The sequence below is a fragment of the Microbulbifer sp. CNSA002 genome, assembly GCF_047324085.1.
Lineage (GTDB): Bacteria > Pseudomonadota > Gammaproteobacteria > Pseudomonadales > Cellvibrionaceae > Microbulbifer.
On sequence record NZ_CP172449.1, the window covers coordinates 5,213,928 to 5,271,598 of the forward strand.

48 protein-coding genes (2 of these 48 cut by a window edge) are annotated in these 57,671 nt (G+C 49.7%); 8 read left to right on the forward strand and 40 right to left on the reverse strand.

The genetic code is table 11. The annotated features are described in order from the left end of the window. A protein-coding gene (gene hexR, locus ACG1BZ_RS23095) for a transcriptional regulator HexR (protein ID WP_413665906.1) crosses the window boundary here: on the forward strand, positions 1–258 show its final stretch. It extends 549 nt beyond the left edge of the window; the window shows 258 of its 807 coding nt (coding positions 550–807); the start codon falls outside the window, past its left edge; it ends in the stop codon at positions 256–258. A gap of 117 nt (positions 259–375) precedes the next feature. Next, entirely contained in the window at positions 376–1,635 is a 1,260-nt protein-coding gene (locus ACG1BZ_RS23100; RefSeq protein WP_282930601.1) for a multidrug effflux MFS transporter, read from the forward strand. Between the two features lie 10 nt (positions 1,636–1,645). Here the strand turns inward: ACG1BZ_RS23100 and gstA are convergent, their stop codons facing one another. Then, a complete protein-coding gene (gene gstA / locus ACG1BZ_RS23105) occupies positions 1,646–2,251 on the reverse strand; it encodes a glutathione transferase GstA (protein WP_413663847.1) in 606 nt (201 codons plus the stop codon). A gap of 114 nt (positions 2,252–2,365) precedes the next feature. After that, positions 2,366–2,761 carry a DoxX family protein gene (locus ACG1BZ_RS23110; protein ID WP_413663848.1) on the reverse strand — a complete coding sequence of 132 codons (396 nt, stop codon included), beginning with the start codon at positions 2,759–2,761 and terminating at the stop codon, positions 2,366–2,368. Between the two features lie 519 nt (positions 2,762–3,280). Between ACG1BZ_RS23110 and ACG1BZ_RS23115 the strand changes: the two genes are divergently transcribed. After that, positions 3,281–4,582: a cation:proton antiporter gene (locus tag ACG1BZ_RS23115; protein ID WP_413663849.1), complete on the forward strand. Its 1,302-nt coding sequence runs from the start codon at positions 3,281–3,283 to the stop codon at positions 4,580–4,582. Positions 4,583–4,595: 13 nt separating this feature from the next. Further along, positions 4,596–6,452, forward strand: coding sequence for a monovalent cation:proton antiporter-2 (CPA2) family protein (locus tag ACG1BZ_RS23120; RefSeq protein WP_282930597.1), 1,857 nt, complete (start codon positions 4,596–4,598; stop codon positions 6,450–6,452). A 14-nt stretch (positions 6,453–6,466) separates the two neighbouring features. Here the strand turns inward: ACG1BZ_RS23120 and ACG1BZ_RS23125 are convergent, their stop codons facing one another. The 11 genes from ACG1BZ_RS23125 to glmU form a co-directional block, all read right to left on the reverse strand. Beyond that, positions 6,467–6,817 carry an AraC family ligand binding domain-containing protein gene (locus ACG1BZ_RS23125; RefSeq protein ID WP_413663850.1) on the reverse strand — a complete coding sequence of 117 codons (351 nt, stop codon included), beginning with the start codon at positions 6,815–6,817 and terminating at the stop codon, positions 6,467–6,469. A 44-nt stretch (positions 6,818–6,861) separates the two neighbouring features. Next, positions 6,862–8,481, reverse strand: a complete 1,620-nt coding sequence (locus ACG1BZ_RS23130; RefSeq protein WP_413663851.1) for a Na+/H+ antiporter — start codon at positions 8,479–8,481, stop codon at positions 6,862–6,864. 455 nt (positions 8,482–8,936) lie between these two features. Continuing rightward, on the reverse strand, positions 8,937–9,752 hold the full coding sequence (locus ACG1BZ_RS23135) for a class II aldolase/adducin family protein (protein WP_413663852.1): 816 nt from the start codon (positions 9,750–9,752) through the stop codon (positions 8,937–8,939). Between the two features lie 310 nt (positions 9,753–10,062). After that, a complete protein-coding gene (locus ACG1BZ_RS23140; protein WP_413665907.1) occupies positions 10,063–11,076 on the reverse strand; it encodes a zinc-binding alcohol dehydrogenase family protein in 1,014 nt (337 codons plus the stop codon). 159 nt (positions 11,077–11,235) lie between these two features. Then, positions 11,236–12,114, reverse strand: a complete 879-nt coding sequence (locus ACG1BZ_RS23145; RefSeq protein ID WP_413663853.1) for an alpha/beta fold hydrolase — start codon at positions 12,112–12,114, stop codon at positions 11,236–11,238. Between the two features lie 24 nt (positions 12,115–12,138). Next, positions 12,139–13,968 (reverse strand): glutamine--fructose-6-phosphate transaminase (isomerizing), encoded by a 1,830-nt coding sequence (gene glmS / locus ACG1BZ_RS23150; protein WP_413663854.1) that lies wholly within the window; start codon positions 13,966–13,968, stop codon positions 12,139–12,141. A gap of 2 nt (positions 13,969–13,970) precedes the next feature. Further along, positions 13,971–14,795, reverse strand: coding sequence for a DeoR/GlpR family DNA-binding transcription regulator (locus tag ACG1BZ_RS23155; protein WP_413663855.1), 825 nt, complete (start codon positions 14,793–14,795; stop codon positions 13,971–13,973). 123 nt (positions 14,796–14,918) lie between these two features. Next, positions 14,919–16,136: a dihydrolipoamide acetyltransferase family protein gene (locus ACG1BZ_RS23160; protein ID WP_413663856.1), complete on the reverse strand. Its 1,218-nt coding sequence runs from the start codon at positions 16,134–16,136 to the stop codon at positions 14,919–14,921. After that, entirely contained in the window at positions 16,133–17,128 is a 996-nt protein-coding gene (locus ACG1BZ_RS23165) for an alpha-ketoacid dehydrogenase subunit beta (RefSeq protein WP_413663857.1), read from the reverse strand. Before ACG1BZ_RS23165 ends, ACG1BZ_RS23160 begins: the two co-directional genes overlap by 4 nt. Further along, positions 17,128–18,219: a pyruvate dehydrogenase (acetyl-transferring) E1 component subunit alpha gene (gene pdhA, locus ACG1BZ_RS23170; protein ID WP_413663858.1), complete on the reverse strand. Its 1,092-nt coding sequence runs from the start codon at positions 18,217–18,219 to the stop codon at positions 17,128–17,130. The genes ACG1BZ_RS23165 and pdhA overlap by 1 nt, the downstream gene beginning before the upstream one ends. Before the next feature lie 125 nt (positions 18,220–18,344). Continuing rightward, entirely contained in the window at positions 18,345–19,706 is a 1,362-nt protein-coding gene (gene glmU / locus ACG1BZ_RS23175) for a bifunctional UDP-N-acetylglucosamine diphosphorylase/glucosamine-1-phosphate N-acetyltransferase GlmU (RefSeq protein WP_413663859.1), read from the reverse strand. A gap of 226 nt (positions 19,707–19,932) precedes the next feature. Here glmU and ACG1BZ_RS23180 point away from each other — a divergent pair, with 226 nt between their 5' ends. Next, entirely contained in the window at positions 19,933–23,286 is a 3,354-nt protein-coding gene (locus ACG1BZ_RS23180) for an amidohydrolase family protein (protein ID WP_413663860.1), read from the forward strand. A gap of 71 nt (positions 23,287–23,357) precedes the next feature. On the opposite strand, the gene ACG1BZ_RS23185 is transcribed toward ACG1BZ_RS23180, so the two are convergent. The 5 genes from ACG1BZ_RS23185 to ACG1BZ_RS23205 are packed head-to-tail and all read right to left on the reverse strand — an operon-like array spanning position 23,358 to position 32,052. Next, the gene (locus ACG1BZ_RS23185) at positions 23,358–24,596 is read right to left on the reverse strand and encodes a glycosyltransferase family 2 protein (RefSeq protein WP_413663861.1); all 1,239 of its coding nucleotides are present in this window, start codon (positions 24,594–24,596) and stop codon (positions 23,358–23,360) included. After that, positions 24,593–26,695 carry a glycosyltransferase gene (locus ACG1BZ_RS23190; protein ID WP_413663862.1) on the reverse strand — a complete coding sequence of 701 codons (2,103 nt, stop codon included), beginning with the start codon at positions 26,693–26,695 and terminating at the stop codon, positions 24,593–24,595. The genes ACG1BZ_RS23185 and ACG1BZ_RS23190 overlap by 4 nt, the downstream gene beginning before the upstream one ends. Positions 26,696–26,708: 13 nt before the next feature. Then, positions 26,709–29,840 carry a glycosyltransferase family 4 protein gene (locus ACG1BZ_RS23195; protein WP_413663863.1) on the reverse strand — a complete coding sequence of 1,044 codons (3,132 nt, stop codon included), beginning with the start codon at positions 29,838–29,840 and terminating at the stop codon, positions 26,709–26,711. Continuing rightward, a complete protein-coding gene (locus ACG1BZ_RS23200; RefSeq protein WP_413663864.1) occupies positions 29,830–30,807 on the reverse strand; it encodes an SDR family NAD(P)-dependent oxidoreductase in 978 nt (325 codons plus the stop codon). Before ACG1BZ_RS23200 ends, ACG1BZ_RS23195 begins: the two co-directional genes overlap by 11 nt. 15 nt (positions 30,808–30,822) lie before the next feature. After that, positions 30,823–32,052 carry an NAD-dependent epimerase/dehydratase family protein gene (locus tag ACG1BZ_RS23205; RefSeq protein ID WP_413663865.1) on the reverse strand — a complete coding sequence of 410 codons (1,230 nt, stop codon included), beginning with the start codon at positions 32,050–32,052 and terminating at the stop codon, positions 30,823–30,825. Between the two features lie 409 nt (positions 32,053–32,461). Here ACG1BZ_RS23205 and ACG1BZ_RS23210 point away from each other — a divergent pair, with 409 nt between their 5' ends. Together ACG1BZ_RS23210 and ACG1BZ_RS23215 are read left to right on the forward strand one after the other, a co-directional pair. Continuing rightward, positions 32,462–33,808 (forward strand): methyltransferase, encoded by a 1,347-nt coding sequence (locus tag ACG1BZ_RS23210; protein ID WP_413663866.1) that lies wholly within the window; start codon positions 32,462–32,464, stop codon positions 33,806–33,808. A 24-nt stretch (positions 33,809–33,832) separates the two neighbouring features. After that, positions 33,833–34,831, forward strand: coding sequence for a hypothetical protein (locus tag ACG1BZ_RS23215; RefSeq protein WP_413663867.1), 999 nt, complete (start codon positions 33,833–33,835; stop codon positions 34,829–34,831). A 150-nt stretch (positions 34,832–34,981) separates the two neighbouring features. Here the strand turns inward: ACG1BZ_RS23215 and ACG1BZ_RS23220 are convergent, their stop codons facing one another. Both ACG1BZ_RS23220 and ACG1BZ_RS23225 read right to left on the reverse strand, forming a co-directional pair. Further along, positions 34,982–35,488 carry a glutathione S-transferase family protein gene (locus tag ACG1BZ_RS23220; RefSeq protein ID WP_413663868.1) on the reverse strand — a complete coding sequence of 169 codons (507 nt, stop codon included), beginning with the start codon at positions 35,486–35,488 and terminating at the stop codon, positions 34,982–34,984. A 175-nt stretch (positions 35,489–35,663) separates the two neighbouring features. After that, complete coding sequence (locus ACG1BZ_RS23225; protein ID WP_413663869.1) at positions 35,664–36,092, reverse strand: VOC family protein; 429 nt, start codon at positions 36,090–36,092, stop codon at positions 35,664–35,666. 239 nt (positions 36,093–36,331) lie between these two features. Between ACG1BZ_RS23225 and guaD the strand changes: the two genes are divergently transcribed. Beyond that, the gene (gene guaD, locus ACG1BZ_RS23230; protein WP_413663870.1) at positions 36,332–37,726 is read left to right on the forward strand and encodes a guanine deaminase; all 1,395 of its coding nucleotides are present in this window, start codon (positions 36,332–36,334) and stop codon (positions 37,724–37,726) included. A gap of 1 nt (position 37,727) precedes the next feature. Here guaD and ACG1BZ_RS23235 read toward each other — a convergent pair whose 3' ends face one another. From ACG1BZ_RS23235 to rpmH, 20 genes are all read right to left on the reverse strand, one after another. Next, on the reverse strand, positions 37,728–38,714 hold the full coding sequence (locus ACG1BZ_RS23235) for a hypothetical protein (protein ID WP_413663871.1): 987 nt from the start codon (positions 38,712–38,714) through the stop codon (positions 37,728–37,730). A 168-nt stretch (positions 38,715–38,882) separates the two neighbouring features. Further along, entirely contained in the window at positions 38,883–41,024 is a 2,142-nt protein-coding gene (locus ACG1BZ_RS23240; RefSeq protein WP_413663872.1) for a hypothetical protein, read from the reverse strand. A gap of 109 nt (positions 41,025–41,133) precedes the next feature. Then, positions 41,134–41,553 carry a F0F1 ATP synthase subunit epsilon gene (locus ACG1BZ_RS23245; RefSeq protein WP_108735087.1) on the reverse strand — a complete coding sequence of 140 codons (420 nt, stop codon included), beginning with the start codon at positions 41,551–41,553 and terminating at the stop codon, positions 41,134–41,136. An 18-nt stretch (positions 41,554–41,571) separates the two neighbouring features. Then, the gene (atpD, locus tag ACG1BZ_RS23250; protein ID WP_282930574.1) at positions 41,572–42,975 is read right to left on the reverse strand and encodes a F0F1 ATP synthase subunit beta; all 1,404 of its coding nucleotides are present in this window, start codon (positions 42,973–42,975) and stop codon (positions 41,572–41,574) included. Between the two features lie 53 nt (positions 42,976–43,028). Next, entirely contained in the window at positions 43,029–43,889 is an 861-nt protein-coding gene (gene atpG / locus ACG1BZ_RS23255; RefSeq protein ID WP_282930573.1) for a F0F1 ATP synthase subunit gamma, read from the reverse strand. A 77-nt stretch (positions 43,890–43,966) separates the two neighbouring features. Next, complete coding sequence (gene atpA, locus ACG1BZ_RS23260; protein ID WP_108735090.1) at positions 43,967–45,511, reverse strand: F0F1 ATP synthase subunit alpha; 1,545 nt, start codon at positions 45,509–45,511, stop codon at positions 43,967–43,969. Between the two features lie 48 nt (positions 45,512–45,559). After that, the gene (locus ACG1BZ_RS23265) at positions 45,560–46,096 is read right to left on the reverse strand and encodes a F0F1 ATP synthase subunit delta (RefSeq protein ID WP_108735091.1); all 537 of its coding nucleotides are present in this window, start codon (positions 46,094–46,096) and stop codon (positions 45,560–45,562) included. 12 nt (positions 46,097–46,108) lie between these two features. Further along, positions 46,109–46,579, reverse strand: a complete 471-nt coding sequence (locus tag ACG1BZ_RS23270) for a F0F1 ATP synthase subunit B (RefSeq protein WP_282930571.1) — start codon at positions 46,577–46,579, stop codon at positions 46,109–46,111. A gap of 52 nt (positions 46,580–46,631) precedes the next feature. Then, on the reverse strand, positions 46,632–46,877 hold the full coding sequence (atpE, locus tag ACG1BZ_RS23275) for a F0F1 ATP synthase subunit C (protein ID WP_020413895.1): 246 nt from the start codon (positions 46,875–46,877) through the stop codon (positions 46,632–46,634). Positions 46,878–46,936: 59 nt separating this feature from the next. Next, on the reverse strand, positions 46,937–47,863 hold the full coding sequence (gene atpB, locus ACG1BZ_RS23280) for a F0F1 ATP synthase subunit A (protein ID WP_282930570.1): 927 nt from the start codon (positions 47,861–47,863) through the stop codon (positions 46,937–46,939). Positions 47,864–47,912: 49 nt separating this feature from the next. After that, a complete protein-coding gene (locus tag ACG1BZ_RS23285) occupies positions 47,913–48,275 on the reverse strand; it encodes an ATP synthase subunit I (RefSeq protein WP_282930569.1) in 363 nt (120 codons plus the stop codon). A 202-nt stretch (positions 48,276–48,477) separates the two neighbouring features. After that, positions 48,478–49,380 carry a ParB/RepB/Spo0J family partition protein gene (locus ACG1BZ_RS23290; RefSeq protein WP_413663873.1) on the reverse strand — a complete coding sequence of 301 codons (903 nt, stop codon included), beginning with the start codon at positions 49,378–49,380 and terminating at the stop codon, positions 48,478–48,480. Between the two features lie 12 nt (positions 49,381–49,392). Beyond that, on the reverse strand, positions 49,393–50,202 hold the full coding sequence (locus tag ACG1BZ_RS23295) for a ParA family protein (protein ID WP_282930567.1): 810 nt from the start codon (positions 50,200–50,202) through the stop codon (positions 49,393–49,395). A 126-nt stretch (positions 50,203–50,328) separates the two neighbouring features. Further along, positions 50,329–50,958, reverse strand: coding sequence for a 16S rRNA (guanine(527)-N(7))-methyltransferase RsmG (rsmG, locus tag ACG1BZ_RS23300; protein ID WP_252083956.1), 630 nt, complete (start codon positions 50,956–50,958; stop codon positions 50,329–50,331). Positions 50,959–51,043: 85 nt separating this feature from the next. Next, positions 51,044–52,933 (reverse strand): tRNA uridine-5-carboxymethylaminomethyl(34) synthesis enzyme MnmG, encoded by a 1,890-nt coding sequence (gene mnmG / locus ACG1BZ_RS23305; protein WP_413663874.1) that lies wholly within the window; start codon positions 52,931–52,933, stop codon positions 51,044–51,046. An 890-nt stretch (positions 52,934–53,823) separates the two neighbouring features. Then, complete coding sequence (mnmE, locus tag ACG1BZ_RS23310) at positions 53,824–55,200, reverse strand: tRNA uridine-5-carboxymethylaminomethyl(34) synthesis GTPase MnmE (protein ID WP_413663875.1); 1,377 nt, start codon at positions 55,198–55,200, stop codon at positions 53,824–53,826. A gap of 79 nt (positions 55,201–55,279) precedes the next feature. Beyond that, positions 55,280–56,950: a membrane protein insertase YidC gene (yidC, locus tag ACG1BZ_RS23315; protein WP_413663876.1), complete on the reverse strand. Its 1,671-nt coding sequence runs from the start codon at positions 56,948–56,950 to the stop codon at positions 55,280–55,282. A gap of 8 nt (positions 56,951–56,958) precedes the next feature. Continuing rightward, entirely contained in the window at positions 56,959–57,192 is a 234-nt protein-coding gene (gene yidD, locus ACG1BZ_RS23320) for a membrane protein insertion efficiency factor YidD (RefSeq protein ID WP_108735100.1), read from the reverse strand. Then, positions 57,189–57,575, reverse strand: coding sequence for a ribonuclease P protein component (rnpA, locus tag ACG1BZ_RS23325; RefSeq protein ID WP_413663877.1), 387 nt, complete (start codon positions 57,573–57,575; stop codon positions 57,189–57,191). Before rnpA ends, yidD begins: the two co-directional genes overlap by 4 nt. Positions 57,576–57,604: 29 nt before the next feature. Continuing rightward, positions 57,605–57,671, reverse strand: partial view of a 50S ribosomal protein L34 gene (gene rpmH, locus ACG1BZ_RS23330; protein WP_020413885.1) — the 3' portion only. 68 nt of this gene lie beyond the right edge of the window; 67 of the gene's 135 nt are visible here — the last part of the coding sequence; its start codon lies off the right edge, out of view; it ends in the stop codon at positions 57,605–57,607.

Here is a 57,671-nt window from a genome sequence, read left to right on the forward strand (position 1 = left end):
ATGGCAAAAGAGCAGGGCGCTCTGGTGGTTGGTTTGGCACCCAGCGGCTCGCCGGTGGCACAGCAAGCCAGCATCCCACTGGAAGTGGATGTAGAAGAGGATATTGAGATCTATACGCCGCTGTCCTCGCGCATCGCCCATCTGGTGGTAATCGATGTCCTCGCTATCGGCGTAGCCCAGCGCAAAGGTCCTCAGCTACAGGAGCACCTGTTGAAACTGAAACAGGGACTGTACACATTGCGGGAAGACAAGCACTAAACTCCCTGATATCCAAAGCGGGCAAGGGACAATGTGCCCGCCCGTTTCTACCAAAGCCATTTCCCGCCAATTGGGCTTTGCCGGGAAGATCCTTCCAGGCTGTACCTGAGCAACATAATGACATCCATCGCTTCTAACCCGGACGAGAAAGCCCCGCGCTGGCTAGTGGTGTGGCTGGCCGCACTCGTTTCTCTGACACCTTTTTCCATCGACAGCTACCTGCCGGCCATTCCGGCGATGGCGGCGGCCCTGGATACAGAAGTCGAGCGGATGCAGTACTCAGTGTCCAGTTTTCTGCTGGGCTTTGCCCTCGGACAACTATTTGGCGGACCATTATCAGATCGCTGGGGACGGCGCCTTGTAGGAACTATCGGCCTCAGTATCTATATAGCCAGCTCCCTGTTAGTCCTGTTTACCGACCATGTAGACCAACTGATTATCCTGCGCTTCTGCCAGGCAGTTGGCGGCGGCTTTGCCACAGTAATATGTGCTGCCATAGTGCGCGACCTACACAGTGGCCGTGAGGCGGCAAAAATTATTTCCCTGATTAGCACCATCATGCTGATTGCACCGCTGATCGCCCCGGTGATCGGCTCCGCACTGCTAGCCGTAGGCGGCTGGCAAAGTATTTTCGTCTTTTTGTTACTGTACGCTCTTGCAATGCTCGTACTAGTACAGTTGCTGCTACCGGAGACTGTCTCCCGCTTTACCCGCGCACGCCGCCAGATGATGCCGCTAAAGTCTCTCGTGGGCAGCTACGGCCAGGTTTTGCGCAATCCCCGCGCTATTGGGTTCCTGATTGCACAGGCCTGTGTCAGCGGTTCGATGTTTATCTACATCACCACCGCGCCCTTTGTGTTTATGGATTACTTCGGTGTTAGCGCGAATCAGTTCCCACTGTTTTTTGGTATCTGCGTGCTCGGGCTAATTTGCATGGTTCAGGTGAATATCCGCTTACTGAACTTTTTTGAGCCGCGCAATATCCTGCTGGCGGGTATTGTGTTGCAGCTATTGGGTTGCGGCCTGCTGCTGCTGGGAACTATGACAGGTGTCAAAGAACTGACCCTGTGGATGATTCCCCTGGTACTGGTGATGAGCTGTATCGGTATTACCGGCCCCAATGCCGCCGCCTGTTATTTGGAGTTCTTCCCCAAAATCAGCGGTAGTGCCAACGCGCTATACGGCGCCGCTCTGTTTATTACCGGGGGGATACTGGGTGGACTGGCGAGCAGCCTGCACACCGGAACCCTGACACCTATTGCAGGATCTATGGCGGGCTGTGCTTTTGTGGCACTACTCTCTGCACTATTTGTCGCGAAGGTTCGCCAACCGATCGAGTCCGATATCCCTGCGACCCGGCGCTTTACCCCGCGTTAACGACAGCTCTTTACACCGGCTCTAAACTTTCCTCCTGAAGCGCCCGCTGCACTGCGGGCCTTTCTTCCATTCTCTTTTGGAATGCTTGAAGCCGGGGCCACCGGGGCATATCAAACTGCTGATGTTTCAGCCAGCGAGAGAGAACATACAGGTAGGCATCGGCAACCGTGAAACCGTCTCCCATTAAGTAGTCTTTATCAAGCTGTCCTTCGATATAGTCAAACCAGCGGATAAGCCTAACCCGGGAATCCTCCTGTTCTTCTTCTGTACCATGCCAAAACAGTGGTTTGAATAGCTTGTGGACTTCAGCACTGAGGAAGTTGAGCCATTCGAGAAGCCGGTAATGGGCCAGGGTGCCCACTGGTGGCGCCAGTTGCGCGTCGGGCTTTTGCTCCGCCAAAAACTGGACGATTGCCGGACCTTCTGTCAGTACTTCTCCGCCTTCCAGTTGCAGTGCCGGCACGTACCCTTTAGGACTAATCCTTGTAAAGTCGTCGCCGTTTTCCAGCTCATGGGTTTTTAGATTGACCTTTTGCAGGCCCAGATTGATCCCTGCTTCACAAGCGACAATATGAGGCGATAGAGAGCAAACACCTGGTGCATAAAAAAGCTTCATGGTAATCCTGTAGAGTCATTACCTGTATCCAGGCAGTATAGGCCCGGCTAATTTCTCCCCACTGAAGCTCGACTGAAACTGGCTTCAATTCCTCTCTACAACTGTTGCTGAAATCTACTTACCGCGTATCCAATGGTCCAGGCTAAAGCGACCGGCACCGGCACAGGTCAGAATCAGGAAACCACCGGCAATCGTGATATTTTTCATAAAGCTGGTCATTTCTGTTGCATCACCAGGGGACAGGTGTACCAGGAAGGCCGAAGCGAGACAGAACAGGAAAAGGACAAAAGCAGAAATCCGGGTGAATATCCCCAGTAACACCGCGAGTCCTCCCACCAACTCAATAACGATGACTAGGGGCAAAATGAAGCCGGGTATCCCCATGGAAACCATAAAGGCCTCTGTCATTTCGTAGCCGCCAATTTTATTCCAGCCGGCAAATATAAAGATCAGCGACATCAGTACCCGACCGATCAGCTTTGAGGTGTCGCACAACATCGAATGCTTCACTACTACTTCCTCAATTGCGCATTTATGGGTATGGACTATCAACCAGTGTAGACACTGTCGTGAAAATTCATGAGATAGTCGGTAGCTGCCTTTACTCAGGAGGGATAAAAACCACTAGATTGGCGTGATAATCATCCTTTTTATTTTCAATAGTCAGTAGGAATCTACTAATTGGCAGTTAGAAAGTAATGACGTAATGTTTAAAAAGCTAAGGCATTAATGAATTTTAGTGGGTAGGGGAAGTCGATCCGTTTGAGCGCAAAACTGAAAAATGCAGTTGTGTGGCGCCCTAGAGCCGCTACAATTGCGCGCCCATATAAAAGGGAGTTGGCCGCTTGTGCCTGCGCGGCCCGCCCCGGTGTAATCCTGTTGCCCTAGATCCACTCCAAGGGAAATCGAGCAGCCTCTGCACGACTACAATAACGGCACACTCACCATCATATAAATTGCCGCCGGGGCGCTCCCCAAAATGGCATTAAACCATCCGAGAATATTTCAGCGCTGGAGTCCACACACGGCATGGAAGTTTATTACACCTTTTGTTTTCTTGCCGCCGTATCAGTTTTTCTGGGCTTCTTGAACCAATACGTATTGCGCGCCCAAACCACGATCGCTATTACCGCCGGTGCCCTGGCCCTATCACTATTGGTCACCGCCCTGGGAAAGTTGGGGGTGGTGGAGTTGCGCACCTGGGCAGATCAGCTTCTGCCGCTGCTCAACCTTGAGGATATTCTGCTCAAGGGAATGCTCGGGTTTCTGCTTTTTGCCGGCAGTTTGCATATCGATCTGTTGGAGCTGCGCAACCAGAAACTGGAGATCGGTCTTCTCGCCATTGTCGGTACCCTCATTTCCACCTTTGTGGTCGGGGCCCTTCTTTACTGGTTCCTGATACTGATCAATATGCCGGTGGCTTTTGTTTACTGCCTGTTATTTGGTGCATTGATCTCTCCCACCGACCCTATCGCCGTACTGGCAATTATGAAAAACCTGAAGGCCCCGGAGCAGGTTTCCATTCAGGTGGAAGGTGAGTCCCTGTTCAACGATGGCTTCGGTATCGTGATCTTCGCGGTGATTTACGCACTCGCTTTCGAAGGCGGCCAACCTACGGTACCGGCAGTGGCTGAGCTATTCGCCATCGAGGCACTGGGGGGCATATTGCTGGGACTGATCATTGGTGGCGTTTTCCACTGGGCTATTTGTTGTACCAATGATCACAGCCTGGAATTGATGCTGACCATGGTTATTCCCACTGCCGGTTTTTCCCTGGCCAATGTACTCGGGGTCTCCGGCGCCCTGGCAATGGTGGTGAGTGGTATTATTATTGGCAACTTTACCCGAGAGCGCGGCTTTTCCCGGGTGAGCCAACACGAGCTGGATAATTTCTGGAGCATCACCGAGGACTTCCTCAACGGTTTGCTCTTCCTGCTGGTGGGCCTGTTCCTGATTACAATCGACCTGCGCCCTTCCGACTACCTGCTGATGGCAGTGGGCATTGTCATTGTTCTTACCGCCCGGGTTTTCGCTGTCGGCATACCCTTCCTGTATTTAAAAAGTCGCCGCAAGTACCACCCCTATACCAACCGGATTTTGATCTGGGGAGGGCTGAAAGGTGGTCTGGCATTGGCGCTGGCGATGTCTATTCCCGCCGGCAGTGCCTTCGTCCAGGGACAGGACCTTCGCTACCTGTGGGTGGTCATGACCTATGGCGTGGTGCTCTTTTCTATCGTCGTACAGGGCTCTACCATAGCGCCATTGATTCGTCGCAGCCGGGAGTTTTCTGAGCCCGAACGCGACGAGCCCCAGCAACCGACAGCCAAATAGCGATAACGATTAAATGGAACACTCCGGCTTCCTTATTGAGGCAGTAATTTTCATGGCTGCCGCAGTGATTGCGGTACCCATTGCCACACGCCTGGGCTTGGGCTCAGTCCTCGGTTACTTACTCGCCGGTGTGGCCATTGGCCCAAGTGCCCTAGGCCTGGTCGGCGATGCCAGCGATGAAATGCACGTTGCCGAGTTTGGTGTTGCACTCATGCTGTTCCTGATCGGCCTGGAGCTGCAGCCGAAGAAATTGTGGAAAATGCGCGGTGCTATCCTCGGCACCGGCAGTGCCCAACTACTGTTTTCCGCTGCGGCCATCGCTGGATTGGTTCTCGCCTTTTCTGAGATGGATTGGCGCTCATCGGTAGCTATTGGGCTGATCCTGGCACTATCCTCAACTGCGATTGTATTGCAATCCCTCAGTGAAAAGGGCCTGCTGAAAAGCCAGGGCGGGCGCGCTGCATTTGCGGTACTTTTGTTCCAGGATATCGCTGTTATTCCCATCCTCGCGCTATTGCCACTGCTGGCAGGTACCGCTGCCAGCCCCCATGAAAGTGGCTTGAGTGGTTGGTATTACGCATCGGCAGTTATCGGCACCATGCTGGCTTTTATTTTCGCCGGACGTTACCTCCTCGGTCCCTTACTACGTCTAATGGCAGGCAGCCAAGTGCGCGAACTGTTTACCGTGAGCGCGCTACTGATCGTATTTGCCGCAGCTGCGGTAATGACCTGGCTGGACCTATCGCCGGCACTGGGTACTTTCCTCGCCGGGGTACTGCTGGCCGAGAGCGAGTTCCGCCATGAGCTGGAAGCGGATATACAGCCTTTTAAGGGCCTGCTGTTGGGTCTCTTCTTTATCGCCGTGGGTGCCAGCCTGAATTTCTCCCTGATCGCGGACAACCCGCTGGTGCTTATCGGATTAGCATTGGCGTTGGTGCTGGTTAAATTTACCGTGCTGTTTGCCCTGGCGCGCACCTTGCGAATGTCAAAGGGCGAGGATTGGTTGTTCGCTCTGTCATTGGCGCAAGCCGGTGAATTCGGTTTTGTATTGGTAGCGTTCTCTACCCAGCTTCAGGTCCTGAGTGCGGACATCGGCAACCTGTTAGTAGCTCAAATTGCTCTGACCATGGCCCTGACACCAGTGCTGCTGCTGATCTACGAACAGTTTATCCAGCCGCGGTTTGTCACCGGCCCAGAGGTTCCCGCCAACATAGATACATCACCGCCTGTGGATTCCGGCTCTCCGGTAATCATTATTGGTTACGGGCGCTTCGGGCAGATCGCCGGGCGACTTCTAAATGCCTGCGGTTTCAATACCACTTTACTCGAACGCAATGCAGAACAACTGGACCTGGTGCGCCGCTATGGTATCAAGGCTTACTACGGAGATGCCTCGCGAGAGGATCTACTGCGCGCCGCCGGAGCCCAAAATGCAAAGCTGGTTATCCTGACCTTGAGCGACCAGGCCGCCTGTTTGGAAATTGTGGCCCAGCTGCAAAAACACTTCCCCAATGTGACCATCCTCGCCCGGGCCCGCAACCGTATGCACCAATATGCTTTGATGGAAGCCGGGGTCCGCTATATCTTCCGCGAGACCGTGGACTCGGCCCTGACCATCGGCGAAAAGGCGCTGGAACTATTGGGGCTCAGTCCCATACAGGCGCGCCGCGCCGCCTTGAAGTTCAAGCAGCACGACCAGCGTATGCTGGAGGCACTTTTCCCCTACTGGCGCGATGAGTCCCAGCATATTGCACAAAGCCGAATCTATCGCGAGCAGCTTTTACAGGCGTTACAACAAGACCGCCGCGACAAGGACCTGCATCTGGATCACTACTGGGAAGAAGCCAAGCCCGAGATGGAAAAACAGTAAGCCGGTTATTGGCCCTAGGGGTTGTCATTAAGCACGACAATGGCAGCCCTGCCAGGACTCAGACTCTCGCTGATATGTCCCTCTCCGTGCAAATCATTGGCTAATAAGATATCTCCGGGAGCAAAGGTATATTGTTCACCGGAGCTGGTTGTGAGCTTCACCCTGCCTTCAAGATAAAGAATAAACTGCGCCTGCGGGGCACAGTGCCAATCAAAACGCTGTCCCTCACTAAACTCCCGGAACTGCACCTGCTTGGCGGGATAGGGGATTGAGTAATTACCCAGGGGCTCGCGCTGGGGACTGTCTATTTTTCTTTTCTGAAAAAGGGAAACCCCATTAACTGAACACAGCTCTACAAACTCCATATCAAGTTTTCACCAATTTAAGCGTGTCTATTACAAGAGAAAATTTATTCTTTATTAATTAAGCTCGCCTCTACCAGATCAACCTCCAAAACCAATTTGCGGTGGAGTTCATCATCAATCTTCCTGGAGACTCGCAATTCCAACAGTTGTTCGCGCTCAGCAGAAAGTGCGGCAAGGTGATAATGACGCTCAACCCTGGAACGCATCCAGATAATATCCTCGCTTTCATCTTCTCCTAGGGTTATGCGCCGCCGATAAATCGCCAAAAGGTGATCCACCGCCTCAAAAGCAAGATCGCGATCTTTTTCGCCTCGATCAATATCATGACGCATATTCATCAGCTGATTCACTGCCGCTGTGGCAGCAGATATTCGCGCACCTTTTTCATCACCAATAGCGGCAAAATTGGGGGCTTCGGGTAAACGGCGCAATAGAACAGGCAATAAAAAACTTGCCAGCAATAAGGAAAGCAAGATAACGCCCATTGCAATAATCAGGGCTAAATCACGGCCGGGCAACGGCTTTCCATCTGTCATAGCGAGGGGAAGGGAAAAGGCTCCCGCCAATGTAATCGCCCCTCTTACCCCGGCGATGGTCAACACGCTAACCAATAAAAAATGGGTACCAAAAGATTCTACTTTCTGCCCAAAACGTGAGAGATATAGGGAGACCCATACCCACACAAATCTCAGGAGAAGTAGTACAACAAATATTGCCAGGACATAAAAAATAATTGTTAAGTCACCAGTGTGGCGCGCGCCGGAGAAATCCGCTCCGGTAATTCGAACCAATTGCTCTCCCAACAAAACAAAAATAATACCGTCAAGAACTGCTTGTACTGTTTTCCATACTGCACGGCGGTCCATCCGTGTAGTCGACATTTCCGCGCCGTGTAAGGTGGTATAGTGAGTCGCAATTCCAGCACTGGCAGCCGCCAAAATACCCGATACCTGTAAAGTATGGGCGGCGATATATGCCGCAAAGGGCACTAATAAGCTCACTAGAACTTGTACAGTAGTGTCCTCACCGCCAATTCTGACCAGCAGACGCAAAATATATCCACAGGCAAATGCCGCTCCAGCACCAATAACCACACCGCCGATAGCGACCCAGAAAAAACCAGCCAGTGCGTGGGGAAATGAAAAGGTCCCGGTGAGGGCAGCAATCACTGCAAAACGGAAAATATCCAATCCCGAGGCATCATTAAACAGGGACTCTCCGGCGAGGATATGCTCCAGCCGTGGTGGCATAGAAGTTCCACCGTGGACCACCGATACCGCCACGGGATCGGTCGGTGCCAAAATTGCCGCTACTGCAAAAGCCACCGCCAGTGGCATGACAGGCACCAACCAGGAAATAAAATATCCCATACCCACAACGGTAAAAAGCACCAAGCCAATAGCCAAGGTAACAATGGCACCGATATCACGAAACAGGGCGCCTTTCGGTATTCGCCAACCGGCAATAAACAATAAGGGCGGAACAAACAGCAGGAAAAAAATTTCTGGCTCGAGGGGTATTTCTATTCCCAAAAAGCTACCCAGTATTGCTCCCGCAGCAATTTGCAATAGAGGCAGTGGAATAGGTAAAGGCAACAGGCGCGCAATAACCAGGGTAATGGCCACAACTAACAACAGCACCAGCGCAATAACCAGATAGTGCATTACTCGCTACAGTTCCCTGTGACGCCTTATTGAAATAGATCTCTATCGAGTAACTAGGGAGCCTCTGAATAACTCCGTAATGCCTCTGCGGGTCTTGAAGGCTGCAGATGTTAGGCGCAGCTCGCCGCGAATGGCCGTAGCCCTTTGCAAGAGCTGCAACGCAGCAGATGTGGCCTTCAAGGCCCGCCCTTCGGGGCTTGCAGAGCGATTCACACTCCGCGTTGCGACTTCTTGAAAGGTCTAGACATTCCTGCGAAGCCGCGCCTTGATTGTGAACCGCTCTGCATGCCAGAGGTATCATGGAGTTATTCAGAGGCTCCCTAGTGCTGTTCACTCAATATCAGGAAGTTTATGCGAGAATAGAAAACAGGGAATAAATTCTGAGAAAAAGTGCCGGCGCTTTGCAGCGCTCCAAAAAATTACTCTGCAAATTTGGCAGAGTTTTTGGAGTTTCTTTACTCAAACATATCCGGCTGTTCTTTTGCAATTACATTGTAAAGAGGCTGAAAGCTAAATAATCCCGCCAGTTCAGTTCCCACAACCGCCCGGGTTCGTATTGCCACCTCTGGATCGATCAAAATAGGCTGCCCAGCTGCTTCCGCCAGTAACTGAGCCTGGCAGCTTTTTTCCATAGTGATATACCACCAGGCAGCTTCATCAACGGATTTACCCACCGTCAGTAAGCCGTGATTCTGCAATATCAGTGCTTTGTGGTTACCCAAGGCTTTAGCAAGGGCCGCACCTTCTCCCATTTCCAATACCACGCCGGAAAAAGTATCCAACAAACCGTGGTCCTGATAAAAGGCACAAGCATCCTGGGTAATGGGATCCAGAAGGCGCCCGAGAGTAGACCAACTTTTCCCATAAAGGGAATGAGCGTGCGCAGCGGCTACCACATCCGGGCGGGTTTTATGGATGTGAGAATGAATAGTAAAGGCTGCGCCATTAAGGTAACCATCCCCCTCAACCACCTCTCCTTGATGATTGACCAGCAACAGTTGTGACATCGTCATCTGTTTAAAGGAAACCCCCATGGGGTTGACCCAAAAATGATCGTCATATTCCGGGTCACGGACAGTGATATGACCGGCTACGCCTTCATCAAAACCAAATTTTCCAAACAGCCGAAAAGCCGCCGTCAGCTTCCTCTTACGCTCTTCACGAACTTGTTCTGGCGGCTGGGTTGGCTCGCCAAGCAACATATTGATGTCGCCATTCATAACAGCAGCATCAATACCGGTTTTTGTTTTATTTTTTTCTGTTGTAGCCACCTAGCGGCCCTCTCATCTTTGGAAAATGCCGAGGCATGGTTATAGCATGACTTTTATTTTCTATGCGAGGATTAATAACTTAATAAAATGGTGACTGCTTAATGCGGAAAAATATAAAAGTGACTTTGATGTCTTTTCTATCAGTTTATTTTCGCGCGGTAGAAATATAAGCAAAAATTTACTGCCAAATAATGAAAAATTAGTATCTTGCACTTAGTTTCTTTTACTGAATAATTAGGACTGTTTACTCAAAGTAAATTCCCACCCAGATGTCATAGATATGACTCTGAGTAGGAGAGAGTTTACTCTATCAAAAACCTTCCAGGACTATCTTTCCTTTTACAGCCTGGGATTCGATAAGCTGATGTGCTTTTAAAAGGTTATTTGCATTTATTTTCCCAAAATTCTGCCCCATAGTGGTTTTAATTAATCCCTGGTCAATTAATTCCGCAAGTTCATTCAACAGAACATGCTGGGCAACCATATCCTCGGTAGAAAACAGCGCGCGAGTAAACATAAACTCCCAGTGCAGGGACAGACTCTTCTGCTTCAGTGCCATAACATCCAAGGAGGCGGGGTCGTCAATCAAACCAAACTTGCCTTGAGGTCTGATACTTTTGATAATTTCCGTCAAGTGCTCTTCGGTATTAGTGAGGCTAACAACATAGTCGACGCCATCGATACCCTCGCGACTTAACTGTTCGCTAAGAGACTGCCGATGATTGATCACATGGTGGCTTCCAAGCTCTTCAAGCCAGCTTTTGGTTTCGGGGCGGGAGGCAGTACCTATCACAGTCAAATTGGTCAGACGACGGGCCAACTGGACCATAATCGAACCTACGCCACCAGCGGCACCAATGATCAGCAGTGACTTGTTGTTTGCCCCTTTACCCACCGCAACTTGCAGGCGGTCGAATAGCATTTCCCAAGCGGTAATCGCAGTGAGAGGCAGCGCCGCTGCCTCGGCACAGCCAACCGTCTTGGGGGCAGTACCAACGATTCTCTCATCCACCAGCTGGTACTGGGCATTGCTGCCCGAACGGGAGATATCGCCCGCATACCAAACCCTATCGCCAACCTTAAAGAGTCCCGCTTCCGGGCCTACCGCTTTCACTATGCCCACAGCATCCCAGCCAAGTACCTTCCACTGACCGGTATCCGGGCTGGCCCGCTGCCTCACCTTAGTATCTACCGGGTTAACTGAAACGGCCTGTACTTCTACAAGCAGATCCTGGCCGGAGACTTGCGGTATGGGGAGGGTTATATCCTGTAGCGCTTCTTTATCACTGCTTGGCAGAGACTGTTGATAACCGACGGCCTTCATCATCAGTTTTATCCTTTTCCAATGGGGTAACAGGTGTGGAGGTATCTTAAAAAGGAATATCCACAGGAAAAACTGCCTTCTCGCAGAAGCTGTTTCAATTATTTTTTTAAATTCCAATAACTGTGGATAACTCTATCCACAGTTATCCACAAAGCTGAACTAGGGCAAGGGGAAATGGCCATCTGTGGAAAACTTGAGAAGAAATTTACTCACCAGGGCATTAAATCTTTGCGCTGCTTCCAGAAACAGGAAATGGCTTCCTCCTTCCGCCACATCAAAGATCTCAAGCCTGGAACCCTCAACTTGCTGGTGAATCCACTGCTGGCACTCTATTGGGTGTGGACTGGCACGACCGAAAGCCACTAGCGTCGGCTTATCAATCCTAGGGATAAAATCCCGCCAGTCCTTTGTTACGTTATCCACAAAAAGCTTTGCAGCCCAGCGACGAGGACACTGCAGATTAACCGCAACCAGCTCATCCCGTTGGGTTTTCCCCATTAAAGGCGTGACCATAGACATAAGAATTTGGCGAGTGGTCTCAACACTTTTTTTTCCAACCAAGTTATCCACAAACTGGTAGAGGCTCTCCGGGGTTAGTATGCCTCCAGCTGCCAATCGCTCCGCTTCACTCCAGGCGGGATCTGCCAGTAGACAGGGGGGTTCATCGATTAGCACTAGTGCACTGACCCTATCCCCACCAAACATTTCCAGGTAGCTCCATATCACCGAGCAGCCGGCGGAGTGGCCGAGTAAATGAAGAGGTTCCTGTTGCAGACTTGAGATCAGCTCTTGCAAGTCCTTGGCGAGGCGGGAAATTCGATAGCCATGATTGGGCTTGTCAGACTGACCATGACCACGCATATCCAGCGCGATCACACGAAACTGATCGCTGAGCCCAGCGAGCTGATGTTTATACAACACCGCCCCCTGGGACCAGCCGTGTAGCATCAATAATATGGGGCCGCTGCCGGCCTCTAGATAGCGCAGGGTGACGCTATCAGAGGTAGTAAATTCACACAGCTTTACTCGCTTGTGCATAAACCTTTTGCGGCAGATGAACAGTTATTCAACCGTGACTGATTTAGCCAGGTTTCTGGGTTGATCCACATCAGTACCTTTCAGCAACGCCACATGGTAACTCAATAGCTGCAGCGGCACGGTGTAGAGAATCGGCGCCAGACTCTCTGGGGAATCTGGAACTTCCACCACGGTAATACCTTCTTCACTGGTAAATCCGGCCTTGGGGCTGGCGAAAACAAACAGTTGCCCACCCCGTGCACGCACTTCCTGCAAATTGGATTTGAGTTTTTCCAGCAGCTCATCATTGGGGGCAACGACAACCACGGGCATATCGCCGTCCACCAGTGCCAGGGGGCCATGCTTCAATTCGCCGGCGGGATAGGCCTCCGCGTGGATATAGGAAATTTCCTTCAGCTTTAGAGCGCCCTCCAGAGCAATGGGGAATTCGACACCACGCCCTAAAAAAAGCGCGTGGTTCTTCTCTGCAAAGGCCTTGCTGGTGTTTTTAACCACCTTATCCAGACCGGTAAAACTCTCCATTAGCTCAGGTAACTGGTGCAAGGCGCTGACCAGCTCACCTTCACGCTCCGCCGACAGGCCATTGACCTTGGCGAGGGCGATACAGAACAGTTGTAAGGCTACCAATTGGGTCGTAAAGGCTTTGGTCGAGGCCACACCAATCTCAGGGCCCGCCTCGGTCATTAGCGATAGCTCAGACTCTCGCACCAATGAGCTGTTGGGCACATTGCAGATGGTCATGGAGGCCAGGTAGCCCAGGTCCTTGCCCTGGCGCAGGGCGGCGAGGGTATCAGCCGTTTCTCCGGATTGAGAAATACTCACAAACAGCGTTCCCGGACGCACCACTTTCTTGCGATAGCGCAGTTCACTGGCCACTTCCACCGAGCAGGGAATACCGGCCCAGTCCTCCAGCCAATAGCGGGCTACCATTCCCGCATGGTAACTGGTGCCACAGGCTACTATCTGTACCTGCTCCACCTTGGGCAAAATCTCCTGGGCGCGGGCACCAAGGGCCTGGGCCAACACTGAGCGCTCACCGATACGGCCCGCCAGAGTGGCTGCGACCACCTGGGGCTGCTCGAAAATCTCTTTCTGCATAAAGTGGCGGTAGCGCCCTTTATCGGTAGCTTCATGACCGCCGGTCAACTTGTGCACCGGGCGACTGACTTCCTCTCCCAACTTGTCTCGAACTGCGATGCCACCGCGACGCACTTCCGCCACATCGCCCTCTTCGAGGAATATAAAGCGATCAGTCACCTGCCGCAGGGCCATAGGGTCAGAGGCAATAAAGTTCTCTTCAATACCCACTCCCAGGACCAGCGGACTACCAGAGCGGGCACAGGCCAAAACTTCCGGCTCTTCATGACTAACAACCGCGAGGGCGTAGGCACCTTCCAGTATATGCGTGGCTTCAGTCACAGAGTCGACCAGGCTGCGGCCCTCAGAACTTAATGAGTGAATAAGGTGAACCACAACTTCAGTATCGGTTTCAGACTCAAACTCATAACCTTTTCCCTGAAGCTCTGAACGCAATTCCTGATGGTTTTCGATAATGCCGTTGTGAACCAGAGCGATATGGCCTGACAGATGGGGATGGGCATTTTCATCGGAGGGAACACCGTGGGTAGCCCAACGGGTATGGGCAATGCCAATATGGCCCTCGGCGCTCTCCTCACTTAATTTGGCCTCCAAATCTGCGACCTTGCCCAGGCTTTTGCGCAATTGCAGCTGGCCATCTCCACTGCTTAAGCAGACTCCGGCTGAGTCGTAACCGCGGTACTCCAAGCGGCGCAGCCCTTCCAGAAGAATCCCCGTCACATTGCGCTGTGCCAGCGCACCTACGATTCCGCACATAATTATTTCCTCATTAACCCGGGAGTCTCGCCGCCCATTAAAATTTCAGGCTGAGCGCCTCTGCTCCTATCTTCAGCGGCACAAATGAGCTGGATACCCAGCTGCTCCAGTTTTTGGCCCACGGCATCCGCCAGGCCATCATCAGTTACCAGGATATCGACCTGCTCCCAGGACAATTCCAGATTGGGAATCCGCTTCCCCACTTTACTGGACTCCGCCAGTACAACCACTTCCCGCGCAACTTCCGCCATTACACGGGAGAGGCCAATTTGTTCATTAAACGTACAGGTACCGCGTTGCAAATCGATTCCATCGGCACCAATAAAAGCGCGATCGAAGTCGTATCCTCTCAGTACCTGTTCTGCAACCTGCCCCTGGAAGGCCTCAAAGTGTGGGTCCCAGGTGCCTCCGGTCATCAACAGCGTCGGTTCGTTTTCAAGTTCACGCAGTGCATTGGCCACATGCAGCGAGTTAGTCATCACCACTAGGCCACGCTTGCTTTCAAGCTCAGGAATCATTGCCGCCGTGGTGCGACCGTAATCGATCACAATTCGATGGTGATCCGGTATCATCTCAGCAGCGGCTCGGCCAATGGCCCGCTTACTCCCAGAGGGCCCTTCTTCATGGACCAACTCCCTCGGCACTGGGATAGCACCACCGTGGCGACGCAGCAACAAGCCGTGATTTTCCATCGCCGTCAGATCCTTTCGAATCGTAACTTCCGAAGTTCCGAACTGCCGCGCCAATTGCTCGACAGTGGTCTCTCCTACTTCATTTAGCAAGTGGAGAATACCGTGGCGGCGCTGTTGGGTGTTGCGTTTGGACATAGGCAGATAACTTTCATTTCGAAACTTAAAGATAGCAAAACGAAACTAAAGTTCCCACAACTTTTATCAACAACCACTACTCAACAGATTAGATACCGGTATAGGACTCACTCAGACTGTCTGCTAGAGAGACAAAGTTTCCAACATTGTCTGAAGAAAGCGCGCCAACTCTCCACCGGTAACGGCCCGGTGATCGGCACTGATAGAGAGAGGGAGTAGGGGACGAAGTGCGGGCCATCGATTTACCACCACAACTCCCTGGCACACCCGCCCGGCACCGACAATGGCAACAGTGGGCGGCATGACTACCGGAGTGGCATAACGACCGGCTATGGAGCCGAAGTTGGAGAGAAGTATGCTTGCCCCCTGGAGGTCTCGCTGGGCGATCCCGGTCTCGCGGGCCTGGTGTTTAAAGTCCGCCACCTGCTGGAGCAGATCTTCATCAGTACGCTGGGCAACATCCCTGAGTACCGGCACATAGAGCCCTCGCGGAGAGTCCACTGCCAAGCCAATATTGATACTGCCCTGCGGCGCCAGCTTATCATCCTGATACAGGGCATTGAGGGTAGGTTCCGCCTCACAAGCTTCCTGTACTGCACGAATCAATCGCAGCAGCGCCGGAGCACTACCCCACCAGTTGGAAATATCCGCATCGTCACACAGCGTTATCTGCTTTACCTCATCCCGCGCTCGGCTCATGGACAAACCCATTGCGCGACGTGCAGGCGTCATGACTTCAGACTCAGAGTCGAATTGGGGTGCAACGGCTGTAGTTTGTTCGGCAGAAGCGCGGGCAGGTGATGGATGCTGCCCCTTCGCCACAGTTTTGGCCTTTGCTCCCGGCCCCGCCGCAGTGCGTACCTGAGCTTCCGTTACCATTGCACCCGCAGGTGATATTGACTGTAAATCTACCCCCAAACGCCTGGCCAGGGCCCGTACTCTCGGGGTGGCCAGTCGCTTCAAGCCCACCTCCGGCCCCCGCTCAGCCCCCAACACACCTTGCCCTTGCTCTATTTTTCCCACCACCGTGCCGCTGTCGGCCCGAGGACTAATCTCTTGTTCCGATTCTTCAGCTTTAGTGGGCGGGCTTTCAACTGCGACTTCTCCCTCGGCCATAAATCCCACCAGGGGATCGCCAACATTCACAGTCTCATCCACTGCCGCAAATAGCTTCTCAATAGTGCCGCCCCAAGGAGCCGGCACTTCCACCAAGGCCTTAGCGGTTTCCACTGTCACCAGAGTTTCATGGGCGGCTATGGTGTCTCCCTCTTTGACATGCCACTCCCGCACTACCGCATCGGGCAGACCTTCGCCGAGATCCGGAAGGGTAAAAGTCTTCATTGTGGCCCTCCGTTGGCGTAGTCCAGCACTTCCTGTACGGCCGACAAAATACGCGGCACTCCGGGTAGATACTCATCCTCCAGTTGATAGTAGGGCATCACCGTATCGAAACCGGTCACCCTCTGTACCGGTGCCTTTAAAAGATCGAAGGCATACTCATTAATCTGTGCGACCAACTCGGCACCCAGGCCACAGAACCTGGCCGCCTCGTGCACAACGACACAGCACCCGGTTTTCTCCAGGGAGTCTATTACCGTGTGAATATCCAGGGGTTTCAGAGTGGCCGGGTCGATAACCTCAGCCTCTACCCCTTCCTCTGCGAGCTGCTCCGCGGCTTGCAGGGTCTCTTTGAGGGAAGCGCCCCAGGCGATAAGCGTAATATCGCGGCCTTCCCGCAACACAAAGGCGCGATCCAGTGGCAGAGCCTCGCCAGTGTCGGGCACTTCCTGGCGAACGGCTCGGTAAATACGTTTGGGTTCCAGGAAAATTACCGGGTCCGGGTCTCTAATTGCCGCCAATAGTAAACCGTAAGCCCGTGCAGGAGAGGAGGGCACCACAAGGCGCAGACCTGGAATATGGGCGAACAGGGCCTCGGTGCTCTCGGAGTGATGCTCCGGTGCATGGATTCCACCTCCATAGGGGGCCCGATAGACAATCGGGCAGGAGAGGCGGCCGCGAGTGCGATTGCGATAGCGCGAGGCGTGGCTGAGGATCTGATCGAGACCGGGATAGATAAAACCCATAAACTGGAATTCGGCCACCGGTCGCAGGCCCTGTACCGCCATACCGACAGCCATTCCGGCAATCATGGTCTCGGCCAGAGGGGTATCCATCACCCGGTCCCGGCCAAACCTGGCCTGCAACCCCTCGGTTGAGCGAAATACGCCACCGTTCAGACCAACATCTTCACCAAATAGAACCACCATCGGGTCTGCTTGCATCTCGTAAGCCAGAGCCTGGGTGACAGCCTCGACTAAAGTTATCTCAGCCATTAGCTATCTCCCTGCAACTGTTGATACTGCTCCAGAAAAGGCTCCGGCAACTTTGCATAGAGGTGGTCGAATATTGCTGTGGCGACATCTCTGGGGGTTTCCCGGTAGATGTGGACCGCTCTCTCCAGCTTCTGTGTCAGCTCCCGTTGCATCTCTTCTTCCTGCGCATCATCCCAGGCACCGCAGTTTTCCAGGTAGGATCGCAGGCGCCGCAAAGGCTCCCGGGACCAGGCTTCACTGACATCTTTTTTGGGCTGGTAGCGACTGGCATCATCGGCGGTGGTGTGGTCACACAGGCGATAGCTGATCGCTTCGATCAGAGCTGGGCCAGCACCACTGCGCGCCCGCTCCACGGCATCACCCACCGCCTCACGAACGGCAATCACATCGTTGCCGTCTACCTGCAAGCCAGGTATTCCGGCGGCAATAGCCTTCTGTGCCAAGGTCTTACAGGCAGTTTGCTCATCTCGCGGTAGGGAAATAGCCCATTGATTGTTGTTGATAACGATCACCAAAGGCAGGTGCCAATCCCCAGCCAGGTTTATCGCCTCGTAAAAGTCTCCCCGCGAAGTAGATCCATCGCCGCCGGTCGAAACAGCGACGCGCATGGGTTCACCGAAATGCTCATGTTTATATTTCAGGGCAAAGGCTACACCGGCACCGTGCAACATCTGGGTGGCTATAGGCACACTCAAGGGCAAATCTTCGCGGCTATGGCGAAAGTTCTGCCCCCGCTCATCGCCCCCCCAGATTGCGTAGATCTCCTCGATAGTAACGCCCCGCTCCAGAAGAGCGCCTGTCTCCCGGTAATTGGGGCAGTAGATATCCTCTTTGGCCATGGCGGCTGCGAGACCAACACCAATAGCTTCCTGGCCGAGGCTGGAGGGATAGGTGCCAAGTTGACCGGTACGCTGCATTTTTACCGCGCGATCATCCACCATACGAGCCAACGTCATCTGGCGGTAGTAAGCAATCAGGGTATCCGGGGTGGCAAATTCCGGTAGGGCTTGGGTCGTCTGTCCCTGTTCATCCAAATATTGCAGCGAAGCAATATCAAAACTGGCAAGCAGCTGTAATCTGGGCTTGTGCATCGGGCCATTCCTTTTGTTCCCGAAGCGCAAGTTTAATGGATAGGGTGGCTATCAACAGGCGTGGAGAGGGAAGGCCCGCCGGAATTATAGTTTCCGAGGGGCAACCCAATTACGGTAAGGGTTATTTAGCTTTTCTTGGTCGGACGCTGCCAGCCGTTAATATTGCGCTGCTTGCTACGCGCTACCGCCAACTCTTTGCTCCCCACAGCCTGGGTAATGGTGGAGCCAGCACCCACTGTGGCTCCGGCGCCCACAGTTACTGGGGCTACCAGAGCTGTGTTAGAACCTATAAAGGCATTGTCGCCGATCTCGGTCAGGGACTTGTTCACACCGTCGTAATTACAGGTAATGGTGCCAGCACCGATATTGACCGCTTCGCCCACCAGGGCATCACCGACATAAGAGAGATGATTAACCTTACTGCCCTCACCAATTTTGGCTTTTTTGGTTTCGACAAAGTTACCCACCTTGGCACCGGTGGCCAGCTCTGTGCCCGGACGCAAACGTGCAAAGGGACCAATAGTGCAAGCCTCACCAATCTCAGCGCCTTCGATAATGGAATTGGCCTCTACCTTGGTGCCATCTGCCAGACGACAGTTTTTTAGCAGGCAATTAGGTCCAATTTGTACCCCCTTACCCAGTGAAACTGTCCCTTCGAAAATGCAATTGATATCAATAGAGACATCGGTATCGCACTCCAGGCTGCCGCGAACATCTATACGCATGGGGTCCAATAAAGTCACCCCCGCATTCATAAGACTGGTCGCATGGTTATGCTGCAAAGCGCGCTCCATCTGTGCCTGCTGCGCACGGCTATTTACTCCCGCCACTTCCAGTGGATCACTGGCAATTACGCCCGTTACAGGAATACCCTCACTGACCGAACGACCGATAATATCGGTCAGGTAGTACTCACCTTGAGCATTGTCACAGGACAACTCCGGCAACCAGCGAGCCAACAGTGCTCCAGGAGTCGCCAAAATGCCGGTATTAACCTCACGGATAGCCAAGGTATCCGCATCGGCATCCTTTTCCTCAACGATCGACTGCACACAGCCGCTGTTATCCCTCACGATGCGCCCGTAACCGGCGGGATTTGCCATTTCAACTGACAGCAGGGCAGGTCCGTGATCCGCTGCCGATAGCAGTGATTGCAAGCTGCCAGCCCTGACCAGAGGCACATCACCATAGAGCACCAAAACGGTGGCTCCCTCGCGGAAATAGGGCACGGCCTGGGCCACGGCATGCCCGGTACCCAATTGCTGTTCCTGCTCCACAAACCTGACACCACGATCAGCAAAGCGGTCACGTATCAGGTCTGCGCCATGCCCGATGACCACGGTAATCTGCACCTCTCCCAGCAACATGGCGGTATCAATTACCCGCTCAAGCATGGGAATACCGCCAATAGGATGCAGCACTTTAGGCAGGTCAGAGTGCATGCGGGTGCCTTTTCCGGCGGCCAAAATCACAACATCGATAGTCATAACGGGTGGATATTCCAATCGTCTACAAAATTTGAGTGCATTGTGGCCACTAGACCCGGTTTACTCAAGCGAACAACAGTTCGCCCCGGGGCCCTGGTATTCAACGCATTAAGATTGCTGCGCCGCTTTGATCCCGGTAATTTACCCCCTGTGAAATCAACCGGTTACTCAACCCAACAAAACAAATATAGCCGCCAAACACAGAATCGGGCGGAGGGATATTTCAATGAACACCACCAAGCAGAACAAGCCGCGCCACCATTTGTTGGCTCTGGCTGTCCTGGCACTGACCCTGCCGATGGGTGCTGTGGCAGAAGCCGAAAGCGCTCTCGAAGCTACCAAAGAAAAGGAAGTAGAAAAGGCGGAAGCCCAATCCTGGGATATCAACAAGCCACCCTACGAATTCAAACCGATCCAGTTAGACACCCGCGAGACCACCTGGAGCAACCTGGATATCAGCCCAGATGGCAAAACCATCCTGTTCGATATGCTCGGCGATATCTACACAGTGCCGGTAGCAGGCGGCGAGGCGGTAGCCCTGACCAATGAAATCGCCTGGAATATGCAGCCGCGCTTCAGCCCGGATGGCAAGACCATCGTGTTTATCAGCGACCGTGACGGCGCCGACAACATCTGGTTGATGGATCGCAATGGCGACAACCTTCGCCAGCTCACGACAGAGAAGGAAAACTTGCTGCACTCACCTAACTGGAGCCCCGATGGCCAGTACCTGGTAGCGCGTAAAGGCTTTATGTCTGGCCGCAGTATCCCCGCCGGTGAAATCTGGATGTACCACTACGGTGGGGGTGAAGGTCGCCAACTGAAAGAGCGCATCGGTGGCGATATCGCCCAGAAAAATATTGCCGATCCAGCTTTCTCTCCAGATGGACGCTATGTCTATTACTCCATCGATACCACCCCCGGCACCGTGTGGAAGTACAACAAAAACTCCACCCAGGAAATTTTTGCCATCAACCGCTATGACCTCCAGGATGGTGAAGAGGAGACCTTTGTCTCCGGTCCCGGTGGCGCAGTGGCGCCTGTACCATCCCCGGATGGCAGTAAACTGGCCTTCATTCGCCGCCAGGACAACCAGACCTCCCTATTCCTGAAAGATTTGGATACAGGACTGGAAACACCGGTTTACTCCGGCCTCGAACGCGACCTGCAGGAAATCTTTGGCCCCCATGGCAACTACGTTCAATACGACTGGATGCCCGATGGTGAATCATTGGTCGTTTGGACTGGCGGTAAATTCCTGCGCATCTCCATCAACGGCGACAGCGTCGCACCGATTGCGGCCCATGTGAAAGTTGAGAAACAGGTAGCGGATGCGGTGCGCTTCCCGGTAGACGTAGCGCCGGAAACCTTCGATGTGAAGATGATTCGCTGGGCGCAGAAATCCCCCAACGGCAAGCAGGTCGCTTTCCAGGCATTGGGCAAGATTTATATTCAGGATGTCGCCAGTGGTGAGCGTCGTCGTCTGACCCGCCAGGACGACCACTTTGAGTTCTATCCCAGCTGGTCCCGCGATGGTCGCGAGATCACTTATGTATCTTGGGACGACCAAAACCTGGGCCATGTGAGGGTAGTTTCCGCTCGCAACGGTCGCGGTAAAAACATCACCAAGCAGCCGGGCCTGTACGTTGAACCAAGCTTTTCTCCAAGTGGTGACGCAGTGGCCTACCGTCGCTTTACCGGCGGCTATCTGCTCAGCCCCGAGTACTCCCTGGAACCGGGCATTTACCTGGCAGACGCCGACGGCGACTGGCAGCGCCGGGTCGTGAAGTCTGGCTATGAGCCTCATTTCGGCGCCAGCGAAGATCGTATCTACTTCTCCGAGTACCAAAACGCTGACGGCGGCAAGCGCGTGCTGAAGAGCACCAACCTGGAAGGCAAGGATGAGCGCGAGCACCTGCACGGCGCTGAGATTACTTCCTTCCGCCTGTCTCCAGACGGCAAGTGGGTTGCCTTCACCCAGGACTTCAAAGCTTTTGTCGCGCCCTTTATGCATACTGGCAAATCCGAGGTTATCGGCCCCGATAGCAAAGCAGTCAAAGTCACCCAGGTATCCAAGCGAGCCGGTGAAAACCTGCATTGGTCTGCCGATAGCGACACTTTGGGCTGGGCACACGGCCCCAAACTGTTCGAGCGTGAACTGAAGGACGCCTTCGAATTTGTCGCCGGCGCTCCGGAGGAACTGCCAGAGCCAGTTTCTGAAGGCATCGACCTGAGCTTTGAACAGTCCTTTGACAATCGCGCAGGTCTCGTTGCCCTCACAGGCGGCAAGGTTGTCACTATGCGCGATGCGGAAAACACCCGTGAAATTATCGACAATGGTGTGGTTCTGTTCCGGGGCAACCGTATTGTCGCCGTGGGACCCGCAGCGGAAGTGGAGATTCCCACCGAAGCGAAGCGTATCGATATCACCGGCAAAACCGTTTTACCGGGGCTTATTGACGCTCATGCCCACGGTGCTCAGGGTCGCGAAGAGATTATCCCGCAGCAGAACTGGAACCTGTTCTCCAGCCTGGCATTTGGAGTGACTACTATTCACGACCCCTCCAATGACAGCAGCGAGATCTTCTCCGCCGCTGAAATGCAAAAGGCCGGCCTGATTACTGGGCCGCGTATTTTCTCCACCGGCACCATCCTCTATGGCGCCAAAGGTCCAGGCTACAAAGCCAAGATCAACTCCCTGGAGGACGCTCAGTTCCACGTGAACCGCCTCAAGGAAATGGGCGCCATCTCGGTGAAGAGCTACAACCAGCCCCGCCGCGACCAGCGCCAGCAAGTACTGCAGGCAGCCCGCGAAGCCGGCATTATGGTAGTGCCCGAGGGCGGCGGTAAGTACCAGCACAATATGAACATGATTGTGGACGGGCACACCGGTATTGAGCACTCACTGCCGATCGCCAATGTCTACGGCGATGTGGAGCAGCTGTGGAGCCAAACCCAAGTGGGTTATACACCGACCTTCGTCGTGGCCTACGGCGGTCTCTGGGGTGAGGAGTACTGGTATGACCGCACCGAGGTATGGAAGAACGAGCGCCTGACCCGCTTTACCCCCGATTTTATCGTTAACCCCCGCTCTATCCGTCGCCCCACTGCGCCGGATGCCCACTACAACCACTTTAATGTGGCCCGTCAGGCCAAGCAGCTGCGCGACGAAGGTGTCACCGTACATATCGGCGCCCACGGCCAGCGCGAAGGACTTGGAGCCCACTGGGAGATGTGGATGATGGAGCAGGGCGGTTTTACTCCTTGGGAAGCCTTCCGTGCCGGTACTATCGATGGTGCCCGCTACTTGGGTATGGACGGTGATATCGGCAGTATTGAAGCTGGTAAGCTGGCTGACCTGATCGTGGTTGACGGCAACCCCTTGGATAACCTCCGCCTGTCAGAGAACATTACCTACACGGTAATTAATGGCCGTGTGTTTGAGGCGGAGACCATGAATGAAGTAGGGGCTGGCGAACGCTTGGCATTCTTCCACGAACGCCTGCCTATCAGCGCTATGCCCGCTCCTACGGCAGAAGCGGTACAGGAGAAGATGGAACGCCACCACTGGGTACACTAACCTCAGGCACAAACTGAGATGTAAACAAAAGGCCGGGGACAAACCTCCCCGGCCTTTTTTATTTTAAAGCCCTACCTGGTCCGGCGACGTCCTCCCAGCTTATGCCAGAGAATGGCACGATAGATTGCGACAGGCAGTCTAAAGATTCCCGTAATCAGCCACCAAAATGACTCATAGATGGCAATCGTCTGATCCACTAATGGATGATCCTGGTCGAGCCTTTCTGGATAGTGATCGTGTCGCAATATGCCCCGATGAAACAGAAATCTGCGTAAAGGCCGGCTCAGTCGCCAACTAAAAGACTTGGTTATACGGTTTAAGTTATCGGCGAGAAAGCTCTCCGAGGCTATCTTTTGCTGTGTGAGCAGTTCGAAATAGTGGCTTTTGGACTTATTTTCATTCTGCCAATCAGTATCAAAATCCATCTTTGTTAGCCAATCGCTTTCCCCGAATCCATCTATCTTGCGCAGATCCGATGTGTATTGAGGGATAGTTATCTGATTGTTAATGATGGCCTTGGAAATACGATATACATCAGCATTCATCCGGTCAGGGTTCTGCAATTCCCGACTAAGCCTTTGCTGAAAGCCTGACCGAAATTTGAAATGGAGAAGATGAGCGCAATTTTTACTGAGAGGAACCGGCGTACATGAGTGGGTTGAACGTAAATATTGAAAACCCGTCCGCCAATAAACAAGCGGAATTTTATAGGATTTAACAAAGTAATCAGAAATACCAGATATTTGCGCTCTGGCTTTGGAGCGAATTTCAAAAAAAGGAAAAGCTAATATGCTTTTTTTCTTAAAGCTTTTATAAGATACATAGTTAGGCGTTGATTCCATTAACTCGGAAAGATTTCTTATATCATATGTATTCCCTTGAAGGTTGTCGCTAAAGAAATCTATTAGTGGAGTATATAGAGCAAAAGCTAATTCACCCTGCATAAGCTGAGTCATAACTTTCAGGGAAGCTTTACCTGAAATTTCAGGTAACCAGAGAAACTCATCAGCATCTACCACAAGAGTCCATTTTCCCTGGCAATAATTCCGGGCAATTCGGTTAACCCAATCTACACCTGCGTTTGCCTGGGGGTAGCCACAATCAACTTCGTATAGCTGGACATCATTCTGCTTCAGTAGATAGCTTACCGAGTTATCGCTACTTCCCGTATCCACCAAATGGAAACATGTCACACCTAAAGACCGGTAATGGTCAAGAAAAGCTGGGAGAATATCCAATTCATCTCGGAAGATGCAAATAAGAGGGAAGCGTGTTTCACTAGCACTTTCAATGTACTTAACTACTTTCAAACTTTCACCCTAGCGAATTTACGCAGCCTTCGAATCGTTCGCTTTAAAAACCCTGGCTTATATTTTCCCCCTTTATTTTTTTTGGCTTCTTTTTGCTGTTTTCTTAGTAGTAGGAGGCTTTTCTCTTCCGAGTCGAGCCCTTCAAGGTAAGGACTTATTTGCCTGAAATCTCCTTCTTCTTGAAGGTGATTTCTGGATTTCATAGAGTTGTCACCGGTGCGATAGTAATATAAAGGATCAGGATAATAGGATACATTTTCCTTTGCTAAAATTAGCTTGCTATAGAATTCAATATCATCCTTACCTGTTCTATATCTCTCTGTATAACCTCCGTGATCTCTAAACTTAGTAGCTTTTATCAGACACGTCGCATCACCGACTATATTTACTTTCGTTGCCCAGGCTCTAGCTGGCCCCATAAAACGAATTTGAGTTCCGAGCATACCTTCTGGAGTATTAGGTGCCCCCTTGCCGCTGAATCGGATAGAGCTACAAGTCAGGCAATCAATATCTGCAAAAGTTGCCGCGCTAACCAACTTATCTACCATTTCCGGCATCATGACATTGTCATCATCAAAAAAAAGTAGATAATCTCCGCTTGCATTTTGTGCTGCAGTATTTCTAGCAGCCCCTACATATCGGTTTTCTTGGTATACAAACTGCCAGCCCTTCTTCTGATAGTGACTTTCTATAATTTCCAGCGCGTGTAGCGCTTCTTGTGAATGGCTACCATCATCAACCACAATAACTTCTATGTTCTTATAAGTCTGATCTTCAACACTTTTTAACGCTTGATAGAGAAAGTCTGGACGCTCAAAATGAGTTACGCATATAGAAACCAAGGGATCATGCCTATTGGAAGATCGGGCGTTTTTAATAATTGAATGCTCTTGGCCATGCCACTTATTCCACACATCTAGCGACTTCTTAAGCCTCTGGTGTTTTATACCCGGTGCAGGAAGTTTCTTTACATGTAATTCCAACTTTCTCGCTAAAGCAATATGATTTGGCTTGAAGAGGATTTTTTTTCCATTTTCGTCATCAAGTAACTCTCGAGTACCACCAGTATCAGCAGCAATAAATGGTACTTTAGTTGCAAGGCATTCGTAGACAGAAATCGGAGAGTTTTCTAACAAAGCTGGAATAACAGCCAAACGTCCTTCTCCACTCAAATACTCTACAGCCTGTATAGCATTACAATCATTCATAAAGGAGACGTCTGTACTCCAATGCTTTTGGTTTTCCTCTATGAATTTTCGCGCATCAAATCGATAAGAGTGTCCTCCCAAAAAAGTAATCGATGGTAATCTAACTCCTCTTTTAGCAAGAGTGTTTAATGCATTTACAAAAAGAATAATCCCCTTGCGAGGCTCAAGCCGCCCGAAAAACACCCATTCTTTTGTCTCCAAATTACTACTTTTTATGGCTTCATTATCAGATAAAAGATCGTCCAAAAATACATTTGGCCAATAGTAACTGCGCTCAGGCAGGCGGTATTTATTATTTTCCATCCAGCAGACTAAGTGTTGACTTCCACAGATCAGAGTATCTGCCATCTCGGCACTTCTACGCTCCATAAATACCCACCCCAATTGCCGTTCCTCTTTAAGGAATTGTTGATTACCTTCGGCAGACCAGAGTGTTGGGGAAGAACCTTTAACAGCAAAATGTATATCTTGGAATGCAATACCAAGACTCTTGGCAAGTAACGCTATATAACCCATTCCACGCCATTCTGAAACATGGACAATATCAAAGCGATCATTTCGCTTGAGCCATTCATAGGCTGCATAGGGCATTGCCATAGTACGAGCCATTGTCGTTTTGGCTAGCGCTTGCGGTGCAACACCATGAAATTCAACATTGAGTTTTGCAAAAAATTTTTTTGTGATTTTCATTTTCACAGGATTTTTTGCTAAACCATTAACGAAACAGATGGTGACTTTGTGACCAGATCTCTGCAGAAAAATAGCCAAATGAAAGTAAGCCGTTCCAATACCACCATTTTTTATTGGACCAAATATATCCTCCGTTAGTATGCATATACGTTTAGATTTCTGAACAGCTTCAAGGCGTATATCCTCGTGAAGCTCTTTCATTATTCAAGCCACCTTAGATCGCGACTAACATTTGTTTAAGATAACGCAATCGGCCATTTCGTAAGACAAGTCCATTTTCCTTAACACGTACGGTAATTTCTGAGTTTTCCTGCTTTATTTCAGGGGTTAATGAGAACCGGAATCCATACCAAGCTAGTTTCGGGTTTCGAGTACCGAAACGTTCTACATAACGATTCGCCGTGGCTTCAGCTACAATATTTCCGTTCACCTCTAAGACAATCACTAAATTTTTAGCTATATTGCTTCTATCCCATGCCCATCCCTCAAGAACCCGTGGATCGAGTGCAAAAAGCTCTCGCGGTGGAATTGACCCCTTAATAGGTGAGCCAGTATATCCCTTAAATATACGTTGTAAGGTAGTACCTGATTTTTGAATCACAGCCTGAAAACTAAACTTGGGTTTAAATTCAGTTTCATTGATTTTTCCCTGCTCATGGATAATTTTTGCAATATCATGTTCAGGCTCATCCTTACCTTCTACTGTATAATCCTTGTCTACAAACTCTCCTACCTCTGCGTGATCTTGCCCATATAAAGTGGTATCTTCAGTATCTATCCCTTGAGTACTTTCAGCTGTGTTATTTTCCGATTTAGAGAAGAAACTCCAGGTATATTTTTGGTTAAATATCTCCTCAACTGCTACCTCATTAAGTATTGGACTTCCAGAGATAGCTGCAAATACATTTTTAGAAAGTTTTATAACCCGTATAAAACGGGTGTAAGTCATTTCTTGATCTTCTAACAGAAACTTAATATTAAATTTTTCACCTTCTTCCCATTTATCTGGAATTGGGAATCTATGTAAAGTAAGTTCATTATCTTGTAGCTCCAAAGAAATTGACTGGGGCTCGCCATTAACGATTAATTGCCTATTTCCCGGACCTTTGGCTACACAGAGCAAATGGGAATTTCTCTCGTCCAAACCTACAACCACCCTCGGATTACGGTTTTTCATTTTACGAGGCCGGTCGGCATGTAAAAGCCACACGGGTTCCTCATCCAAACGATTCTTATCCCGATAAAGTGCTGGTCTTAATTTAGCTCCAATAGGCTGAGCTGAAGGAAGAAGGGCTAGTTTACGATAGGCAATATTATCATTTTCAATCAACGACATTGAGCGAAGATAGACTGAGTTAGCGTTATTTCGAGATTCTTCCAGTTCTTCTAAATAGTAATCGCTCCGAAGATGGCACTCAGGAATAACCATCAATTCAAACCCAAATTCTTTGTTCGCCCTTAAAATATATTCTTGTACCAAACCGTAGCGAATATCATAAGGGAGTATTGACCCCACCTTACTTGATACCAGTTTTGGAATACAAATAATATTTGTGCCTATAGCATTTCCAAAGCTGATCTCAGAGACGATATCTACACCTATCGGCATTACCACCTTGTTTTCAGGTAGAGATAAAAAGCTAGTGATTATGAATTCATGATTTATTTGAAGAGTTTTGCGTAACTCACCACAAAATTTTCCACCTAACCGAGAGGATGTACCATCACAGAGAATGCAAGCATCTAGAGTACTTTCAGAAAGACTTTTTGCCAGTGCAATCCCTGCTGGAAATCCAATGAAATCCACCAAACTACAATTGAGACCGGCTTCCAATAGAAAGTTAGAAGCTCTCTCAGCAATATTTTCAAGATAGGGATCAATTAATAAAAACTTGATGGAGTCGGGTCTATCAACTAAAAGTGCCTCAGAAAACTCCATAACACTCTCAGTATCCCGCAATAGAACAACCACTTCTAGGGTCGGTAGCTCCATCTCATTAGAAGCTGTTAAGGTGGGCAAGCCTGTAATCTTGGTGATCGCTTCAGCACCACTATACTGCTTAAAAAGATCTGCTAAGTAGGCATGAAAACCATACCAAACTTGAAGGTTATAATTGTTATCAAAACTGGAATGCGCAATCCTATGCCCATTCTTCAGTACCTCTTCTAGCCTTTTCGCAAGCTCAAATGCGTAGGGTGCGATAAGACAACTTTCATGGTCTTCTTTTGCGATAAGTTCTGGAGTTCCCCCTACTCGCGTTGCAATAAAAGGAATATTATTCTCTAGTGTTTCATATACTGCCATGGTGGAGTTTTCAATCAGGGAGGGCATTACCGCTATCATATCCCTGGAACATAAAAAAGAGAGAGCTTCCGGCTGGTTATAATCTGTGATGCAATTGACTTCAAAACTCCAATTAGATGCTTTTCGCTCAATATAGTCCGCAACCTTCTCATTGTTTTGATTAGGTAAGGCTTCACCATATTTACCTAGGAAATTAACTCTGGTAGGACAATTCCCCGTCCGCTCAAGTAAATCCAGAGCGGTACAAAAGAGCTCCAATCCTTTCCGCATTTCCAAACGACCAAAGAAGGTCAATTCGTTAGTGCGAACTACATCACCAGGCTGTCGATTAATGCGTTTATCATCAACGGGAACTTCAGAAAAATCGAGAATATTTGGCTGAACATAAGTTGATGTTGGCAGCTTATAGCCGACATAGCGCATAAAGCAAAGTAGGTGTGCGCTACCACCAATTACCATATCGGAAAATTCAACACATTTCTGCTCAGCAAAACTCGCTGGTAACAGCTCCCTTTTTACCAATGGCTGCATTTGATAATGACGATTCCAGAGGTGCGGGGACGATGTCTTTACAATAAATAAAGTATCTTTAAACGCCAAACCCAACTTCTTAACCATTAACGCATAAATTAATCCACCTCGCCATTCGGAAGTGTGGATAACATCAAAACGTCTCTGTTCAATTAACCAGCGGTATGCCGCACTATATCGTCGCTGCCAACTCTGTGAGGGGCCGATTATTGTTTCATCCGTGTGCACCAAGTAGTGCAGTGAAACACCAAAATTGGAATATTCCTCAACCCAATACTCAGGTGTTTCATTCTCAACTGTTTCACCTTTTAAGTAGAGCACATGTACTTCGTGCCCATGTGCTGCCAGTCCTTTCGCTAGGTGATAGTAGGTTGAAGCAATCCCTCCATTTCTCACCGGACCTAGGATTTCTTCTGTGGCTATACAAACTCTGAGCTTCTGGTCCGACTCAAAACCTGCATAAGTATTTAAATCAGGGAATGATTCTACTGAAAATTTGTCAATCTGCATTCTGTAGGGCCCTCTGCGAGAGGCTAGGCTTCAGAACATCCTCCTTATTGACAAAGTAATCCCATGTAATTTGAATACCGTCTCTTAATGATACCTCCGGCCTAAAGCCCAAGTACTGTTTTGCTTTAGTAATATCCGTATAGTTATGGCGCACTTCACCTGCCCTGAAAGGGTGGTTAGCTATTTCAAGATCTTCATGGCAGCCCGAGACATCCCTTAGTAAACTAATTACTTCGTTAATTGACGTCGGCTGGCCGCTACCCAGCTGAAATACCCCATTTTCTCTCTTTTCCAGAGCCCTAATTATTCCCTGGCAGAGATCGCCTACAAAAATAAAGTCTCTAGTCTGATAGCCATCTCCGTAGACATCACAGACCTGTCCTTTCAGAATATTTTTAATAAAGGCTGCTATCACACTTCCTTTGTGAAAGGAAAGCGGACCATAAACATTAGAGAATCGTAAAGAAGTTATTGATAATCCATAACTTTGAGAATATGCAGAACAGTAGGCCTCTGCTGCAGCCTTAGACGCACCATAAGCCGATGCGGGATTCACTGGCATTAATTCGTGTACTGGTGGATCAGCTTCTCCAATGATCGCCCCACCTGTAGAAGCATTAATGAGATGTCTAACCTCATACCTTCGCATTGCTTCCAGAAGATTGACAGTCCCCTGTACATTTACTTCAAAATTATAGACAGGGTTATTTATTGAATTAATAACACGTGTATCTGCAGCTAAATGTATAATAGCATCAGCTTGCTTTACAGCTTCATCTACGTCCCGTTGATTTCTAACATCTCCTCTAATAAATTGGTGAGGTATTCCGGCTAATGCTGCGGTAGTGCCAGTGACCTCATTATCTAAAACTAAAATTTCGTCATATAAACTCAAAGTACTGAGATATTTGACTAAATTTGAACCTATAAATCCACATCCACCAGTAATAAGGATTCGCGTAGACATAGCTAAAGCTACCCACTAGGAAATGGTTTCAGTAACTTCACTAGTTTTTTCCCGATAGGAAATATCGGCAAGTTTATTACCTTTTGTCCAATAAGAAACGCAAGGTATTTTTGTATGATCAGCCCGATCTTGATATTGCATTGTTATATCTGTAATTTCTTGCAGAAGGCTATCTTTAATAAGAATCGGCTGCCATCCAAATGAACGAAGTAAATCATTTTTTACATTGAGATCATTTCTCTCTGCCTCCTTCCTAGGGTTTGGCAGATAACTTATTTCACAGTCTGTCAGTGATTGAACTAATTGTGCAAGATCGGAAAGTGTTTGCGTTTCCGCCATCTGATTGAGAATCAGTGGCCGTTCACCGAGCTCCGGTGGATGTAAAAGTGCCTGCTCAATACATTTGCAAGTATCAGAGATATGGATAAATGCGCGAGTTTGACCACCTGTGCCATGAACAGTCAGTGGGAAACCGACAGTCGCTTGCATTAGAAATCTATTTAGGACTGTGCCGTAGTCCCCGTCATAATCAAAACGATTTATCAGACGCTCATCCAAACTAGAGAGTTCAGTCTGCGTTCCCCAAACAATCCCCTGGTGAAGGTCAGTAATACGAAGCCTGTCATTTTTCGCATAATACTGAAACATCTGCGAATCCATCGTCTTGGTCATATGGTAAATGGAGCCGGGATTAGGCGGATAAACGATAGAGTCTGAAATTTGACGATTATCAACTGTCTCTATTTTTACATCCAAGTAACCTTCAGGTATTGGTATGGGCTCCTCATGGCCGTAACCATACACTCCCATTGTACCGAGGTGAACCAAGTGAATATCAAGCTGCGTCTCTACAATCGCATTGAGAATATTATGAGTACCACAAATATTATTAGCGATCGTATAATTTTTAGTAGAGCTGCTTTTCATCGAATAGGGCGCAGCGCGCTGCTCACCAAAATGAACTATACTATCTGGCTTTTCCTCCTCTAAGAGATTTACAAGATCGTTAAATTTCTGGGAAACATCCAACTCCACAAAGCGAATAACCTTTCCCGTTAATTCAAACCAGGTATCAATACGCTCTTTCAGTTCTCGAATCGGTGTTAATGATTCTACATTGAGCTCACTATCAATTTTTCTTCTAGAAAAATTGTCAATAATAATAACTTCATGACCTAAATTACTCAGATGTAATGAGGTTGGCCATCCACAAAAGCCATCGCCACCGACTATTATCAGTTTCAAAGAGCCACCTCCACAAGTTTTGCCAACCAGGCCGTTGGCAGATCAATTTATTCAGGATTGAGGTGTTATCGTCTGCTGCTTAATTGGATAACGTGAATCTTACAAAATCCAATTTATAACACAGGCTTTCCAGCTTTACCGATTATACGAGTTAGCATCCGCGCCAACTTTTATAGATTGCACCTTGAATAGTTTTCTCAGAGAAAATAAATTTATTATTTGACAGCTCCAACTTTCACATTTATGAATATTTTCATAGCTTAAGAAAATCAGTGCTAGCTGCGAGCATGTACTCAATAATAAGCAATCTTATTATATTTGATTTAAATCGAGCGCAACTGCACCTATTTGCAGCATGCAAGTCAATATCCACGCCAAAAAACCTGGTTACCATTACTTGGAAAATTAAATGTCTACTTTAGAAATCAATCAGCTGGATAACTTTGAACAAGGGAAGCAAGCTGCATTAGCTGGAGAAATAGACCTGGCGAGAGAGTTATTGCGTCCAATTGCCGATCTCAACCCTTTTCATCCGGCTACTTATTTCCTGTGCTATGCCGAATCAAAAAATGGGTCGATTCTAAATTGTGATAAGTATGCGCTGACCTTCATCTCAAGACATCCACACCATGTAGGCATGAGAATAATCTCCGCTATGCTAAATATAGCTAAAGGAGACATAGATCAAGCTGAAAAAGATATAAAAATAGCAATCAAGTGCAATCCAGAACATAAACGAGCTCTGAAAGTCTTTGACCAAGTCAAACTGATACGAATCGAAAATAACGCCAGGGAAGCGATTGAAATTTTAGACACTTCCCGTTCTCACCCTGCATTTTCAAAACTTTCCCGCTCAAAGGCAGCAAAACAACTAAAGAAAATAGAACCTTTAGAAGATTGGGATAATCATGAATTGCAAGCTAAAATCGCATTTTTCCACAACTGCACTAATATACGCCATGCACTGAAGAATTTTGATTCGGATCTCATCACTAGTGCCGTTGAACTCGGCTACTGCTCATGGCCAAGAAAATTACATAAATATGTACAAGGGTGCAATGTTTTAGATGTCGGTTGTGGTTTTGGCGGCTATGCCATGGGCTACCTCTGTGCTGGAGCAAACAGTTATACCGGTGTAGACCCAGCAATGTCTTTAGACTCCAGGAGGGTTCGCAATAAAAGGATAAGAAAGTGGGTTAACGCTCCAATGTCCGGCCAGGACATCATGGATTTAATCCCGGATATTGATCTACGCCAGTGCTCTACCCGCGATCTCGTCGGCATAAAGACCTTTGATACGGTTTGCCTACACAATGTCACTGAGCACCTATTGGAAATTGAGGGTGTATTCGAGGATATTGCGGGGTTGTTAACCAAAGGAGGAAAAATTATATTTCTGCATCACAACTTTTATGGCTGGAGTGGGCACCATATGCCTCCTCATAATCCATCAGTTTTGGATGAAGGGAATCCAGATCATCTTAAGTTTTGTGATTGGAACCATATTAATATTGTTCGCCATTTGCCACATGACCACTATTTACACACACATCTAAATCGCATTCGAATCGATGAATTACGCGCATTAACACGTAAGTATTTTAATATCGAAACCTGGGAACTACAGCCTTCCCATAGTAATGTTTTAGAGCGTTTAACTCCGGAAATAGAGACCAGGGTAAGAGAAGAAATTCCTGATATTACACTGGATGAAATGAAGACAAATGTTGTTTTTTGTGTAGCTTACGCTAAGTAATCAATTTTTTTCCGGAGCAAAATAATGTACGAAATTGATGATGCGGAAATTGCAAGGGGTTGTTATGTACACCCAGAAATTTCATTTTCTAAAACTGAAGTTCCACAGAGCGTATTTGAGACACCAGGAATGGTTTCGATTGCCGAACGCAAATTACTCTATTCATTGGCGTCAAAAAACTTCCAACAAAAAGGGTATATTGTTGATGCCGGAAGCTTTATGGGAGCATCTGTGGTTTCTCTCGCACATGGGTTGATGAGTAACTCAGATTTTTCAAACAACAGAAATTCAAATATATTGGATAGTAAACCTATTAGTAGTTATGAATTGGGTTTTCTACCTAAACCAGCAAATGGTTCGGATCGTGTTTGGGAGTGTGACTCACTAACCTATAAGTTTGGTGAATCTTTTGTTCCAATACTAGAAAATAGTATTTCTCCATTTCAGTCATTGATTGAACTAAATATCGGTGATTTTAATGAGTTTTCCTGGCCTGATAATCCAATTGAAATTTGTTTTATTGATGTATGTAAAACTCAGGACCTAAATAAACATGTTTCAGCAGAGTTTATGCCAAAGCTGATTGAGGGCGAATCATTTTTCATTAATCAAGATTTTTTCTTTGATCGTTTACCATGGATTAAAGTAACCATGGGATATCTTGAAGATTATTTCGACTGGTATGGGCAAGTATTCTCAAGCTCAATCTATAAGTGTAAAAAACCAATTCCTAAGGAAGTAGCTGAATACGACCCATTCACCGAAGCTAGCCTAGAGGAATGCTTGAAGCTCCACGATAATCATCCTAAAGAACATCTAACAGATGCTCATAAATTAAGAATGTGCTTGTCTCGCTCATACCTTATTGCAATGAAGGGGGATAAAGATGAAGCACTAGATTATCTCAAAGTAGTTGAAAGTGATTATGAGCATATGATGGATGAAAATACTTCTATAGACAGAAATGATCGTTTTCGATTCAACAGAGCTGTCCGGCAAATAAAAAGCGGAATTTTTAGTTGAAAACTAGTATTTGGGATAAATCAAAAAGGTCAGGAATATAGTTTCTGACCTTTTTGTTCAAACAAAATGTATTTAAATTTAAGCTAGGCTTATATTCATGTCTTTTTTCAAAGCTGCATCAAGTTCTTGAGCTCGTTGAAATGCTTTACGTTAAGCTAAACGATTTACATACTCCTGATACTCTTCACGTCCATCTATAGTTCCAAACTGTAACCCCCACCCCAGCTGTGCACCAATATATACATCTGCTGCTGTAAAACGTTCTCCAATAATATACGGGTTTGATTTTATTGCACCAGATAGCGTATCTAGTGCAAGTTTATAATTACCGTAACCCAACATTTGCTGTTTATCTTTAACCTCATCTTCATCAAAGATATATTTATTCACGATGGCGGACTCCAATGGTCCAGCTGAGTAAAACATCCATCGGTAATAATTGGCACGCTCTTCGTTATTTATCGGAGACAAACCTGAATCGGAAAATACATCTGCCAAGTAGATACATATTGCTGCTGCTTCAGTTATTATTTTGTTGTCGTGCACTAGTGTTGGAACTTTCCCCATGGGATTCAAAGCAAGATACTCTGGCGATTTCATGTCTTCGCCATATTCAAGTACTTTGGTTTGATAGGGTACCGATATCTCCTCTAACATCCATCGAACAATACAGCCTCTCGACTGAGGATTCGTATAAAAGATGATTTAATTTGCCATGTCAATATCTCGAATTTATGTGGAAACATAAATTTTAGCTAGGCAAGTATCATTTCTTCGAGAGATTTACATGTCAAGTTATTAAGTAAAAATACTATCTATTTGCTTGGACAATTCACTCGGCTAATTCAACAGTTATATTCTCTGGCCCCAAGAGAAAAGCTAATTTTTTATTTTGATATTCCAATATTCCACTTCTTGTGCTGATTCCTTGCTTCGATAAATATTCTAAAGCCTCATTCAAATTATCTACCTTTAAACACAGATGGTTATAACCGGGCCTTGCCAAGTCAATTAGTGATGGATTAGTTTTAACCGCTGGATATCGGTAGTGAAGTAGCTGTATCTCAAACTTCGGAGATGACTGCTTTAGTACCATCGTAAAGTGATCTGCTTCTACATTATCGACCTGAAGATACTGCGACGCTTTCTCTCCAGTTAGAAAATTTTTGAGTAGAAGCTCAAAACCCAGCAGTTCAAAAAAACTGACACTTTCCTCTAGTTTCGTAACAACTACTGTTACGTGATCTGGATGTTTAAACATGGATTGAGAGCCTTCAATCTGGATTTAAGTACAAGTTTAGATGTAATTGATTAAGTTTTTTCCAAATACAAAATATACAAATCAAATTTCTGTATTTTTAAGCAGGTTATTACTCAATATATAAGTTAATTTGTTGTTTTATATTCCAGTTCTTCTAGAGAGTACCGAAATAAATTTGTCACATTATCTTTCAAATGCTAAATATATAGGTTTGCTTATTGTTTTAACGGAGTGAACTGGTGGTCGAAACTTTATCCCTAAGCAGCAGTATAAAGTCCAATATAGCTAAATTATTTTTATTACTCTCAGCTTCTAGCAACTTTGTTTATGCAGAGACAACTATATTTCAAGGTGACATACTTCATTTTACAGCCGACCCGGCGAAGACCAATAAAGCTTATGAGTATATTGAGGATGGCGGATTAATTGTCAAAGATGGAATAATTGCAGGGATAATTTCTGAACAACAAATTTCGGAAAAACAAAAAGAAGCAGAGATTGTAGATTATCGCGGCAAGTTAATACTTCCCGGCTTTATCGATTCTCATATTCACTATCCACAAACAGGGATGATTGCGGCTCATGGCGAGCAATTATTAGAGTGGCTTAAAGAATACACCTTTCCAACTGAAAGTAAATTTTCCGATAAAGTACACGCGAAGGAAGTTGCAGAGTTCTTTATTAGTCAGTTACTTAAGAATGGCACAACATCAGCACTTGTGTTTGGTACCGTTCACCCAGAGTCTGTAGATGCTCTCTTTGAAGTTGCTCAACGGGAGAACATGCGACTAATTGCAGGTAAGGTACTGATGGACCGCAATGCCCCAGAATACCTACAGGATACACCCGAAAGTGCCTATTCCGATAGTAAGAAGCTGATCGAACGTTGGCATAATAAGGATCGATTGAGCTATGCCATTACTCCAAGATTTGCCCCGACAAGTACTCCTGAACAGCTTAAGCAGGCAGCTAAGTTACTAGATGAATATCCCGGTGTGTATATGCATACCCATGTTTCCGAAAATAAGGATGAAATTAATTGGGTAAAATCATTGTTTCCAGAAGCAAATAGTTATCTTGATGTTTATAACATATATGGATTAAATCGCGACCATTCAGTGTTTGCTCATGGTATTTACCTGGATGACCAAGAGATGGAAACTATGGCTTCGGTAGGTAGCGCTATAGCTTTTTGCCCAACGTCTAATCTGTTTCTAGGGAGCGGATTATTCCCGCTTAATAGAGCTGAAGAAATTAATGTTAGTGTGGGCCTGGGAACCGATGTGGGGGCCGGCACCAGTTTCTCGATGTTAGAGACTATGGATGAGGCCTATAAGGTAGTTCAGCTACAGAAGTCGATTGAAGATGCCAGTGGTATAAAGACACTCTCTCCACTTAAAGCTTTCTATCTTGCGACCTTAGGATCTGCACAAGCACTGGATATCGATAAAAGAGTTGGAAATTTTGAAAAAGGAAAGGAGGCAGATTTTATTGTTATTGATTTAGAGTCAACTGATTTAATGAAGTTTAGAATGAAGTCTGTAAAGACACTTGAAGAAAAACTATTTGCCCTGCAGGTTCTTGGTGATGATAGAGCTATATACAGCACATATATAATGGGTGATAAAAAATAGTTTATCTGGTATTTGATATCGCGTGACCTATTTTTCGATACTCTTCTTGTACTCGCTCTAGATTATCAACCCCAAGGTAGTAGTCGTCTTTGCCAAAAATACTCTCCCAAACAAAGGGATAAATGGCAATTACCTTGGGGTTTGCTATCGCAAAATCATAAGCTTGCTTTGCCTGGCTGATTAATTTTGATTCAGAAATACTACCGAAACCTCTGTTGGAGGTTTTAAATGCCCTCGGTATTAAATAATAATTAACATCTAAATGTGATGTTTTAACCATTAGCTTTTCTACTAATTGTTGTTGAAAACTCTCTCCTACATAGTAATTTACAGCAAATAAATTATACTTTTTAGGAATTATTTTTTTGAAATTTGACTTTCTAACTGTTCCATTCATAAATGTAATTGCTCTTTTTGCTTTAGGAAAGCTTTCTTTAACTAATTGAGCAATTTCTTCTAGATATAGCTTTAGTGTTTGATTATTTAATTTTGAGCGATGGAAGGGTTCATCTAATGGATCAAACGCTATAATAATGTCACTAAATGGCTCTAATCGTTTCTTTGCTAGTTCCCACCGCTCCAAATAATCCGCTCGTTTCCTATAGGTCGGATAACCATCAAAGAATATTGGTGCTATTTGTACCCATATCTTTAGTCCATGATTCCTTGCGGCCTTCATGATATCTATTTCATTGTAATAGACGTCAACAAAAGTTGTAAATTGCGACACCTCACTGATTTCATCTATGGTCCATCCAGAGTGAAAGAATCCAAATTCTGTTAAATGCTCTGGAACTTTAATGTCATTATGTATTAACGAGGGAGTAACTATATTTCCATGTAAGAAAACATGTCTCGGACGTTTTAAGTCTTCGGCTAAAGTGGCTTTATTACTGGATTTTAGAATACCAATGGCGTTAGATTTTTCAGGCAAGAAAATTAGAGTAATAATAAAGGAGATAAATACGCCAGTCGCTAAACACTTCATCGTATAAAACTTCTTAAACAAAGAATTAAGTCATCTCTAGTGATTATTGTAGCAACCGCTATTACTAAGTAGTAACTTATTCAATTGTCTAAAATAGATGCATGGCAGTGAAGTTGCCAATTTATACAATTAGGCATCAGCTTCCAGGGCCGATACCTAATTGAGATATTACTGTGATATCATCAAATATTGTTTTGTTTCTACATCAAAAACAGCTACGCCTCGATTTGGCATAGAGACATACAGAACATTTTTAGCTTGATCTACTGCTGGAGTAAGCAGCATATCCTCCCACTCTTGTTGTATGGCACTTAAAAGCAGGGTTCTATTTCCGGTTTCTCTATCTATAGCCAAAAGTTCCATGTTAACTGGTTCATCATCGCTGTCTGTGTGATTGTAATCTTCTACATATATTAGATTACCTTCATTGCTATACGCCAAATCCCCTAATTCATGGACACTTTCTCCAGCACCAATTTCATTACTTGATATGATTTTTGTTATTTCATTTTCCAGATTAAACTCGACAACTTTCCCATGAATATCTGAAATGTATATTTCTGTAGATTCTGCATTTATTGAGATATGGTTTGGATACCAGAACCCCATATCGGGGAAAGAATTGATTTCAGTTCGATCTCCAGACTGTAAGTCTATCGATATCAGTGAGCTACTAGAAATAGCGAGTATTCTATCTCGAGTAGTATCTATAGATAGTCCTGTAAGGCCATTAAAATTCTCTCCAATACCGACACCAGGACCAGAAATAACCAATCTTTCCCCTGTTTCTGGATCTACTTTAATTATACTTTGAGAATTTATTTCTTGTACGTAGATATTTCCGTTTCGACTATCTACTGCCAAATCTTGAAAGTGACCCTCGACTAGCCCTTCTCCATTATTTGGACCAGATATAATCTCCCGATCACCGGTTTGTGGATCTATCGCTATTACTTGGTGAATATTATCATATTCATATTTAGAGTATCGGGATTCTGCATAGTTATGATTGAGTAGAATAAGTCTTTGATTGTACTCATCATATGTTAGGTCAGAATTTGTCGAGAGTAGGGGACCTTTTCCTCTTATTCTTTTTGATACTAGTGTTCGGCTTCCATTTTCCTTATTAACCAAAAGAGTATGCCCTGTTGAGCATGCACTAATTAGAATTGATTCACCCGTATCAATGATACCATTTTTCGCTTCATCAAAATTCAGATTTTCATCACCGATGTCTAATTCTGACGACACTAGCTTTCGATCACCACTAATTAGGTCGATCTCAATCAATCTGCTGTGGGTATCACTGACATAAGCTAAGTTGACTTCCAAATCAATCGTTAAGCCTGTCAAGTTTTGTAGAGACTCTCCCGAGCCTACACTCACTCCTGATAATTCGGTTGCTTGCCAAGTAGCAGGGTTTAACTCCAGTAATCCATCCTCACTTACAGCAAAAAATCGTCCGTCGACAATTTCGAATCCTTGATTGAAATAGCCTACTGAACTTCCGTCTTCATAATTAAAAGAGGATATTTTTTCACGGTCCCCGGTGATAGGGTCTACTTTTATTAAATAGCTCGGAAAATAATTTTGCACATAGATATCACCAGAACTGATATCAATAGAAATTTGTGGTCTTCTCCCAAATGACAGTGAATCATCCCCTGACTCGGAAATGATATTTAAGCTATTAAATTCACGATCGATAGAAATTAGCTGGTCATTTTGGATTATTAAGAAATTACCCGTAGTGTGGTCAAATTCAGCTCCGACCACATCGGAGAACTCTGAGGAAATATAATCTTCCTGCATGCTTTCCAGATTTAATACCCTAGTAGGGTTAAAGGCGTACGCTAGATTTCTATCGCTATCAAATGCCAACGGACCGCAAAATCTGTAGCTATTAAATCCGTCATAGCTATTAACACTCACTGAGGCAGCAGCTGGGGAGGTATTCCCATTAATATCTGTTACCTCAATGTTAATGCTAGTCGTAGTGCCTTCCTCAAGCGTTATTTCTGCCTGCCAGGTTGCAAAATCATCATCCGATGTTGCGTCAATTCCATTTACAGATACCCTGGCAACACCAACATTATCATTTGCGCTACCACGCACAACCAGCTGCTCTTTATCACTCCATAGCCCGTCGCTAGCGGGAAAGATAATACTTGCGCTTGGGTATTCACTATCGGTTTCCTCTTTCGGTATCGAAGAGTCATTGCCGCCTGAAGAAGAACCCCCTCCGCATCCAACCATTAAGTACATCAGGAAGGTTATTAATAAGTAGTTTCTAATAGAGGTTTTCAACATAAATGCTCTTTATCGTAGAGGAGTCACTCGAAAAAATAGATAAAAAAAAAGCAGCCGAAGCTGCTTTTTTGTCGCCTGAAAACAGGCCTTACGAGTAGGTAAGAACTGCTTACTTACCGGCCGCCTTGCGAATTGCCTGCAGGGTACGCAGACGCGCTTCGGCTTCGGCCAGCTGGGCTGAGATGCGCGCGTAGTCGACTTCGGACGGCGCCTTGTGCAGGGCGTGTTCCGCTTCTTCGCGGGCCTTCTGCGCGGCGTCTTCATCGATCTCACGTTCGGCTACATCGGCGAGGATAGTCACCATATTAGGTTGTACCTCGGCGTAGCCACCGCTGACGAACAGTACTTCCTCTTCACCACCGGGCTTGATGATGCGCACCGGACCGGCTTTCAGAGCGGTGAGCAACTGAGCGTGACCGTAGGAGAGACCCAGCTCACCTTCGATACCACTCACAATCACCATCTCTACCAGCCCGGAGAAGAGAGACTGCTCGGCGCTGACAATGTCACAATGTACTGTCATGGCCATAGTATATGCCTCTCTCGATTAGCCCTTGGCTTTGTTGGCTTTTTCCACAGCTTCGTCGATGGTTCCCACCATGTAGAAGGCCTGTTCCGGCATGTGGTCATATTCACCATTCAGGATGCCCTGGAAGCCACGAATGGTTTCTTTCAGGGAAACGTATTTACCTGGTGCACCGGTGAAGATTTCCGCAACGTGGAACGGCTGGGACAGGAAACGTTCGATCTTACGGGCGCGGGCTACGGTCTGCTTGTCTTCTTCAGACAGCTCGTCCATACCCAGGATCGCGATGATGTCCTTCAGCTCTTTGTAGCGCTGCAGTACAGACTGTACTCCGCGAGCCACTTCGTAGTGCTCTTGACCAATTACTTGTGGGTCCAACTGACGAGAGGTGGAGTCCAGCGGGTCAACAGCCGGGTAGATACCTTTAGCGGCGATATCACGGCTCAGTACTACAGTGGAGTCCAAGTGCGCGAAGGTGGTCGCCGGAGACGGGTCAGTCAAGTCATCCGCCGGTACGTATACCGCCTGGATAGAGGTGATAGAGCCAGTCTTGGTGGAGGTAATACGCTCCTGCAGAACGCCCATCTCTTCCGCCAGGGTCGGCTGGTAGCCTACCGCAGAAGGCATACGGCCCAGCAGTGCGGATACTTCGGTACCGGCCAGGGTGTAGCGGTAGATGTTGTCGACGAACAACAGTACGTCTTTACCTTCATCACGGAATTTCTCCGCCATGGTCAGGCCGGTCAGGGCTACGCGCAGACGGTTGCCGGGCGGCTCATTCATCTGGCCGTAAACCATCGCCACTTTGGAGTTGGCTTTATTTTCCAGGTCAACAACACCGGATTCAGCCATCTCGTAGTAGAAGTCGTTACCTTCACGGGTACGCTCACCAACACCTGCGAACACGGACAGACCGGAGTGCTCGGTAGCGATGTTGTTGATCAGTTCCATCATGTTTACGGTTTTACCTACACCGGCACCACCGAACAGACCAACCTTACCACCCTTGGCGAACGGGCAAACCAGGTCGATTACCTTGATGCCGGTTTCCAGCAGTTCGGTAGAGCTGGACTGCTCTTCGTAGGTCGGCGCAGCGCGGTGGATAGAGGAGCGCTCTTTCTCACCGATAGGGCCACACTCGTCAATCGGGTTGCCGAGCACGTCCATGATGCGACCGAGGGTTTCCAGGCCAACCGGTACAGAAACCGGAGCGCCGGTATTGCGCACGGACAGACCGCGGCTGACACCTTCGGATGAACCCATGGCAATAGCGCGTACCACGCCGTCACCCAACTGCTGCTGCACTTCCATGGTGAGGTTCTTGTCCTCAACCACCAGTGCGTCGTATACATTCGGAACAGAATCGCGTGGGAATTCCACGTCGATGACCGCTCCGATCACTTGCACAATTTGCCCGTTACTCATTTCCGGATCCTCAGCTTTAAATTCTTTCTAGGCTGACCATTACTGGCAGCGGATTAAACCGCCGCCGCACCGCCGACAATTTCGGACAGTTCCTGGGTAATGGCCGCCTGGCGCGCCTTGTTGTAGACAAGCTGCAACTGATCGATCAGCTCACCGGCGTTATCGGTGGCGCTCTTCATCGCGATCATACGCGCTGCCTGTTCACAGGCTTTGTTTTCAACTACTGCCTGGTATACCTGGGACTCGATGTAGCGAGCCAGCAATCCATCCAGCAATTCAACCGGATCCGGCTCGTAGAGGTAGTCCCACTCGTGCATGAGTTTTTCATCTTCGTCCTTCGGCAGCGGCAGCAATTGCTCAACCTGCGGCTTCTGGGACATGGTGTTGATAAACTCATTGGATACCAGGAACAGGCGATCGATATCGCCTTCTGCGTAACGGTCCAGCATTACCTTAACTGAGCCAATCAGCTGGTTGGCCTGGGGCGCATCGCCCAGATCGCGCACCGCTGCGACAACCTTGCTGCCGATGGCATTAAAGAAACTGGCCGCCTTGTTACCTACCGCGCAGACTTCGACGTCGACACCCTTCTCGGACCACGCCTGCATCTCGCGAATAGCGGCTTTGAACATATTGACGTTCAAGCCACCACAGAGTCCGCGGTCAGTGGATACCAGGATAAAACCGACCCGCTTGGCCTCGCGCTCTTGCAGGTAAATATGCTGGTACTCGGCCGAAGCGTTGGCGACGTGGCCGATCACTGCGCGTATGCGCTGGGCGTAGGGACGCCCCAGTGCCATGCGATCCTGAGCCCTGCGCATCTTACTGGCTGCAACCATTTCCATTGCGGCAGTAATTTTCTGCGTGCTCTTGATGCTGGCAATTTTTGTGCGTACTTCTTTTCCGCCTGCCATAGTGATTTACCTTGTTCGCTGGAAGTTAGATTCCGAAAGAGCGGACACGCCGCTCTCTCGCGCTCTCCAGGGAGTTCTTACCAGCTGCTAGTAGCGACGAACTTCTCGATAGCGGCTTTGAAAGCTGCGTCGATTTCGTCGTTGTAGTTACCAGTGCTGTTCACTTTCTCCATCAGCTCTGCGTGTTCGCTGTTCATGTAAGCGAGCAGGGCGGCTTCGAAATCGAGAACCTTGGCAACTTCTACTTCTTTCAGGTAACCCTTGTCGGCGGCGTAAACGGAAACAGCCATGTCCGCGATAGACAGCGGAGAGTACTGTTTCTGCTTCATCAGCTCGGTTACGCGCTCACCGTGATCCAGCTGGGCTTTGGTAGCTTCGTCCAGGTCAGAAGCAAACTGGGAGAATGCCGCCAGTTCGCGGTACTGAGCCAGAGCGGTACGGATACCACCGGACAGCTTCTTGATCACCTTGGTCTGCGCTGCACCACCTACACGGGATACAGAGATACCCGGGTTGATCGCTGGGCGGATACCGGAGTTGAACAGATCGGTCTCGAGGAAGATCTGGCCGTCGGTAATGGAAATCACGTTGGTCGGTACGAACGCAGATACGTCACCGGCCTGGGTTTCGATGATCGGCAGGGCGGTCAGAGAGCCGGTCTTGCCTTTCACTTCACCGTTGGTGAACTTCTCTACGTAGTCGGCGTTTACACGCGCTGCGCGCTCCAGCAGACGGGAGTGCAAGTAGAAAACGTCACCGGGGTAGGCTTCACGTCCAGGCGGACGCTTCAGCAACAGGGAGATCTGACGGTAGGCCCAAGCCTGCTTGGTCAGGTCATCGTATACGATCAGGGCGTCTTCACCGCGGTCGCGGAAGTACTCACCCATGGTACAACCGACGTAGGGAGCCAGGAACTGCATCGCTGCCGGATCGGCGGCGCCAGCGGCTACTACGATGGTGTGATCCATAGCGCCGTGCTCTTCGAGCTTGCGCACTACGTTGGCAATAGAGGACTGCTTCTGGCCCACGGCAACGTAGACACACTTAACGCCGGTACCTTTCTGGTTGATGATGGCGTCGATCGCCACAGCAGTCTTACCGATCTGACGGTCACCGATGATCAGCTCACGCTGGCCACGGCCAATCGGGATCATGGTATCAACCGCTTTCAAACCGGTTTGTACAGGCTGGTCAACGGACTGACGGGCAATAACGCCAGGCGCTACTTTTTCTACCGCATCGGTCAGCTTGTTGTTCAGCGGGCCTTTGCCGTCGATCGGGTTACCCAGCGCGTCTACAACGCGGCCGAGCAATTCCGGGCCAACGGGGGTTTCCAGGATGCGGCCGGTACAACGGCACTTCTGGCCTTCAGCCAGCGCCTTGTAGTCGCCCAGGATTACAGCACCAACGGAGTCGCGCTCCAGGTTCAGCGCCATACCGTAAACGCCGCCTTCGAACTCGATCATCTCGCCGTACATCACATCGGCCAGGCCGTGGATGCGGATGATGCCGTCGGATACGGAAACAATGGTGCCCTCATTTTGGGCTTCAGTGCTCACATCGAGATTTTCGATGCGGCTCTTGATGATTTCACTGATCTCAGAGGGATTCAGTTGCTGCATGCTCTGTTCCTCAAGTCCCCGCCGGCTAACGCCAACGGGGAGAGTAATTTAGGAGTTCATCGCCTCGGCGAGCTTGGCCAGACGGCCGCGTACGGTACCGTCGATGACTGTATCACCGGCGCGGATGATCGCGCCGCCCAGCAGGCTCTCGTCCACCGAGCTGTGCAGATGTATTTCGCGTTCAAACTTCGCGCTGAGCTTTTGGCCCAGTGCTTGCGCCTGTGCATCGCTCAAGGCGTGCGCGGAAACAACTTCCACCTCGAGGGTGGCTTCCGCTTGCGCTTTCAGCTCTTCGAACAGTTCGGAAATTTCCGGCAGCAGCTGCAGGCGGTTGTTTTCCGCCAGCAACCGGATGAAGTTCCTTCCGTGCTCGCCGAGTTCGTCTGAACAGATCGACAGGAATTTATCTGCGCGCTCTTCACTGGTGAGCTGGGGGTTATCCAGCAGCTCACGCACTTTTTCGTTCTGGCTGACCGCTGCCGCAGTGCTCAGCGCAGTGCTCCAACCACCTAAGTGGGAGGCTTCCTGCGCATAAGAGAATGCAGCTTTAGCGTAGGGCCGGGCCAGTGTGCTGAGTTCCGCCATTGGGTTCCTCGCTTACAGCTCGGCTGCCAGTTTATCGATCAGGTCGTCGTGCGCCTTAGCGTCGATATTGACCGCGAGAATCTTCTCCGCACCCAGGACAGACAGGTCTGCCACACGGCTGCGCAGTTGCTCTTTAGCGCGATTCACTTCCTGGTCGATCTCAGCTTTGGCCGCAGTTTTCAGACGATCGCCTTCAGACTGAGCCGCTTGCTTGGCTTCATCGAGAATCTGGTTGGCGCGCTTGTTGGCACCATCAATGATCTCGTTAGCCTGATCTTTGGCTTCCTTCAACTGCTCGGCAGCTTTACGCTTGGCCAGTTCCAGGTCTTTCTGTGCGTGTTCGGCGTCAGCGAGACCATCTGCGATCTTCTGCTCACGCTCTTTCATCACGCCCAAAAGCGGCGGCCAAACAAACTTCCAGCAAAACCAGACGAAAAACAGGAAAGTAATCGACTGGCCGATTAGAGTCAGGTTGATATTCACTCCGACACCTCTTGCTCTTTAAATAGGGTTAAGGGCAATTGGAACGGCGTAATTAAACCAGACCAGGAGCTACGGCGAAGATCAGGTACATAGCGATACCAACACCGATCATCGGAACCGCGTCAAGCAGACCAGCCATCAGGAACATCTTGCCCTGCAGAGCCGGAGCCTGTTCAGGCTGACGAGCGGAACCTTCCAGCAGCTTGCCACCCAGAGTACCGAAACCGATTGCGGTGCCCAGGGCGCCCAGACCGATCAGCAGTGCACTTGCGATGTAAACCAGACCTAATGCTTCCATTGTGTTCTCCAAATCAAAGTTAAAGAGTTGTTGTAAAGGTCGAAAAAAGGGTTAAAAACTTATTGATCGTGCTCGTGCTCATCGTCGCGATGGTGTGCCATCGCCATGTACACGGTGCTCAATACCATAAATACGAACGCCTGCAGCACGATTACCAGTACGTGGAAGATCGCCCAGCCCATGTGCAGGAGGCCCGCACCAATAAAGCCGAGAACGCCAACGCCAAAGACAATCGCGATCAGGATAAAGATCATTTCACCGGCGTAGAGGTTTCCGAACAGACGCAGGCCCAGGGAGATCGGCTTGGCGATCAGGGATACTGCTTCCAGCAGGAAGTTCACCGGGATCAGTAGGATGTCAAAGAACAACTTGCCGGTATGGAAAGGGTGCAGAGTCAGCTCTTTAAGGAAGCCGATGGCACCTTTTTCGCGAATACTGAAGAAAATCATCAGCGCAAACACCGCCAGGGCCATACCCAGGGTGGCGTTCGGGTCGGTAGTCGGAACCACTTTAAAGAAGAGGTGATCGTTACCGGAGATCTTGGCGGCAGCCATCGGCAGCCAGTCTACCGGTACCAGGTCCATCAGGTTCATCAGGAACACCCACACAAAGATGGTCAGAGCCATCGGGGCAACCATAGTGTTGCGGTGGGGGAAGGTTTCCTTAACCAGCTTGTCGATAAAGTCGGTAACCAGCTCCACAAAGCTCTGGAAGCCTGTGGGCTTGTCCACACTGGCCTTCTTGGCTGCGCGGGCAAACAGGAAGCAAAAAATCAGACCAAGGCCGATAGACCAGCCCAGAGTATCTACGTGCAGGGCCCAAAAGCCCATATCCGCAGCTTCCTGGGAGGAATGCGCCATAGTCCAAGTAGACTCATTCAGCACAGTACCGTCGGCGCGGGTATACCCGGCCGGCAGCTTGCCGTAAGTCATATTTTGCAGGTGGTGTTGGATATACCCCGTCGCGGTTTGAGCTTCGCCTGCCATAGTTCCTCAACAATCGTAAAAGTAAGAATTCTTTTTTCTTATCCACCGGCTAGCGGACCATGCGCGCTACCAAAATCCACTGCACGATTACACAGAGGACGTAGCTGATAAAAAGCGCCGCGGCATTCAGTGGCTTGACGGTGGCAAACACCGCTGCAAAACCTGCCATGGTCAATATAAATTTGCCGGTTTCCGCGCGGTAGAAATTGCCTACCACGCGATGGGCCGCGCGCGCACCGCTATCGCGAAAGGCGCGCCTGCCAAAATATGCTCCGGGCAGTGCACACAGGGCACCGCCGATAAATACGGAGAGCGCAGTCACCGGTTTACCGCTCAAGTGCAGTGCCGCACTGGCCACCGATATCAGCAGAAGCTGTACCGCGGCTATTCGTAATACCGGGGGTTTTGTCATAGACGGGATAAGCCGACTTTTTTTGCGCTGTCCGCCCAAAATTTGGGCGTGCGAATTATGCGGCAACAGCATCGCCGATTCAACCGGCAAATGTCGTCAACTTATTTGATTTTCAGGAGGTTTTGCACGGAATTACTCGCCGCAGTGAGTATTTGCCAACAGTTATTGCGCGCGCCACTAGGACGCGCATTTCCCTGTGGCCTCAGTCCTCGGCGTAACCCAGGTGGGCGAGGATTCCATCCAGCTCTTCCAGAGTGGTGTATTTGAGTACCAGGCGGCCGTTGCCTTTATCGTTGTGATCGATAGATACGGGCACTCCGACTTTTTCTGCCAGGCGCTCAGTCAGGCGACGGATATTGGGGTCGGGCTTCGGTTTTTCCGGTGCGGGGGCAGCCGGCTGTTGTAAACGGCGCACCAGCGCCTCTGTCTGGCGCACGGTAAGGCTGCGCTCGACCACCTGGCGCGCAGCGGAGCGCTGGGTGGCACCGGATAGACCGAGCAGAGCTTTGGCGTGCCCCAACTCCAGATCGCCACGCTCCAGGAAAGTCCGAACCTCTTCACTGAGACTCAACAGTCGCAACAGGTTGGTTACTGCGGTACGGGATTTGCCCACCGCATCGGCCACTTCCTGCTGGGTCAGCTTGAACTCATCCTGTAAACGCTTGAGGGCTACAGCTTCCTCTACCGGATTCAGGTCTTCACGCTGGATATTTTCAATCAGCGCCATGGCGATCGCGGCCTCATCGGAGACGCTGCGCACCAGTGTCGGCACTTTATCCAGGCCGGCTAATTGAGCCGCGCGCCAGCGCCGTTCACCGGCGATGATTTCATAGCTCTGCTCACCGATACTGCGCACGACGATCGGCTGCATAATGCCCTGGGCGCGTATCGAATCCGCCAGCTCTTGCAGGGATTCCTGTGGAAAATCCCGGCGTGGCTGGTAGCGGCCGCGCTGCAAAAACTCTATCGGCAACTCCTTCAACTCACCGTCGACCACGGCGGTTTCGGTTTCAGCTTCACCGGTAGCCTCGGCGATCGCGGTGCTGTTTTTATTGCTGATCAGGTGGGATAAACCCCGGCCCAGTCCTTTGCGTTTGGCGGCCATAGTAATTACCCCTTATACGGCTTCCGCCACAGGGCGGCTTTTCTTATTGGAAGATGGATTGGCGGGATGGCGGCGATTGATTTCGCAAGCCAGTGCCAGGTAGGCAATAGCCCCTTTCGAATGGCGGTCGTAATCCAGCGCCGGCTTGCCGAAGCTGGGAGCCTCAGCCAAACGGACATTGCGCGGGATACAGGTTCGATACAGGCGATCGCCGAAAAACTCCTGCAACTGCGCCGACACTTCGCTGGTGAGACTGTTGCGCGGATCGTACATGGTGCGCAAGATGCCCTCGATTTTCAGGTCCGGATTGGCGGCCTGCTGGATCTGGGTGATGGTGTCCACCAGTGCTGATAACCCCTCCAGGGCATAGTATTCACACTGCATGGGAATCAATACGCCGTGAGCTGCACAGAGGGCGTTTACCGTCAGCATATTCAACGATGGCGGACAGTCGATAATCACGTAGTCGTAACGATTACTCACCGCAGCCAGGGCGCGGCGCAGGCGGGATTCGCGCCCCTCCAGATTCAGCAACTCCACCTCTGCCGCAGACAGGTCACCGTTGCCCGGGATCAAATCAAAACCGCTCTCTGTGGATACAATGGCCTGCTCAACGGGTAATTCAGCGGCCAGCACATCGTAACCGGAAACTTCCAGGTCACTTTTATCCACACCACTGCCCATGGTGGCATTACCCTGGGGGTCCAGGTCGATCAGCAATACGCGCCGCTTGTTGGCAACCAAAGATGCGGCCAGGTTGACGCAGGTAGTGGTCTTGCCAACCCCGCCTTTCTGGTTGGCCACAGCAAATATCTTGCTCAAGATTCTTGTCCTTTGTTGTTTCCGGGTGCGTTTGCCCCGACGCCGGCTCGGCTTCGGGCGGCGGCTGTTGTGCCCCACGATAGGGGAGCAGGATTGGGCGGGCGACAAACCCGCCAAACTATCATCTTATTCTGTGCGACAGAGCTGAATCATATGTCGCTCACCGTCGCAGCCAGGCACCGACAACCGGTGCACCTGCTCGACCTTAATGCCTTTTGGCAGAGCGCTCAACTCATCCTCAGGCAGCTTGCCCTTCATGGCATAAAAACGACCCCTAGGTGCCAACATGTGCTCACTGCCATTGACCATATCTTCGATGGAGGCAAAGGCGCGGGACACCACACCGGCAAAGGGCTGTTCTGGCACAAAGGCTTCTACCCGCTCATTGACTACCGTGATATTGGGCAGGGGCAGGGTGCTGGCGACTTGGAACAGGAAGCGGGTCTTCTTGCCGTTGCTGTCGAGCAGGGTAATGGCGCGCTCCGGATGCACAATTGCCAGAGGAATCCCTGGCAGGCCGCCACCGCTACCCACATCGATCAAAGAGCCTTCGCCACAGAGATTTACCACACTGAGGCTGTCGATAATATGGCGCTCCAGCATCTGCTCCGGGTCGCGTATGGCGGACAGGTTGTAGGCACTGTTCCAGCGGGCAAAAAGCGCCAGGTATTCCAGTAGCTGATCCTGCTGCCGGTCACTGAGTACCACCGACATCTGTGCCGCCGCCTCTAACAGGCGCGGACGAAACTGTTCCATTGAGTGAGAAATGGGTCTATCCCCCAGTAGTCCCGCGAAATTCAAACCCCGCAGGGCCTCGCGGGATACCCTGTGGAAAACCGATTTATACCGCTTTTTTGCGCTTTAGCAGCCCGCGCTTTTTCAACTGGATCAACAGCAGGGATATGGATGCGGGCGTCACGCCCGGTATTCGCGAGGCCCGCGCCAGGGTATCTGGGCGGGTCTCTCCCAGCTTTTGCTTAACCTCATTGGACAGACCAGAAATATCGCTGTATTCGAAGTCCGCCGGGATCGGGGTATCTTCGTAGGCCTGCAAACGCTCAATTTCCTCGCGCTGGCGATCGATATAACCGGCGTACTTGGCCGAAATTTCCACCTGTTCGGCAACCTGCTCGTCGGTTACCGCTTCCCCTTTGAGGCCCGCCACATCCTGATAGCCCAGTTCCGGACGGCGCAACAGGTCCATCAGGCTATATTCCCGCGCCAATGGCTGCGGCAAATTGGTTTCTACAGAGGCGGCCTGGGGCGTCTTTGGGTGCACCCAGGTATCTTGTAGTCGCTGGGTCTCCCGAGCGATCTCCTCGCGCTTTTCACTGAACGCTGCCCAGCGGGTATCGTCGACCAGGCCCAATTCGCGACCTTTTTCGGTCAGGCGCAGGTCAGCATTGTCCTCACGGAGCAGCAAGCGATATTCCGCGCGGCTGGTAAACATGCGGTAGGGCTCTTTAGTGCCGCTGGTGATCAAATCATCCACAAGCACGCCCAGGTAGGCTTCATCCCGACGCGGGGCCCAGGCTTCGCGCTCCTGGGCCTGTAGGGCGGCATTGGCGCCAGCCAGGAGTCCCTGGGCAGCCGCTTCCTCGTAGCCGGTGGTGCCATTGATCTGGCCGGCAAAGTAGAGCCCCTGGATAAATTTGGTTTGCAGGGACGGCAAAAGGTCGCGCGGGTCGAAGAAATCGTACTCAATTGCATAGCCAGGGCGGGTGATATGCGCCTTTTCAAAGCCTTTGATGGAGTGCACCAGCTCAATCTGTACATCGAAGGGCAGGCTGGTGGAAATACCATTGGGGTACAGCTCGTTGGTGGTCAACCCTTCAGGCTCGATAAACACCTGGTGGCTATCTTTGTCCGCAAAGCGGTGCACCTTGTCTTCGATGGAGGGACAGTAGCGCGGGCCAATCCCTTCAATCACGCCGGAATACATGGGCGAGCGATCGAGCCCCCCCTGGATAATTTCATGGGTGCGGGCATTGGTGTGGGTAATCCAGCAGCAGACCTGGCGCGGGTGCTGATCGCGGCTGCCCAAATAGGACATCACCGGTGTGGGGCTATCTCCCCACTGTTCCTCCAGCTCGCTGAAATCTACCGAGCGGGCATCAATACGGGGAGGGGTGCCAGTTTTGAGGCGATCGACGCGGAAAGGCAGTTCGCGCAGACGATCTGCAAGGGCAATCGAGGGCGGGTCTCCAGCGCGGCCGCCGGCGTGGTTATCCAAGCCGATATGTATACGCCCACCAAGGAAAGTCCCTGCGGTCAGTACTACTGTCTTGGCGCGAAAGCGCACCCCCGCATTGGTGACAACGCCCACAACCCGTTCACCTTCGACAATCAGGTCATCCGCCGCTTGTTGGAAGATCTCCAGGTTTTCCTGTGCTTCCAGGATTGAACGGATAGCGGCGCGATACAGGGCTCTATCGGCCTGGGCACGAGTTGCCCTTACTGCGGGGCCTTTGCGGGCATTGAGGACCCGGAACTGAATTCCGCCCAGGTCTGTTGCCGTTGCCATAGCGCCACCGAGGGCATCGACTTCCTTCACGAGATGACTCTTGCCGATACCGCCGATCGCCGGGTTGCAGGACATTTGTCCAAGGGTCTCGATATTGTGGGTCAGCAGCAGAGTGGAAGCTCCCATACGTGCCGCTGCCAGTGAGGCTTCGGTACCTGCGTGGCCTCCGCCGATCACGATCACATCATAGGTCTTAGGGAATTCCATAGTGGCTGCTACTGGTTACAACTGGGGGCGCACATTTTATAGGCAGTAGGTGTGAGTCAGCAATTGGCTACAAGCATATTCCTGCACTCTAGTTGGTAGACGCTTGTAAAGCTGTAAAAACTGAGACTATCCAGTTCCATGCTATTGGGGCTCTCTTTCCAAGGAAACTTTCTAGAGCTAGCTTTAGAGCAAATTATTTTTTGGCTCTCTTAAGTTTATATAAATGAATAAATGTATTTCTTAGAGAGAGGTTTTTGATTTAGTTGTTTTTATTAGTGTCCGGCAAATCATGTATAAGCAAAATAAAGTCTTATAAATCAACAGGTTACACTGATGAAAACATGGGCAATAACCCCTTGGCTGAAGGGGGGGCAACCCCGGTAGACGATTGTGGAAAGCCGGGACAACTTTGCGCGCCTCGTGCTGGCGGGAAAGTTATCATCATAGCATTCGTTGCTTACGCAGGTGTTTATCCCCTTTTTTACTCACACCTGGCAATTTCAGGTTTTAGCTTGTGCGTAGAGGGTGATAAGACTTGGGGGTTAATTGTGCGTAAGAGTGAATATTGTATAAGTCTGTGAGTTTTGTTGCTGTATCTATGTGATTTATAGGTGATTGAAGCAAGTGAAAAGATATCCACGGGAAATCCCCGTGGACATGTATAACTCGATCGGCGCCATATCTTATTTTGCAGAGTTTTTTGCCAGATTTTTTCGCGAATCTATTTAATAAGATCGGGAAAAATTGGGGATTTAATTTACCCGCCCTGAAAGTCGGGGTTAAGCCTGTGTAAAAGAAGTGAGAAATATGTTGGGAAGCTGGAAGTAGAGAAGCGGGGGAGGATAAAGTAGCCTCCCCCTTGGGATAACTTGGAAGTTGGGATGGGGTGTTTACTTACCGATACAAAAACTGCCGAAGATCTTGCCGAGTAATTCATCGGCACTGACGGTGCCAGTAATTTTTCCCAGAGCCTGCTGGGCTTGGCGTAAGTCTTCGGCGAGCAGTTCGCCTGCACCGCTAGTGTGAAGTTGCCGCTGGCCCTGATGTATAAAAGCTTGTGCCCGGCCCAGTGCGTCCAGGTGTCGGCGCCTGGCACTGAATGTTCCCTCTCCAGCGCCGCTGAAACCAATACTCTGTTTTAAATGTTCTTTTAACGCATCGAGCCCGGCACCTGTTTTTGCACTGATGGCAATCACTGGCACGCCTTCAGTGTGTGCCTGAAGGCCAGCGCTGTAGTCGGTGAGGTCAATCTTATTCAGTACTAATGTCAGTTTGTTGAGATCTTTTAGCTGACTGGTAAATTCTGGCCAAACTTGTGTGGGGTCCAGGGAGTGGAGCTGCTCTGCATCCATGACAAGAAGTACCCTATCTGCGCCGTGGATTTCCTCCCAGGCGCGTTCGATACCAATTTGCTCGACTCTATCCGGGGCATCCCTTAATCCCGCAGTATCGGCAAACTGGAGGGGCATACCGTCGATATGAATATGTTCGCGCAGGATATCCCGAGTGGTACCGGCGATATCGGTGACAATAGCGGCGTCGTGTCCGGCCAGTGTGTTGAGCAGGCTGGATTTCCCTGCATTGGGGCGTCCTGCGATAGCAACTCGCATTCCTTCGCGCATTATCGCGCCCTGACGCGCCTGGGTTTCCACACCCACCATTTGTGCCAGTAGGGTTTCTATATCAGCTGCCACTTTGCCATCGGCGAGGAAGTCGATTTCCTCTTCGGGGAAATCAATGGCGGCCTCCACGTAGATACGCAGATGGGTAAGGTTTTCCACCAAGTCTTCGATTTTCTCGGAAAACGCGCCCTGCAGTGAACGCATGGCATTACGCGCTGCCTGGGCACTGCCGGCGTCGATTAAATCGGCGATCGCTTCGGCCTGAGTTAAATCCATTTTGTCGTTGAGGAAAGCCCTCTCGGAAAATTCTCCGGGTCGGGCTTGTCGAGCGCCCAACTCGATAGTTGCTTGAAGTAACTGATCGAGAATCACTGGGCCGCCGTGTCCCTGGAGTTCCACCACATCCTCCCCGGTAAAGGAGTTGGGGGCGGGGAAAAAGAGTGCCAATCCCTGATCGATTAACTGCTCTTTGTGGGTAAAGTTCCGGTAGTGGGCAGAACGGGGCTGGAGGGAATTTTCCCCGCAGATTTGTTGGGCAATTTGCAGGGCTCTTGCGCCCGACAGTCGGATAACGCCGATGCCGCCGCGCCCGGGCGCGGTGGCAACAGCGGCAATAGTGTCGCGATTGAGGCTTTCTTGTGTCATCGGCTGAGTTTACTCGACAGAACGGAAAAGGGCCGCATTAGCGGCCCTTGTTTATTGTGTTGCTGCAGATCGGTACTGGTTAGTACTTACCGGCATCCACCTGTTTATTGATATACCAGGTTTGCGCAATGGTAATCAGGTTGTTGGCGATCCAGTACAGAACCAGACCCGCTGGGAACCACAGGAAGAACACTGTCATCATTACCGGCATCAGCTGCATGATGCGGGCTTGGGTTGGATCGGTGGGAGCCGGGTTAAGCTTTTGCATAAACCACATAGACAGGCCCATCAGTACCGGCAGGATAAAGTAGGGGTCCTTCGCCGACAGATCGTGAATCCAGAAGATCCAGGGCGCGTGGCGCAGCTCAACGGTTTCGGTGAGCATCCAGTAGAGCGCGATAAATACCGGCATCTGCAACAGGATCGGCAGGCAGCCACCCATCGGATTGATCTTCTCGCGGCGGTAGAGCTTCATGGTCTCTTCCGCCAGCTTTTGCCGGTTATCCTTGTACTGTTCCTGCAGCTTTTTCATCTGCGGCGCAAACTTGCGCATACGCGCCATGGATTTGGTGCCAGCGGCGGACAGAGGCAGAAGCAGCGTCTTGATAAATACGGTGAGCAGGATGATCGCCCAGCCCCAGTTGCTGACAATATGTTCCTGGATAAAGTGCAGGACACCGAACAGCGGTTTGGCGATCCACCAGAGCCAGCCGTAATCGACGGTCAGGTCGAGGCCGGGAGAGATTTCTTCCAGACGGTAGACATCTTTGGGGCCAGCGTAGAAAGAAGCGCTCAGCTCGCCTTGGGTGGCAGCGGGGATTTGCACTTGAGGTGCGGTAAAACCCATGCGGAAGAGGCCGTTGGATAGCTCCTTCAATTCAAAAGTATTGCGCTCGTCCTGGGGGGGAATCCAGGCACTGATAAAGTAGTGCTGAACCATAGCTACCCAACCACCTTCGATGGTTTCGCGGGTGGGGCTTTCAGCAATCTCCTCGAAGTCCTGCTTGAAGTAGTTCTTTTCGTTGGTGCGGATGGCAGCGCCGAGGAAAGGCGACATACCGAAACCGGTGTCGGTTGCGGGTTCACTGGCATCGCGCTTAATCTGACCAAACATGGCCGCGGACCAGGGTTTGTCACTGGTGTTATCCACCAGGTAGGCCACTTGGATCAGGTAGTCTCCACGCTTGAAGGTGAAGCGCTTGGTGATATTGGCGCCTTCCTGTTGCAGAGTCAGGTCTACTATCAGGGTATCGTCGCCCTCAACCATCGCATATTCGGTTTTTGCCACCTTGAAAACCGGGCGGCCAGCGGCGCTGTCGGTCCCGTTTTTACCGATAAGACCACTCTGGGCAATATAAGTATGGTTGCGGGTCTGGTTCAACAGGATCAGGGGTTGGTCCGGGGTATCCAACTTCTCTTGTTGTTTTCGCAGCGCCACTTTGACAATATCGCCGCCACGAGGATTGATGAGCAGATCAAAAACGTCGGTGGTGACACTGATCAGCTTGCTCTCGGTACTGCTGCCTTCATCGGATGCGGGCACCTGGGAGCGAAGTTGGGGAACATCACTGTCGCCGGTGCTCGCGGGTGTTTCGGCGGGTATTTGGCTGACAGTGTCGCCGCCTGTCTGCACGACAGTTTCGCGGTCGAGTTCAGGAGTGTGTTGCTCTTGAAATGCGTTCCACTGGAAGATAAGTGCCAGGAGAACCGCGAGAATTCCGCCGAGCAGCGTATAGCGTTGCCAATCCATCTTATTACCTAGAGCGTGTTCTTGTGTCTGGTAGGGGGAACCGGGTCCAATCCACCAGGGTGCCAGGGGTGGCATTTTATAAGGCGGCGCAGAGTTAAATAACCCCCTTTTATCGCTCCATGAGTTTCAATGGCCTCTTCAGAGTACCGGGAGCAGGTGGGGTAGAAGCGACATTGGTTGCCTACCCAGGGGCTGGCCAGGTAGCGGTATACATGAATCAGCTTGATCAGTATCCACTTCATGGTCGGGGTTGCGGCTGTCGAGCCCGCTTGGCCAGTTTACGCCAGAGTTTATTCAGTAGTTTCGCCAACTCGGCCTTATCCAGATCTGCGACCCCAGGGCGCGCGAGTACCACGGCATCCAGCGGCGGCAAATCGTATTGCTGCAGACGGAAGGTTTCCCGGGTTATACGCTTGATTTGGTTGCGGTCGGAGGCGTTGCGTACATGCTTTTTAGCAATAACGAGACCGAGGCGCGGGTGTTCCAAGGAGTTGGGACGGGCGAGGATCAACAGATGAGGGTGTGCGGCGCGCACCTGGTTTTCATTGAATACCAAGCGATACTGCGCCGCATTGAGCAGGCGCAGCGTCTTGGCAAATCCGAAGCTGCTGCGCACCTGCTGCATAAAGAGATATCTCTAAAAGGGAAGAGATCTTATGCAGACAGTACTTTGCGGCCTTTAGCGCGACGGCGGGCCAGAATCTTACGGCCGTTTTTGGTT

Bases quoted from the DNA above. Each gene is read 5' to 3' on its own strand.
- ACG1BZ_RS23125 (WP_413663850.1), bottom strand. From the start codon at position 6,817: ATGGAGTTTGTAGAGCTGTGTTCAGTTAATGGGGTTTCCCTTTTTCAG.
- ACG1BZ_RS23225 (WP_413663869.1), bottom strand. From the start codon at position 36,092: ATGTTTAAACATCCAGATCACGTAACAGTAGTTGTTACGAAACTAGAG.
- ACG1BZ_RS23285 (WP_282930569.1), bottom strand. From the start codon at position 48,275: ATGACAAAACCCCCGGTATTACGAATAGCCGCGGTACAGCTTCTGCTG.
- ACG1BZ_RS23290 (WP_413663873.1), bottom strand. From the start codon at position 49,380: ATGGCCGCCAAACGCAAAGGACTGGGCCGGGGTTTATCCCACCTGATC.
- ACG1BZ_RS23195 (WP_413663863.1), bottom strand. From the start codon at position 29,840: ATGCAGATTGACAAATTTTCAGTAGAATCATTCCCTGATTTAAATACT.
- pdhA (WP_413663858.1), bottom strand. From the start codon at position 18,219: ATGCACAAGCCCAGATTACAGCTGCTTGCCAGTTTTGATATTGCTTCG.
- ACG1BZ_RS23190 (WP_413663862.1), bottom strand. From the start codon at position 26,695: ATGAAAGAGCTTCACGAGGATATACGCCTTGAAGCTGTTCAGAAATCT.
- ACG1BZ_RS23210 (WP_413663866.1), top strand. From the start codon at position 32,462: ATGTCTACTTTAGAAATCAATCAGCTGGATAACTTTGAACAAGGGAAG.
- glmU (WP_413663859.1), bottom strand. From the start codon at position 19,706: ATGACTATCGATGTTGTGATTTTGGCCGCCGGAAAAGGCACCCGCATG.
- rnpA (WP_413663877.1), bottom strand. From the start codon at position 57,575: ATGCAGCAGGTGCGCAGCAGCTTCGGATTTGCCAAGACGCTGCGCCTG.
- ACG1BZ_RS23215 (WP_413663867.1), top strand. From the start codon at position 33,833: ATGTACGAAATTGATGATGCGGAAATTGCAAGGGGTTGTTATGTACAC.
- ACG1BZ_RS23130 (WP_413663851.1), bottom strand. From the start codon at position 8,481: ATGCACTATCTGGTTATTGCGCTGGTGCTGTTGTTAGTTGTGGCCATT.
- yidC (WP_413663876.1), bottom strand. From the start codon at position 56,950: ATGGATTGGCAACGCTATACGCTGCTCGGCGGAATTCTCGCGGTTCTC.
- ACG1BZ_RS23140 (WP_413665907.1), bottom strand. From the start codon at position 11,076: ATGAAGGCCGTCGGTTATCAACAGTCTCTGCCAAGCAGTGATAAAGAA.
- atpG (WP_282930573.1), bottom strand. From the start codon at position 43,889: ATGGCAGGCGGAAAAGAAGTACGCACAAAAATTGCCAGCATCAAGAGC.
- glmS (WP_413663854.1), bottom strand. From the start codon at position 13,968: ATGTGCGGAATCGTAGGTGCGCTGGCACAGCGCAATGTGACGGGGATT.
- ACG1BZ_RS23200 (WP_413663864.1), bottom strand. From the start codon at position 30,807: ATGTCTACGCGAATCCTTATTACTGGTGGATGTGGATTTATAGGTTCA.
- ACG1BZ_RS23235 (WP_413663871.1), bottom strand. From the start codon at position 38,714: ATGAAGTGTTTAGCGACTGGCGTATTTATCTCCTTTATTATTACTCTA.
- ACG1BZ_RS23265 (WP_108735091.1), bottom strand. From the start codon at position 46,096: ATGGCGGAACTCAGCACACTGGCCCGGCCCTACGCTAAAGCTGCATTC.
- ACG1BZ_RS23160 (WP_413663856.1), bottom strand. From the start codon at position 16,136: ATGAAGACTTTTACCCTTCCGGATCTCGGCGAAGGTCTGCCCGATGCG.
- atpA (WP_108735090.1), bottom strand. From the start codon at position 45,511: ATGCAGCAACTGAATCCCTCTGAGATCAGTGAAATCATCAAGAGCCGC.
- rsmG (WP_252083956.1), bottom strand. From the start codon at position 50,958: ATGGAACAGTTTCGTCCGCGCCTGTTAGAGGCGGCGGCACAGATGTCG.
- gstA (WP_413663847.1), bottom strand. From the start codon at position 2,251: ATGAAGCTTTTTTATGCACCAGGTGTTTGCTCTCTATCGCCTCATATT.
- yidD (WP_108735100.1), bottom strand. From the start codon at position 57,192: ATGAAGTGGATACTGATCAAGCTGATTCATGTATACCGCTACCTGGCC.
- ACG1BZ_RS23180 (WP_413663860.1), top strand. From the start codon at position 19,933: ATGAACACCACCAAGCAGAACAAGCCGCGCCACCATTTGTTGGCTCTG.
- atpD (WP_282930574.1), bottom strand. From the start codon at position 42,975: ATGAGTAACGGGCAAATTGTGCAAGTGATCGGAGCGGTCATCGACGTG.
- ACG1BZ_RS23145 (WP_413663853.1), bottom strand. From the start codon at position 12,114: ATGCACAAGCGAGTAAAGCTGTGTGAATTTACTACCTCTGATAGCGTC.
- ACG1BZ_RS23115 (WP_413663849.1), top strand. From the start codon at position 3,281: ATGGAAGTTTATTACACCTTTTGTTTTCTTGCCGCCGTATCAGTTTTT.
- mnmG (WP_413663874.1), bottom strand. From the start codon at position 52,933: ATGGAATTCCCTAAGACCTATGATGTGATCGTGATCGGCGGAGGCCAC.
- mnmE (WP_413663875.1), bottom strand. From the start codon at position 55,200: ATGACACAAGAAAGCCTCAATCGCGACACTATTGCCGCTGTTGCCACC.
- ACG1BZ_RS23220 (WP_413663868.1), bottom strand. From the start codon at position 35,488: ATGTTAGAGGAGATATCGGTACCCTATCAAACCAAAGTACTTGAATAT.
- ACG1BZ_RS23165 (WP_413663857.1), bottom strand. From the start codon at position 17,128: ATGGCTGAGATAACTTTAGTCGAGGCTGTCACCCAGGCTCTGGCTTAC.
- atpE (WP_020413895.1), bottom strand. From the start codon at position 46,877: ATGGAAGCATTAGGTCTGGTTTACATCGCAAGTGCACTGCTGATCGGT.
- ACG1BZ_RS23245 (WP_108735087.1), bottom strand. From the start codon at position 41,553: ATGGCCATGACAGTACATTGTGACATTGTCAGCGCCGAGCAGTCTCTC.
- atpB (WP_282930570.1), bottom strand. From the start codon at position 47,863: ATGGCAGGCGAAGCTCAAACCGCGACGGGGTATATCCAACACCACCTG.
- ACG1BZ_RS23240 (WP_413663872.1), bottom strand. From the start codon at position 41,024: ATGTTGAAAACCTCTATTAGAAACTACTTATTAATAACCTTCCTGATG.
- ACG1BZ_RS23155 (WP_413663855.1), bottom strand. From the start codon at position 14,795: ATGTCCAAACGCAACACCCAACAGCGCCGCCACGGTATTCTCCACTTG.
- ACG1BZ_RS23100 (WP_282930601.1), top strand. From the start codon at position 376: ATGACATCCATCGCTTCTAACCCGGACGAGAAAGCCCCGCGCTGGCTA.
- ACG1BZ_RS23120 (WP_282930597.1), top strand. From the start codon at position 4,596: ATGGAACACTCCGGCTTCCTTATTGAGGCAGTAATTTTCATGGCTGCC.